The organism is Streptomyces sp. NPDC051104, assembly GCF_040682835.1.
GTDB classification, from domain to species: domain Bacteria; phylum Actinomycetota; class Actinomycetes; order Streptomycetales; family Streptomycetaceae; genus Streptomyces; species Streptomyces cynarae.
Genome location: NZ_JBFBBS010000001.1, coordinates 672,132 through 729,802, shown reverse-complemented (window position 1 = coordinate 729,802; position 57,671 = coordinate 672,132). Strand labels below are relative to the sequence as shown.

The window sequence follows — 57,671 nt, the reverse complement described above, 5'->3', positions numbered from 1 at the left end:
CCTCGGACGAGATGCCCGAACGACCGGACGACTCCCTGGGCCCCGAGGAGCGCGCCCTGCTCAGCAGCGACGCCGAGTGGGCCAAGAAACTCCTCGCCAACCTCCCGGAGAACCAGCGCGAGCTGCTCCTGCTCCGCATCGCCGTGGGCTTGACGGCGGAAGAAACGGGTCAGATGTTGGGAATGTCACCGGGAGCGGTGAGGGTGGCGCAACACCGGGCGCTGAGCAGGTTGCGGGCGCTCGCTGAACAGTAGCGGCACTCCTCCCCGCCGCGACGGCGACCAGCCACGACGGCGTAATCCGGCGGTGCCAGCCCAGTTCAGCCCATGGGGACGGAGGCCTCCGAGGGCTGCGTGAACAGGCGACTCAGGGACTCCGTACGAACATACGGAGCCGAGCAGCACCCTCAACCGTGGAATGAGAGCCCCATGCTTCCCGTTAGCATGGACATCCGCACCGATCAAGGCCATTTGGGGAAGGTGTCATGACTGCAAACGTCGACGGAGTGCCCGAGAAATTCGCGACACTCGGGCTGACCTACGACGACGTGCTGCTGCTGCCGGGAGCGTCCGAGGTGCTCCCGAGCGCGGTCGACACCTCGTCCCGCATCTCCCGCAACGTCCGGGTGAACATCCCGCTGCTGTCGGCGGCGATGGACAAGGTGACCGAGTCCCGCATGGCGATCGCGATGGCCCGCCTGGGCGGCGTCGGCGTGCTGCACCGCAACCTCTCCATCGAGGACCAGGTCAACCAGGTCGACCTGGTCAAGCGGTCCGAGTCCGGCATGGTCACCGACCCCATCACCGTGCACCCCGAGGCGACGCTCGCCGAGGCGGACGCCCTTTGCGCCAAGTTCCGCATCAGCGGCGTCCCGGTCACCGACCCGGCGGGCAAGCTGCTCGGTATCGTCACCAACCGCGACATGGCCTTCGAGACCGACCGTTCCCGGCAGGTGCGCGAGGTCATGACGCCGATGCCGCTGGTCACCGGCAAGGTCGGCATCTCCGGCGCCGACGCCATGGAACTGCTGCGCCGGCACAAGATCGAGAAGCTTCCCCTGGTCGACGACGCCGGTCTCCTCAAGGGCCTCATCACGGTCAAGGACTTCGTCAAGGCCGAGAAGTACCCCAACGCCGCCAAGGACGCCGAGGGCCGCCTGCTCGTCGGTGCAGCCGTGGGCGCCAGCCCCGAGGCGCTCGAGCGCGCCCAGGCCCTCGCCGAGGCCGGGGTGGACTTCCTGGTCGTCGACACCTCGCACGGCCACAACAGCAACGCCCTCAGCTGGATGTCGAAGATCAAGTCGAGCGTGCACGTCGACGTGATCGGCGGCAACGTCGCCACCCGTGACGGCGCCCAGGCCCTGATCGACGCCGGCGTCGACGGCATCAAGGTGGGCGTGGGCCCCGGCTCGATCTGTACGACCCGCGTGGTCGCCGGCATCGGTGTCCCGCAGGTCACCGCCATCTACGAGGCCTCCCTCGCCGCCCGCCCGGCGGGCATCCCGCTGATCGGCGACGGCGGCCTGCAGTACTCCGGCGACATCGGCAAGGCGCTCGCCGCCGGCGCCGACACCGTGATGCTCGGCAGCCTTCTGGCGGGCTGCGAGGAGTCGCCGGGCGAGCTGCTGTTCATCAACGGCAAGCAGTTCAAGTCGTACCGCGGCATGGGCTCGCTCGGTGCCATGCAGTCCCGCGGTCAGGGCAGGTCGTACTCCAAGGACCGCTACTTCCAGGCCGAGGTCTCCTCCGACGACAAGCTCGTGCCCGAGGGCGTCGAGGGCCAGGTGCCCTACCGCGGCCCGCTGTCCAACGTGCTGCACCAGCTCGTGGGCGGTCTGCGCCAGACCATGGGGTACGTGGGCGCCGCCACCATCGAGGAGATGGAGTCCAAGGGCCGCTTCGTGCGCATCACCTCGGCGGGCCTGAAGGAGAGCCACCCGCACGACATCCAGATGACGGTCGAGGCGCCGAACTACAGCGCCCAGAAGTGACGCACGCGCACGCGTGAAGGTCGTACAGAGGGCGGCCCCGGACTCCGGGGCCGCCCTCGCCGTACCTGCGGAGGGCCGCCGTCGCAGCCGTCGGCGATACTGGAAGACGCTGAAACGCATCAGGGAAAGGCCACAGACGTGACTGAGATCGAGATCGGGCGCGGCAAGCGCGGCCGCCGGGCGTACGCCTTCGACGACATCGCCGTCGTCCCCAGCCGCCGTACGCGGGACCCGAAGGAGGTCTCGATCGCCTGGCAGATCGACGCCTACCGCTTCGAGCTGCCGTTCCTGGCCGCCCCCATGGACTCCGTCGTCTCCCCGGCCACCGCGATCCGCATCGGCGAGCTCGGCGGTCTCGGCGTGCTGAACCTCGAGGGCCTGTGGACGCGGTACGAGGACCCGCAGCCGCTCCTCGACGAGATCGCCGAGCTGCCGGCCGAGACCGCGACCCGGCGCCTTCAGGAGATCTACGCGGCCCCGATCAAGGAGGAGCTGATCGGCGCGCGCATCAAGGAGGTGCGCGACTCGGGCGTGGTCACCGCGGCCGCGCTCTCGCCGCAGCGCACGGCGCAGTTCTCCAAGGCTGTCGTCGACGCGGGCGTGGACATCTTCGTCATCCGCGGTACGACGGTCTCGGCGGAGCACGTCTCCGGCTCGCACGAGCCGCTGAACCTGAAGCAGTTCATCTACGAGCTCGACGTCCCCGTGATCGTCGGCGGCTGCGCCACGTACACCGCGGCCCTGCACCTGATGCGCACCGGCGCGGCGGGCGTTCTGGTCGGCTTCGGCGGCGGCGCCGCGCACACCACGCGCAACGTGCTCGGCATCCAGGTGCCCATGGCTACGGCGGTCGCGGACGTGGCGGCGGCCCGCCGCGACTACATGGACGAGTCCGGCGGCCGGTACGTGCACGTGATCGCGGACGGCGGCGTCGGCTGGTCCGGCGACCTGCCCAAGGCGATCGCCTGCGGTGCGGACGCGGTGATGATGGGTTCGCCGCTCGCGCGTGCGACGGATGCCCCGGGCAGGGGCCACCACTGGGGCATGGAGGCCGTGAACGAGGAGCTGCCGCGCGGCAAGAAGGTCGACCTCGGCACGGTCGGCACCATCGAGGAGGTCCTCACGGGCCCGTCGCACACGCCGGACGGCTCGATGAACTTCTTCGGGGCGCTGCGGCGGGCGATGGCCACGACCGGGTACAGCGAGCTGAAGGAGTTCCAGCGGGTCGAGGTGACGGTGGCGGACTCGCAGCACCGGCGGTAGTCGCACGGCGTTCAGGGGCCCGGTTCACCCTTCGGGGTGGGCCGGGCCCCTTCGTGTGCGCTGGACGTCTTCGCAGGTGGGGGCGCGTGCTGTGGGGCGGGGGTGCGCGGTTGCCTTCGGGGCGAATACGCCGGGGGAGGGTGGTGTCGAGGCGGTAACGTCCGTGATCGGCGACCCGGTTCTCTGGGGCGCCCCCTTCCGAGGACAAGGTTCCGGACCCCGGCCGTCGGGGCCCGGCCCGAGTTCCAACGGACCGTCCACCGGGCCAATGGGCGGCATCGTGGAAGGGGGCGCGCCCATGGGCCGTCATCGCAAGCCCACTCGCTGGGACCGCATCTGGCTCCGGCTGGAGACACGCTGGCCTCGACTGGCGGCCTTCCGGCTCTGGCTGGTGAAGTTCCGGAGGAGGTGGATCTTGCGAATTTACGGAAAGTGAGCGGCCACCCCTATGTGAACTAGGGGTGGACACTCCGATCACTTTCAGGAGCCTGCCGCAGTGGCCTCTGCGGTGGGCTCCACCTTTTTGCACGGTACCGGATCCACTCGTCGACCGGTACGGCACCAGAAGAGCGGCCGCGCCGCCGGGTCGACGAGCCCCGTGTTCGTACGCTATTCGATGCCGAGAACCCCGCACCACCAGCCCCAGGGGCTCAAGCACCCACGCGCCCCCCTTCACAACCGATGCGCCGCCCCCGTAGGCGTAGCCCCCCGCGTGTCCAGCAACAACTGTGCCTTCACCGACAGCCCCTGCAGGTCATACGTCCGGTGCTGCTGCAACAGCACCGTCAGATCCGCCCCGGCCGCCGCCTCGTACAGGGAATCCACGCGCGGGATCGGCCGGTCGAGGACGCTCCACGCGGGGACGTACGGGTCGTGGTAGCTGACGGACGCGCCCAGTTCCATCAGCCGTAGCGCCACCTCCTGCGCGGGGGAGCCGTGCAGGTCGGCGACGTCCGGCTTGTACGTCACGCCGAGCAGCAGGACGCGGGCGCCGCGGGCCGACTTGCCGTGCTCGTTCAGGAGGGTGGCGGCGCGCTGGACGACGTACTGGGGCATGCGGCCGTTGACCTGCTGGGCCAGTTCCACCATCCGCAGGGTGCGCCCGGCCGTGCCCGACAGGTCCTGGGCGACGGAGTGGCCGCCGACGCCGGGGCCGGGGCGGAAGGCCTGGAAGCCGAACGGCTTGGTCTCCGCGCAGCGGATGACGTCCCACAGGTCGACGCCCAGGTCGTGGCAGAGCACTGCCATCTCGTTGACCAGGGCGATGTTGACCTGCCGGTAGTTCGTCTCCAGCACCTGCACGGTCTCCGCCTCGCGGGGTCCACGCGCGCGTACCACCTTGTCGGTGAGGCGCCCGTAGAAGGTGGCGGCCGACTCGGTGCAGGCCGGGGTGAGGCCGCCGATGACCTTGGGGGTGTTGGCGGCGTGGAAGTCGCGGTTGCCGGGGTCGACGCGGCTCGGTGAGTACGCGAGGTGGAAGTCGCGTCCGGCGCGCAGTCCGGAGGTCTTTTCGAGGAGCGGGCGCAGGAACCCCTCCGTGGTGCCCGGCGGCACCGGCGACTCCAGGATCACGGTGGTGTGCGGGCGCAGCCGCGCGGCGAGGGTGCGGGCGGCCGTCTCCACCTGGGCGAGGTCGAGCCCACCGTCGGCGCCGCGCGGGACGGGGGCGCAGATGACGGCGGTGCGGACGCGGCCGAGCTCGGCGGGGTTGGCGGTCGGGCGGAAGCCCCGCGCGAGCATCCGGCGCAGTTCGGCGGCGGTGAGGGAACCGGCCTCGGGGCCGGTCCGGTAGCCGAGCGTGGAGATGCCGGCGGCGACGGCGGCCTGGGCCAGGGGCAGGCCGAGATGACCGAGTCCGATGACGGCGAGATCTGCGGGCATGGCGTGGGCCGTCCTTCCCAATAGCCGAGGTGGGAGAGGCGCGCAAGCGCTGTGGACAGAACGAGCGAGCGCAATGTCAGACTAGGAGTAAATATGACCGATTTGCGGTATTGACTGATGGCGTTTCCGTGAGTGTTGTCCACAGGCCGCGGGCGCGTGGTGGCCGAAGTCGGGCATCACGGTCAGACTTTGGGCATGGGGGAAAGGAGCAGGGCTTCGCCTGATTGACGGGCGCGGCCGGCGCGACCGAGCGGGAGGCAGCGGTGAGGACAGCGGCACTGGGGCCGGCGCAGCGCGCCGAGTCACTGGCGGGAATGGCCGAGCGCGAACTGGACGTACTGGTCGTGGGCGGCGGTGTGGTCGGTGCGGGCGTCGCGCTGGACTCCGTCACCCGTGGTCTGTCCACCGGGCTCGTCGAGGCGCGTGACTGGGCGTCGGGCACCTCGAGCAGGTCCAGCAAGCTGATACACGGCGGCCTGCGCTATCTGGAGATGCTGGACTTCGCCCTCGTACGCGAGGCACTGAAGGAGCGCGGGCTGCTGCTGGAGCGCCTGGCGCCCCATCTCGTGAAGCCGGTGCCGTTCCTGTATCCGCTCCAGCACAAGGGCTGGGAGCGGCTGTACGCGGGCTCGGGCGTCGCCCTCTACGACGCCATGTCGATGGCCCGCGGCCACGGCCGGGGCCTGCCGCTGCACCGTCACCTGAGCCGTCGTCACGCCCTGCGCGTGGCTCCCTGCTTGAAGAAGGACGCGCTGGTCGGGGCGTTGCAGTACTACGACGCACAGATGGACGACGCCCGCTTCGTCGCGACGCTGGTGCGCACGGCCGCGTGGTACGGCGCGAAAGTCGCCAACCGCGCGCGTGTGACCGGCTTCCTGCGCGAGGGCGAGCGGGTCGTCGGCGCCAGGGTGCAGGACGTGGAGGCCGGCGGGGAGTACGAGATCCGCGCCCAGCAGGTCGTCAACGCGACGGGGGTGTGGACCGACGACACCCAGGCGATGGTGGGCGAGCGGGGCCAGTTCCACGTGCGGGCGTCCAAGGGCATCCACCTGGTCGTGCCGAAGGACCGGGTCAACTCCACGACGGGCCTGATCCTGCGGACGGAGAAGTCGGTCCTCTTCGTCATCCCCTGGGGCCGGCACTGGATCATCGGGACGACCGACACCGACTGGAGCCTCGACAAGGCGCACCCGGCGGCCTCCAGCGCGGACATCGACTACCTGCTGGAGCACGTGAACTCCGTGCTGGCGGTGCCGCTCAGCCGCGACGACGTGGAGGGCGTGTACGCGGGCCTGCGGCCCCTGCTCGCCGGGGAGTCGGACGCGACCAGCAAGCTCTCCCGCGAGCACGTCGTGGCGCACCCGGTGCCCGGCCTGGTGGTCGTGGCGGGCGGCAAGTACACGACGTACCGGGTGATGGCCAAGGACGCCGTCGACGAGGCGGTGCACGCACTGGACCGGCGCGTCGCCGAGTGCGTCACCGAGGACGTCCCGCTGCTGGGCGCCGAGGGCTACCGGGCGCTGTGGAACGCGCGGGCCCGCACAGCGGCGCGCACGGGGCTGCACGTGGTGCGGGTGGAACACCTGCTGAACCGCTACGGCTCGCTGGCGGAGGAAGTGCTCGACCTGATCGCCGACGACCCGTCACTGGGCGAACCGCTGCACGCGGCCGACGACTACCTGCGCGCGGAGGTCGTCTACGCGGCGTCGCACGAGGGAGCGCGCCACCTGGACGACGTGCTGACCCGGCGGACCCGCATCTCGATCGAGACGTTCGACCGCGGCGCGCGCAGCGCCCGGGAGGCGGCCGAACTGATGGCGCCGGTGCTCGGCTGGGACGGCGACCAGATCGAGCGCGAGGTGGAACACTACGAGAAACGGGTCCAGGCGGAGAGGGAGTCCCAGCGCCAGCCCGACGACCTGACGGCGGACGCGGCGAGGCTGGGAGCGCCGGACATAGTGCCCTTGTAGGAAGGGCTGGGAAAGGCGCGGGCAGGACCGAGAGTGGCCCTGCGGCCTGAAGGCGTGTCAAAGCACTGTGCGGGGACCGCCGGCGGGCAGGCGAGGCGGCGCGGTGGGGCGCGGCAGGGTGCGACGTCGGCGCGATCCGGGTGCCCGGCGTACGCCCGGGCCGCCGCACCGCCCCGGTCGCCGCCTCCGCGCGTCCTCCGACCGGGGGGAGCCGTCGAATCAGGGGCACCCTGGGCGTGGGGCGGTCCGTGCGTGGGGGACAATGGAGGCTCTGTCAGGGCGGGTTGCATGAGGGGACGCATGTCGGAGGCGGAGCGGGCGGGGACAACCCGTCAGGACAAGAGCGAACGTCTCCTCGCCGGGCGGTACCGGCTGGGGGACGTACTCGGCCGCGGCGGCATGGGCACGGTGTGGCGGGCCGAGGACGAGACCCTGGGGCGTACGGTCGCCGTCAAGGAGCTGAGGTTCCCGTCGAACATCGACGAGGACGAGAAGCGCCGGCTCATCACGCGCACGCTGCGGGAGGCCAAGGCGATCGCCCGGATCCGCGACAACGGCGCGGTGACCGTCTACGACGTGGTCCACGAGGACGACCGGCCCTGGATCGTCATGGAGCTGATCGAGGGCAAGTCGCTCGCCGAGGTCATCCGCGAGGACGGTCTGCTCGAACCGAAGCGCGCCGCCGAGGTCGGCCTCGCGATCCTCGACGTGCTGCGCGCCGCGCACCGCGAGGGCATCCTGCACCGCGACGTGAAGCCGTCGAACGTGCTGATCGACGAGGACGGCCGGGTCGTGCTCACCGACTTCGGCATCGCTCAGGTCGAGGGCGACCCGTCCATCACCTCCACCGGCATGCTCGTCGGCGCCCCCTCCTACATCTCGCCGGAGCGGGCCCGCGGCCACAAGCCCGGCCCGGCGGCGGACCTGTGGTCGCTCGGCGGACTGCTGTACGCGGCCGTCGAGGGCGTGCCGCCGTACGACAAGGGGTCGGCCATCGCCACCCTGACCGCGGTGATGACCGAGCCGCTCGAGGAGCCGAAGAACGCCGGCCCGCTGAAGAACGTCATCTACGGGCTGCTCACCAAGGACCCGGGGCAGCGGCTCGACGACGCGGGCGCGCGGGCGATGCTCAGCGAGGTCATCCACGCGCCCGATAAGGAGGAGGAGGTGCCGGCGGACGCGACGCGGGTCGTGGCGTTGCCGCCGGTGCCGGAGGAGTCCAAGGAGAAGGAGAAGGGCGCGTCGGGCTCCGGGGCCAAGCGGGGCGAGGAGGCCGCGGATCGGCTGCGCGGGGCCCTGCGGTCGGTGCGCAAGGCGGCGGCGTCGGCGGGCGCGGCGACGGCCGGTGCCGCGACGGCCGCGCGGACCAAGGGCTCCACACCCGCCAAGGTGGCCGAGGGCGCGGCGGCCGAGCGTGTGGACGCTCCCACGACCGGGGCCTCCGACGCCGGACGCTCGGGGGCGGCCTCGGCAGGCGTGCGGTCGCACACGGCTGCCGTCGGATCGAACTCCGGTCCGGCGAAGCCGAGTTCGGGGTGGCCCATCGTGCCGGACCCGGACCGGCCGCCGCGGCCGGTGACTCCGCCCCGGGCGCCGCTCACCGACGTGGTGCCCAAGCGGACGCTGGTGATCGTCGCCGTCGTCGTGGTGCTCGCGGTGCTCGGGACCGTGCTCGCGCTCACCCTGCCGGGCGGGGACGACGGCTCGCGGAACGGCTCGAAGGGCACCACCAAGCCCGCCGCGACCGCCGGCGGCAAGGGCGGCGGCGGCAAGGGCGGCGGCGGGACCCGCTCGGACAGCGGCAGCACCGGCACGACCACGACGGACGGATCGGACCAGCAGAACGCGGTGGACGGCACGCCCGCTGCGAGCGCCAGTGCGGCGGGCGGCGGCGCCGCGGTGCCGACGCACAAGGGCGGTCAGGGCTACTCGATCGGGTTGCCGGCCGGCTGGAAGTACGCGTCGTCGGACTCCGCGGGCGACCGTTTCACCGGGCCGAACGGGCAGAAGCTGCTGGTCGCCTGGACGGCCACGCCCAAGGACGACCCGGTGGCGGACTGGAACAGCCAGGAGCGCTCCATGGTGCGCCCCCAGTACCACCGGATCGGCATCGAGAAGGTGGACTACCGCGACTGGAACACCGCCGATTGGGAGTTCACCTACGTGGACTCGGGCACCACCTACCGGGTGATCGACCGCGGATTCGTCGTCAACCCGCACCTGGGGTACGGGCTGATGTACACGGCGAAGGCGGACGACTGGGACGGGGACCTGCGCAAGAACACCTGGAAGACGCTGACCGAGACGTTCCAGCCGAAGTCGTGACGTACCGAGCGTCCGTCTGACGTTCCGTCCGATCGGGTCGTGGGCAGATATGACATCCCCGGGTTGCGGGTTGCCTCCGGCACGTATCGTGAAGGACGGATCGCGAACCGTACGCATCCGGAACGGGACGCGGGACGAACGGACTTGACCGACCGGGCGGCCGGGGGAGGCATCGTGGACGACTATGCGGGACGGGTACTCGCCGACCGCTACCGCCTGCCGCCGCCCCCCGCCGACGAGTACGAGTTCGCCGAGACCCGGGCCTTCGACACCTACAGCGGGCAGGAGGTCCTGATACGGCAGGTGCCGTTGCCCGAGGTCGTCGAGGCGGAGGTGCTCGACGCGGACGGGCTGCCCGCCGGGTTCGTGGCGCGCGACGGCCGCGGCGGTGGTCCGGGCCGGACGACGGCCACGCGCCGGCCCACCGACCCGGCCGTGCGGCGCGCCGTCGAGGCCGCGCAGGCCGCCGCGCAGATACCCGACCACCCTCGCCTCGACCAGGTCTTCGACGTGTTCTCCGAGGGCGGCTCGCTGTGGATCGTGAGCGAACTCGTGGCCGCGACCCCGCTCGCCGCCCTGCTCGCGGAGCAGCCGCTGACGCCGTACCGTGCGGCCGAGGTCGCCTCCGACGTCCTCATGGCGTTGCGCGTCCTGCACGCCCACGGCTGGGTGCACCGCAACCTCACCGCCCGCACGGTACTCGTCTGCGAGGACGGCCGCGTGATACTGACCGGCCTGGCGGCCGGGGCGGCCGAGGAGGCGCTGTGCGGGTACGACCCGGTGCCGGCACGGGAGCCGGAGCCGGAGCCGGGGCCCGGTACGACGGATCAGGACCCCACGGCCCCCGTGCCCGCCCCCCGGCCCGGTGGATCCGGCGGCGGCCCGTTCGGGCCCGGCGGGTCGCTGCGCGGTGTGGACGCCGAGGCCGCGCGGCGGGCAGCGATCGAGGCGCGGGCGAACGGCGCCGCTCCGGGCGCGGGCCCGGCCGGTGCCGGTGTGCCCGCCGTGGCCCCCCGCACGCTGGAGTCCGCGGAGGACGTGCGAGCGGCGCGGGCCGGGGCGATCGCGGCCTACCGCGCCGGGGCCCGGGCCGCGGCACGGGTGCAGGAGGAACAGCGCGGCACCCACACGGCGTTGCCCGCGCCCCGCCCGGCCGACACCGGCCCCCACACCCCGTCGCAGTCGCCGTCCGGCCAGGGCGGCGGCCCCGGTACCCCGCCCCCGGGCCGGATCGCCGACCCCTACGGGACGGGCGGTGCGGCTTCCTGGCACGGTGCCGTACCCCGCCCCACGGCCCCCACCCCCGACGCCGCACCCGGGCCTCACGGCAACGGCAGCGGCCCGTACGACAAGGCCGCGCTCCCCCCTTCCGCCACCCCCTGGCCCCACCGCGGCCCCGCCACCCCCCTGGCCGCCGAGCGGGCGCGGCAGGCCCGGATGGCCGTGGTCGGGCCGGTCACCGAGCGGTGGGCGCCCGAACAGGCCGGGCCCGTGCATGAGAACTGGCAGCTGGCACCGCCGATCGGGCCCGCGACCGACCTGTGGGCGCTGGGCGCGCTGCTGTTCCGGGCCGTCCAGGGGTACGCGCCCTACCCCGAGGAGAGCACCGCCGAGCTGGTGCAGATCGTCTGCTCCGAGCCGCCCGCCTTCGCCGAGGAGTGCGGCCCGCTGCGTCCGGTCGTGGAGTCGTTGCTGCGCCAGGACCCGACCGAGCGGCCCGACTTCGAGGAGCTGCGCGGCTGGCTGCGCTCCCTCGTGCGGTCCGCACCCGAACCGGAGGCGGGGGCGCACGTCATAGCGGCACCGCCCGTCGACCCCACCCGGCTGCCGATCGTGCGACGCCGGGGCGAACTTGTCCGCAGGCGGCGCGCAGGGCTGCCCGCCACCACCCACGCCCGCCACAAACGGGCCAAGGACGGCCGCCCCCGGCCCCGCCGCCTCGGCCGCACCCTTCTTCTGCTGATCCTGCTCGCGCTGGCCGCGGCGATCGCGTACGCGATGGCGTTCATGCCGAAGGCCGGGACCAGCAGCGGCAGCGGCACGGCGGGGGACCGCACCGGCGCCGCCGGGGAGGCGAACCCCGCCCCGCGGCAGTCGGACACGGGCGGCGCGAGGCAGCCGCAGCAGGGCGGCTCCAGCAGCCCCTCGAAACCGGCCGACTCACCGCAGACGCAGGCCACCGGCACCCAAGTCGCCCAGGGGTTCACCCTGCGCAAGGACCCCGAAGGCTTCAGCGTCGCCGTGGCCGACGGCTGGGACCGGACGCCGAAGAACGCGCAGGGCCAGGTCGTCTACTCCCGGGGCGACTTCCAGCTGATCGTCGTGCCCGGACGCGACACCACCGGCAGGTACGGCAGCGACCCGCTGACGTACCAGCGGGAGTCGGAGCCCGAACTGCAGCCGTTCCGCGACTCGACCTGGGCCACCTCCAGCGGGATGCGGCGCATCGACGTCGGCGGACGGACCATGGCCGAGGGGCAGTTCACCTGGACGAACGGCAACGGGCAGGAGCTGTTCGTGCGCAACGTCGCCGTCCTCGTCGGCGGCCACTACCACGTGGTGCAGGTGCGCGGCCCCGACGCCGAACGCGACGAGGTCACCCGGCTGTTCGAACAGGCGGAGGGGACCTACAGGGTGACGAACTGACCGATCCCGGCACCCACAGTGGTCCGATTGCGCTGAGTGTGCGGTGGTTCCGTCCCGTACGGGGAAGGGAGAACCGTCACAGTGCGGTCTCCGTTACGGCCCCGCCGGTTCCCTGCACGGGGACCGCTCTTTAATGTGACCTCGTCAAGAACATTGCGGGGAAACGTGAATCAGATGCAGGGCCTGCTCCTCGCGGGCCGCTACCGGCTCGTCGACTCGATCGGCAGCGGCGGCATGGGCCGGGTGTGGCGCGCCCACGACGAGGTGCTGCACCGGGCGGTCGCCATCAAGGAACTGACGGCCGCACTGTACGTCACGGAAAGTGACCGAGCCGTACTCCTCGCCCGTACCCACGCCGAGGCACGGGCCGCCGCGCGCATCAACCACTCGGCCGTCGTCACGGTGCACGACGTCCTGGAGCACGACAACCGGCCGTGGATCGTCATGGAGCTCGTCGAGGGCGGCTCGCTGGCCGACGCGGTCAAGGAACGCGGCCGGGTCGAGCCCACCGAGGCCGCGCGGATCGGGGTGTGGGTGCTGCGCGCACTGCGCGCCGCGCACTCCGCGGGCGTATTGCACCGCGACGTGAAGCCCGGCAACGTCCTGCTCGCCGCCGACGGGCGGGTGCTGCTCACCGACTTCGGGATCGCGCAGGTCGAGGGCGACACCACCATCACCCGCACGGGAGAGATCGTCGGATCGGTCGACTACCTCGCGCCCGAGCGCGTCCGCGGCCACGACCCGGGCCCGGCCTCCGACCTGTGGGCGCTCGGCGCCACGCTGTACACGGCGGTGGAGGGCAGGTCGCCGTTCCGGCGGACCTCGCCGCTGACCACCATGCAGGCCGTCGTCGACGAGGAGCCGGAGGCGCCGCGGTTCGCGGGCGCCCTGGAGCCGGTGATCTCGGGCCTGCTGCGCAAGGATCCGGCCGAGCGGCCCGATGCGTCGCGGCTGGAGCAGATGCTGGCCGAGGCGGTCGAGGGACGGCGGCCGAGGGCGGCACAGGAGTACGTGGCGACGCAGCACGTCGACCTGAGCGGGTTCGGGGACACGACCGCGAACGTGCCGGACCCCCGGCAGGCGCGCGAGGCGGAGACGGCCCGCGGCACGGTGCCCCAAGCGGCCGTGCCGCCCGCGCCCCGGCCCCGCAGGCGGCACCGCGCCCGTACGGCCGCGCTCGTGCTCGCGCTGGCCGCGGTCGTCGGCGCGGGGGGCGCGGTGGCGTGGCAGAAGTGGGACGGGGGCGACCGGCAGGCCGGTGCGTCCGTTTCCTCCTCCGCTTCGCCGTCCCTGGTGCCCAGCGCCAATGGGACGCAGGAGGCCGACGCGACGGGCGACCTCCCCGCCGGCTGGGTGCGCCACCGCGACCCCTACGGATTCAGCCTCGCCGTGCCCTCCAAGGACTGGAAGCGGAAGGTGTTCGACGAGGCCACCCACCAGGTCGACTACACCCCCGACGGCGGTGAGCACTTCATCCGCATCGCCGTCGACAGCTCACCCGACTTCGAAACCGCGTACGACCACCAGATCGATCTGGAGCAGCAGCTCCACCGGCTGATCGACTACAAGCGGGTGGTCCTGCGGAAGAACATCTACCGCGACCGCCCGGGCTCCCTGTGGGAGTACACCTGGACCGCGCTGGCGAAGGACTCGACGACCGCCCCCGGGCCGCGCCACGCCGTCGAGGAGACGTACTTCTCCCGCGGCGGCGTCGAGTACGCCATCTACATGTCCGGCCCGGAGGCGGACTGGACGACGACGCGGCAGCAGTTCCAGGCGGTGCTGCGGGGGTGGCGTCCGCCCACGGACTGACGGCCACCGCACCCGGGCGGGCCGTCGTACACGGCTCGTGAGCCCCCGGTGGGTCGGTTGTCGGCCACCGTCGCGGCGTCGTCCCGGAGGGCCCCGTCCGGTGCGGCATGATGGGGCGCATGGGGACCGAGGGGGAGAACGGCTGGGTCGTAGCGGGGCGTTACCGGCTTCAGGAGCGGATCGGCCGCGGCGGCATGGGCGTCGTCTGGCGGGCGTGCGACGAACTCCTCGACCGGCAGGTGGCCGTCAAGGAGCTCGTCCTCGACCTCTCCCTGTCCGCCGAGGAGGCCCGGCTGCACCGTGAGCGCACCCTGCGCGAGGCGCGCGCGGTGGCGCGATTGCGGCACCCGCACATCATCGTCGTCCACGACGTCGTCGAGCACGACGAACGCCCGTACATCGTGATGGAGCTGATCGACGGCGGCTCGCTCGCCCAGCGCATCGCCACCCACGGCCCGGTCGACGCCCGGGAGGCCGCCCGCATCGGCATCGCCCTGCTCGGCGCGCTGCGCCGGGCGCACGACGCGGGCGTGCTGCACCGCGATCTGAAACCCGCGAACGTCCTGATGGAGGCGGGCACCGGCCGCGTCGTCCTCACCGACTTCGGCATCGCCCAGGTCACGGGTGCCACCACGCTCACCGAGACCGGCGCCTTCGTCGGGTCCCCCGAGTACACCGCGCCCGAACGGATGTCGGGTGAACGGACCGGGCCCCAGTCCGACCTGTGGTCCCTCGGAGCCCTGCTGTGCACGGCGCTGAGCGGCGAGTCGCCGTTCCGCCGCGACTCGTTGGGCGGCATCCTGCACGCGGTGGTCGCGGGCGAGATCCGCCCGCCCGAGCAGGCCGGGCCGATCCTGCCCGTCATCCGTGGGCTGCTGGAACGCGACCCCGACCGGCGTCTGGACGCGGCGGAGGCGGAGCGGCTGCTGCGGGAGTTTCTGGAGACCGGGCGTACACCGGTGGCGTCCGTGCCGTACACGCCGACGCAGCGGGACGTGCCTCGCGGCGCCCCGCCGTCCCCGCAGGAGGCGCACGTGGCGCCGGCCTCCGGCAGGCAGTCCGTGCGGGGCGTGTTCGTGGCGGCCGCCCTGGTCGCGGCCATGGCGGGCGCGGGTGTCTCGGCGGCGGCGCTGCTGCTGCGCGACGGCGGTGACGGCGGGGGAGCGCCGGCGAGCCCGGGGCCGGCGCGCACGTCGGCGAGCCGGGGGCCGACGCTCCCGTCCACTGCCCGGCCCGCGCCCACGGTGACGGTGACCCGTACGCCGGCCTCGGCGACGTCGGAGGTCACCCGCAGGGCGCCCTCCGGGTACCGGCTGGTGCGGGACCCGAACGGTTTCTCGCTGGCCGTACCGGACGGGTTCACCCGCAGTCCGCAGGGCGAGCGGATCTTCTACGTGTCGCCGGGAGGGACCTTCCGCCTCGGCATCAAGGTGGCGGACCCCGCGGCGGGCGGCCCCCTCGCGGTCATGCGGAGCTCGGACGCGGACGGGCCGTCCACCAACCCGGGTTACCACGACGGCCGGGTCACCGGGACCTCGCACCGCGGAAACCCGGCGGCGCTGTGGGAGTTCACCTGGGACGGCTTCACCGCGGCCGAGGGCCCGCGGCACACCTACGACCTGTGCTGGGACGAGGGCGGCCGGATGTACGACGTATGGGTGTCGGCGCCGGTCGGGAAGGTCCGGGAGGCGAAGGAGCACTTCGACGTGGCGGTGGACACGTTCGCTCCAGGGTGACCCCGTACGAAGCCCCCGCGTCACGGGTCTGTGACTGCAAGGGGACAAGGGTGGCTGAGGGGGCCGCCGACGCGATAAGCATGAGCGCATGAGTGACCACGGGGGAGGACCTCAGCAGGCGGGCGAACCGACGAGTTTCGGACTGCAACCGCCGCGGCCGGCCGTGCCGTACCCGGGAAACCCCTACGCCCGGCCACAGCCGGAGGCCCACGCCGTCCCCACCCAGGCCGCCTCCGAGGCGCCGCGGGACCCGGGCGCCGGGCGGCTCGTCGCCGGGCGCTACCGGCTGCTCGCCAAGCTCGGGCACGGCGGCATGGGCACGGTGTGGCGGGCCGAGGACGAGACGGTGGACCGGGAGGTCGCCGTCAAGGAACCCAGGGTGCCCGACCACCTTCCCGAACGTGAACAGGCCAACGCCTACGAGCGGATGCGCCGTGAGGCACGGGCCGCCGCCCGCCTCGACCACCCCGCGGTCGTCGACGTGCACGACGTCGCCGTCGTGGAAGGCAGGCCGTGGATCGTGATGGAGCTGGTGCGGGGCCGCTCCCTGGGCGATGTGCTCCAGGAGGGCACGCTCGGCGTGCGCGAGGCGGCACGGATCGGCCTGGAGGTGCTCGGCGCACTGGAGGCCGCGCACGCGGCGGGCGTCCTGCACCGCGACGTGAAGCCCGACAACATCCTGCTCGGCCGGTACGACCGCGTGGTGCTCACCGACTTCGGCATCGCACAGATCGAGGGCGAGACGAAGCTGACGGAGACGGGCGGCTTCGTCGGCTCCCCCGAGTACATCGCGCCGGAGCGGGTGCTGGGCCGGCGCCCGGGCCCCGAGTCGGACCTGTGGTCGCTGGGGGTGGTGCTGTACGCGGCGACGGAGGGTGTCTCGCCGTTCCGGCGCACCAACACGCCCGCCACCCTGCAGTCGGTCCTCCACTTCACACCGGCGCCCCCGGCCTCCGCCCGGGGCCCGCTCGCCGACGCCATCGGCGGCCTGCTGAACAAGGACCCGGCGCGCCGCCCGAACGCGGCCGAGGTACGCCGGCTGCTTCAGGGGGCGGCGAGAGAACCGGCGCCCGTGCAGATCACCGTGCCCGGTCGCAAGGGCGTCCGCCTGGGCCGCGGCACCCTGCTCGGGGCCGGGGCGTCCGTCGTCGCGGCCGCGGTGGCGGCGTACCTCGTGGTCGCGGACCCGTTCGCCGGCCCGCTGCCGGGTGGCTGGCGGCAGCACCCGGAGAAGGCACTGGGCGCCACGCTCGCCGTGCCCGCCGACTACCAGCCGAGCCGGCCGAAGAAGGACGACACCGACAAGAACTGGGTGACGTACACCGACTGGAGCGGCAGCATCTCGATCGGCCTGCACCTGGCGAGGAAGTCCCAGGACACCTCCCACCAGATCAAGGACTCGTCGGCGGCCGAGATGTACGCCGACAACGACGCCTTCAAGAACAGCGGCGCCTACCAGTTCGACATGCCCAAGGGCCCGAGGACGGCCCCGAAGGACGGCATCACGTACCACGACAGGAAAGCCGCCGAGAACACCGTCGCCTACACGACCGACGACAGCCTGAATCCGCGCCCGCGCGAGCTGGCGATCTTCTATTACAAGAACTCGGCGGGCGACATGTACAAACTGACGGTCAGTTACCCGGGAAAGGGCGATTTCACGGAACGCGGCCGCGAAGTGGCGCGGACGGCGATGGCGAACCTGGAGATCGACACGCTCTGACCCTCATGAGCCTCGCCATAGGACGGTGTGCGTCCGGCGACCGGGACCCGCTTCGACAACTCCTGACCCCGCACGGTACTCATGGGACATGCGTACTGACGCGGGACGTCTGATCGACGGTCGCTACCGGCTGACCGAACGCCTCGGCTCCGGCGGCATGGGCACCGTATGGCGTGCCGTGGACGAGCTCATGGAGCGCGACGTCGCCGTCAAGCAGCCCCATCTGCCCGGCGATCCGGAGGACGAGGCACACCGGCGCGCCGCCCACCGGCTCTACCGCGAGGCACGAGCCGCGGCCCGCGTGGACCATCCCGCGGCCGTGTCGATCCACGACGTGATCGTCGAGGACGGGTGCCCCTGGATCGTCATGGAGCTGGTCCGAGGGGAGTCCCTGGCGGACGCGCTGCGCCGTGGGCCGCTGCCGGCCGAGGAGGCGGCGCGCATCGGGCGCGCCGTCGTCGGCGCGCTGGACGCGGCGCACCGCGTCGGCATCGTGCACCGCGACGTGAAGCCGGCGAACGTCCTGCTCGGTCCACGCGGCCGGGTGGTCCTCACCGACTTCGGCATCGCGCACGTCCAGGGCGAGGAATCCCTCACCGTCACCGGGGAGTTCGTCGGCTCGCTGGAGTTCGTCGCACCGGAACGGATGTCCGGCCGGAGCGCCGGTCCGGCCTCCGACCTGTGGTCGCTGGGCGTGCTGCTGTACGCCGCCGTCGAAGGATCGTCCCCCTTCCGCCGTACGACGGTGGAGTCCACGCTCGCCGCGATCCTCGCCACCGATCCTCCCGAACCCCGGCAGGCCGGGAGGCTCGGGCCGCTCATCGCACGGCTGCTGGTCAAGGAACCAGAGCGGCGGCCCGGCGCGGAGGAGGTCGGTGCGGTGCTGGAGACGGTGGTGGGATGGCCGGCGCCGGGTGCGGAGCGGGCGGAGTCGACGGGTGCTCAGGACTCCTCGGGCCTGGGGGAGTTCGCCGAGGAGGTCGGGACGGTACGGTTCGGGGCCGCGCCGTCGCGGCCTGCGGAGGACGACGGTCCCGGCACCGTAGAGGACGGTGGCCCCGACACGTCACCGGAAGCCGCGCCGCAGGCGGAGGCCGCCGCGCCGTCCGAGCCGGACGCCGTCAAGCCGTCCGCGCAGGGGGCCGCCAAGCCGTACGAGTCGGAGGCCCCCGCGCCGTCCGAGTCTGAGGCCGCCAAGCCGTACGAGTCGGAGGCCCCCGCGCCGTCCGCCCCGGAGACCGTCGCCGTGGCGGCGCCGGTGGCGAAGCCGAAGCGCCCCGCCCTCCTCCGCCCGGCCCCCGTCGCCGCGCTCGGCGTCCTCCTCGTCGGCGGCACCTGGTTCGGCACCTCCTGCTTCGACACCCCCGAGAGCGAGGGGGGCACCGAACACACCGCCACCTACAGCTCGGCCCCGGCCATCGCCTCCCCCAGCTCCTGGATCGCCCACCGCGAGGCGAAGCTCGACGCGATCGTCTCCGTACCGTCGGACATCGCCCGGGGCACCGCCACGGACCGCACGGTGACCTATGGCGACGACTCCGTCCGGCTCCGCCTGACCCGGGAGACATCGGTCCCCGCCCCCCTGAAGGCCTGGGCGCGGCAGGCCACCGCCTCCTGGCCCGCCGACGACCCCGGCACGCTCTACACCCCCACGAGCTTCCACGGCGACGACGCCATGCTCACCGACACCACCTACACGGTGGGGAAGAAGCGGTACCGCGTCCTGCAGCTGCTGATCGTCACAACCGCCCGCGAGTACTACGTGCTGCGCGTGGACATGCCGAAGGGCACCCCGGACGAGAAGCGCGGCACCTCCCTGTTCAAGGGTGCCCGGGACCGCCTGAAAGTGGGCAGGGACATGCTGGGGTCCTGACGACGCCCTGATCAGCGCATTCGCTGCCAGCGGTCACTGGCGGGGTGTGGACGCCCCGTGAAAGCGCGTTACCGACGGGTACCCAAACGCTCGGCCCCGGCATACCCTGCGCCTCATGACGGACTCGCAGGCCCCGGAGAAGGCCACCGCACAGACCGGTACGGGCACGGTCGGCACCAACCCCCTCGCTCCCGCCCCCACGGGCGCCCGCACCGCCGTCGACGTGGTGACGCCGGAGCTGGTCGCCCAGCTCACCAAGGGCGTGGCCGGCTCGGGCCGCACCGCCAACCACACGCCGTTCACCGGCGAGAAGCTGGCCGACCTGCCCGAGTCCACCCCCGAGGACGTCGCCCTCGCCTTCGAACGGGCCCGCGTCGCCCAGGCCGCCTGGGCGGGGACCCCCGTACGGCAGCGCGCCGCGGTGCTCCTCCGCTTCCACGACCTGGTGCTGGAGCGGCAGGCCGAGGTCCTCGACCTGATCCAGCTGGAGACCGGGAAGGCCCGTCTGCACGCCCACGAGGAGGTGCAGGCCGTCGCCGTCGCGGCCCGGCACTACGGCCGCAAGGCGCCCTCGTACCTGAGGCCGAAGCGGCACACCGGCGCCGTACCGACGCTGACCAAGGTCACCGAACTGCGCCACCCGCGCGGCGTGGTCGGCCAGATCGCCCCCTGGAACTACCCGCTGGAGCTGTCGGTCGGCGACGCGCTCCCCGCCTTCGCCGCGGGCAACGCCGTCGTGATGAAGCCCGACACGGAGACCTGCCTGACCGCGCTGTGGGCGCGCGACCTGCTGATCGAGGCCGGACTGCCCGCCGAGGTCTTCCAGGTCGTCATCGGCGACGGCCCGGTCGTCGGCCCGGAGGTCGTCAAGCACGCCGACTACGTCTCCTTCACCGGCTCCACCCGCACCGGCCGCGAGGTCGCCCAGGGCGCCGCCGCCAGGCTCGTCGGCGTCTCCCTCGAACTCGGGGGCAAGAACGCCATGCTGGTCCTTGAGGACGCCGACATCGAGAAGGCCGCCGCGGGCGCGGTGCGGGCCTGCTTCTCCTCCGCCGGGCAACTGTGCATCTCCATCGAGCGGTTGTACGTCCACGAGTCGATCGCGGACGCCTTCCTGGAGCGGTTCGTCGCCCGCACCAAGGCCCTGCGGCTCGGCACGTCCCTCGCCTACGGCGCCGACATGGGCTCGCTGGTCGGCGAGCGGCAGCTCGAGACGGTCACCCGGCACGTCGAGGAGGCCGTGGCCAAGGGGGCGAAGGTGCTGGCCGGCGGGGTGGCCCGCCCGGACGTCGGCCCGTACTTCTACGAGCCGACCATCCTCGACGGTGTCGAGGCCCCGATGGCGGTGTGCGCGGAGGAGACCTTCGGCCCCGTCGTGTCGATCTACCGCTTCAAGAGCGAGGACGAGGCGATCGAGCGCGCCAACGCCACTCCGTACGGCCTGAATTCGTCGGTCTGGACGAAGGACGGACGGCGGGGGCGCGCGGTCGCGGCCCGGCTGCGCACGGGCACGGTCAACGTCAACGAGGGCTACGCGCCGGCGTACGGCAGCGTCCAGTCCCCGATGGGCGGCATGAAGGACTCCGGCCTCGGCCGCCGCCACGGCTCGGAGGGCATCCTCAAGTACACCGAGGCCCAGACGGTCGCCCAGCAGCGACTGCTGCCGATGGCCCCGTCGCTGGGGATGGACGACGAGAAGTACGCGGCGTTCATGAGCCGGAGCCTGAAGGTGATGAAGGCGCTCCGCCTCCGCTAGTGCCCCAACAGGCAACCCCCGTTCTCAACGAGGAGAGCACGTGTCGCAGGAGAAGTCCGTCCAGACCCGGGACGAGGACGGGTACGACTACGACGTCATCGTCGTGGGCTCGGGGTTCGGCGGATCCGTCTCCGCGCTCCGGCTGACGGAGAAGGGCTACCGCGTCGGTGTCCTCGAGGCGGGCCGCCGCTTCACCCGCGAGACGCTGCCGAAGAACTCCTGGGACCTGAAGAACTACCTCTGGGCGCCCGCCCTGGGCATGTACGGCATTCAGCGCATCCACCTGCTGGGCAACGTCATGGTCCTCGCGGGCGCCGGCGTCGGCGGTGGCTCCCTCAACTACGCCAACACCCTCTACGTACCGCCGAAGGCCTTCTTCGACGACCCGCAGTGGCGGGGGATCACCGACTGGCAGGAGGAGCTGAACCCGTACTACGACCAGGCCCGGCGCATGCTCGGCGTACGGCTCAACCCGACCATGACCCCCTCCGACGTGCACCTCAAGGCGGCCGCCGAGCGGATGGGAGTCGGGGACACCTTCCACCTGGCACCGGTGGGCGTGTTCTTCGGTGACGGCGAGGACGCCGACGGAACGGTGAAGGCCCGGCCCGGCGAGGAGGTCCCGGACCCGTACTTCGGCGGCGCCGGCCCGGCCCGCCGGGCGTGCACCGAGTGCGGCGAGTGCATGACGGGCTGCCGGCACGGTGCGAAGAACACCCTCAACGAGAACTACCTCCACCTCGCCGAGAAGGCGGGCGCGGTCGTGCACCCGATGACGACGGTCGTGTCGGTCACGGACGACTCGCAGGGCGGGTACGCCGTGGCGACCCTGCCGACGGACGACCGGCGCAAGGGCAGGGGACGCACCTTCAAGGCACGGCGGGTGGTGCTCGCGGCGGGCACGTACGGAACCCAGACCCTGCTGCACCGCATGAAGGCGAACGGCCAACTGCCGTACCTCTCCGACCGGCTGGGCGAGCTGACCCGCACCAACTCCGAGGCGCTGGTGGGCGCGCAGACCGACAACCGGCGCTACCGCACGGCGCACGGCGCGCCGAGGGTCGACTTCACGCGGGGCGTGGCGATCACGTCCTCGATCCACCCGGACGAGAACACGCACATCGAGCCCGTCCGCTACGGCAAGGGCTCGAACGCGATGGGCGGCCTGTCGATCCTCCAGGTCCCCTACGCGGAGGGCCGCTCCCGCGCCCTGGCCTGGCTCGCGAACGCGGCACGTCACCCGTGGCTGATGGTCCGCTCCCTGTCCAACCGACGCTGGTCGCAGCGGACCATCATCGGCCTGGTGATGCAATCGCTGGACAACTCCCTGACGACGTATCTGAAGCCGGACGGCCTCGGCAAGGGCCTGCTGACGGCCCGGCAGGGTCATGGCCGACCCAACCCGAAGCAGATCAGGGCGGCCTCGGAGGCGGCGTCCGTGCTCGCCGCCGAGATCAACGGTTTCGCGGGCAGCAACGTCGGCGAACTGATGGGCACCCCGCTGACCGCCCACTTCCTCGGCGGCTGCCCGATCGGCGACTCCCGCGAGACCGGCGTCATCGACCCCTACCACCGGCTCTACGGCCACCCCGGCATCTCGGTGGTCGACGGCGCGGCGGTGTCGGCGAACCTGGGCGTCAACCCCTCGCTGACGATCACCGCGCAGGCCGAGCGGGCGATGTCGTACTGGCCGAACAAGGGCGAGGCGGATCCGCGCCCGGCGCAGGGTGCGCGGTACGAACGGCTCAAGCCGGTGGAACCCCGTCACCCGGCGGTGCCGGCCAAGGCGTTCGGGGCGCTGCGGCTGCCGTTCCTGGGGATGCCCGCGGTGCCGCCGAAGCAGTAGCGGGGGAGAAGTGGAGAAGGACCTGGGCCCCCCTCCGAGCCCAGGTCCTTCTCCTTGCTACGGGGGGCGGACGGCTTACACGGTCCGTCCACGCCCGCGACGGTTACGCGGCGGCGTGGCCCCCGGCCTTGCGGCGCCGCACCGCGAACATGACGCCACCACCGGCGACGACGGCGACACCGCCGACGAGCGCGATGGTCGGCAGCGCGGAGGAGGAACCGGTGGAGGCGAGGGTGCCGGTCACCTTCGGCGTGGTGCTGCTCGGCTTGGTGCTCGTGACCGGGGCCTTGCCGCCCTCCTGAGGCTTGGTGCCGTCGGTGTCGGTGCCGGGGGAGACGATCTGGAACTTGTAGGAGACCTCACCGGCGCCGGTGCAGTTGGCGTCGCTGTCCGCGTAGATCGTCGCGCCCAGCGAGAAGCCGGCGCCGACCGGGGCGGACTTCGCCACGTTGATGCGGAGCGGGACGTTGACCTCGTAGTCGGACTTCAGCTCGTCGGTGTAGCCGACGTAACCGACCGCGTAACCGCCGTCGTTCAGGTTCTCCCAGACGTTGTCCTCCGGGTTCCAGGCCTGGAGCTGGACCTGCTTGCTCGTGAACAGGTTCTCGCCGGCCTTGTCGGCGGAGGCCCCGGCGAAGAAGTCGAGGTCCTGGAGCGTGTGACCGGAGTTGTTCGCCACGTTCAGCGAGAACTTGTGCCAGCCGCTGCCTGCCGCGATCTTGCCCGGCAGACCGGTGATGGTGACGTCGACCTTGGTGTCCTCACAGAGGGACGGCTCGGGCTCCGGGGACTCCGTGCCCTCGGGCGCGGAGGTGCTGGGTGCCGGGCTGGAGGCGCTGCTGCTCGGCGAGGACGACTGGCTCGCGGACGCCGACGTGGACGCGGAAGCGCTCGAGGACGCCGACTGGCTCGCGGACGCGGACGTGGACGCGGACGTGGACGCGCCGGCGGACGACGTGTCGGTGGGGGAAACGCTGGTCGACGGAGACGACGTGCTGTCCGACGCGAACGCGGCCGGTGCCGACAGCAGCGCGAGCGGGGCTATGGCAGCCGTCGCCGCCGCGGCGGCCAGGGCACGGCGAAGCTTCATGAAGACCTCGAAGAGTCCGGTGCGCCGCTACGACGCGGCGCATCTTGGGGGGAGCCCGCCGCGTGGCGGCGCAGGTGTGGCCCCTGATTCGCCAGGTGTGACCTGTGTGCGAGGTGAATGGTTGCGCTCGCATTCACAGAATTCTTATGTGCGGTGGGTCACATAGGCCTGGACCGTCGGCAGATCCGGGGGACGGTCACCCGTACTGAGACCAAGCAGGGACGGCGAAAGGCCCCGCGGCGGGGGGACCCCGGCTCGGCGTGGCCGAGGGCTCGGGGAATCCGCGGGGCCCTTCTCCGTCAGCACCGACGTCAGGGCAGCGCCGGTGCCCGGGGAGCGGCGCCGGGGGGTTGCGCCGCTCGCCGGTGCCCGGGGAGCGGCGCCGGGGGGTTGCGCCGCTTGCCTGCGTGACCGCCGGTGGTGCGCTCCGGCGCGTGCCAGGAGCGCGCGTGGTGTCGACCATTGGCAGTCGGTGGGAGGAGCGATGCTGTTGTCTGCCAGGGACCGTGTGGGGGTGCGGTCGACTCTCTGTTCCTCGCATCGTGCTGGATGGGTCACGGCCTCCGCAACCGTTTCGACCACCTCTGAACAGATTCCGCCGGTCGGCTCCGGGCGTCCCCGGAGCCGACCGTTTACTGGGTGACCGGGCTGCTGTCCCCTGCCGTCCGGTCACATCCCCGGAGCGAGGTCCCACGACGCACGGCACGATCCGTACGTCTCATCGCTCCAGCGGAGCCACGCGTGGTTCTTTCGGGCCGCCCCTGGCTGGCACGGACGCCCGGCTCAACGAAGTCGCCGCGGGCCCGGTCACGCGCCGTACGGGTGAGGGGGTATGCGTACGTACGTCCGCGGAACGCGGATCCGGTCCGGGCCCGGCCTCAGATCCGGCCCCGGCACAGCTCGAGCAGGGTCATCGCGAGGGCAGTGCCGGGCTTGCCCAGCGCGTCCCGGTAGTGGCCGAGGACCTCCATCTCGCGGGAGAGGTTCACGCGTCGGCCGCCGGAGGTGATACGGGCCTCCTGGATGACGGCGGAGACGGCCATCCGTTCCTGGATGAGACCGATGATGCGGTCGTCGAGCGAGTCGATGCGTTCACGGGCGTCGCTGATCAGGTTCGCGGCGTCGTCGGTGCGGGCGCCGGTCTTCTCGGTGGCTGCGGTGGCGGTCATGCGGGGGCTCCTCGTGGACGGGTACGCGGTGCCCCGGAGCGACAGGACCCGGGAAACGCCAGGCGCCCCGGACCTTGTCGGCCCGGGGCGCCTGGGAAGTCGCTTGTCAGTAGCTCAAGCAGCACGACCATGGCAGCCGGCGGGCCGGTTGCCATAGGTAAAGACGAAGATCGTCGCGAGCGTGAGCATGGGGCCAGTATGCCGTGGCGGAGGACGGCGTCCAAAGCGGCCCGCATGGTGAGACGGGGTCCACAGGCGGGGGCCCTGGCAGCGGCGGGACGGCACTCACGGCCACCTCGGTAGAATCGGGTGGCACAAGGACCCGCCCAACCGCCGGAAGGCACCCCGTGTCATCAGCGACCCCCGCTGCCGCCGCTCCCGACACCGTCCTGGTCGTCGACTTCGGTGCGCAGTACGCCCAGCTCATCGCCCGTCGCGTCCGCGAGGCCCGGGTCTACAGCGAGATCGTGCCGAGCACCATGCCGGTGAAGGAGATGCTCGCCAAGAACCCGGCGGCGATCATCCTCTCCGGCGGCCCCTCGTCGGTCTACGAGGAGGGCGCCCCCCGTCTCGACCGCGAGATCTTCGAGTCCGGCGTGCCCGTCTTCGGCATGTGCTACGGCTTCCAGCTGATGGCGCAGACCCTCGGCGGCACCGTCGACAACACCGGAGCGCGCGAGTACGGCCGTACGGCGCTCGCCGTCTCCAAGCCGTCGTCCACCCTCTTCGAGGGCACCCCGGCCGAGCAGTCCGTCTGGATGTCCCACGGCGACGCCTGCTCCGCCGCCCCCGAGGGCTTCACCGTCACGGCCTCCACGGACGTCGTCCCGGTCGCCGCCTTCGAGGACGACGAGAAGAAGCTGTACGGCGTGCAGTACCACCCGGAGGTCATGCACTCCACGCACGGCCAGCAGGTACTGGAGCACTTCCTCTACCGCGGCGCCGGCCTGAAGCCCACGTGGACCACCGGCAACGTGATCGAGGAGCAGGTCGAGGCGATCCGCGAGCAGGTCGGCGACAAGCGCGCGATCTGCGGGCTGTCCGGCGGCGTGGACTCCGCCGTCGCCGCCGCCCTCGTCCAGAAGGCCATCGGCTCCCAGCTGACCTGCGTGTACGTCGACCACGGCCTGATGCGCAAGGGCGAGACCGAGCAGGTCGAGAAGGACTTCGTCGCGGCCACCGGCGTCCAGCTGAAGGTCGTCGACGCGGAGGAGCGTTTCCTCACCGCGCTCAAGGGCGTCTCGGACCCCGAGGAGAAGCGGAAGATCATCGGCCGCGAGTTCATCCGGGTCTTCGAGCAGGCCCAGGCCGAGATCATCGCGGACGAGGGTCCGGCGGTCGAGTTCCTCGTCCAGGGCACCCTCTACCCCGACGTGGTCGAGTCCGGTGGCGGCACCGGCACCGCCAACATCAAGTCGCACCACAACGTCGGCGGCCTCCCCGAGGACCTCGAGTTCAAGCTGATCGAGCCGCTGCGCAAGCTCTTCAAGGACGAGGTCCGCATGGTCGGCCAGGAGCTCGGCCTGCCGGACGAGATCGTCCAGCGCCAGCCGTTCCCCGGCCCCGGCCTCGGTATCCGTATCGTCGGCGAGGTCACCAAGGAGCGCCTGGACCTGCTGCGCGATGCCGACGCCATCGCCCGCGAGGAGCTGACGGCGGCCGGCCTCGACCGTGAGATCTGGCAGTGCCCGGTGGTCCTGCTCGCGGACGTCCGCAGCGTCGGCGTCCAGGGCGACGGCCGCACGTACGGCCACCCGATCGTGCTGCGCCCGGTCTCCTCCGAGGACGCCATGACCGCCGACTGGTCCCGGCTCCCGTACGACGTCCTCGCGAAGATCTCCACCCGGATCACCAACGAGGTCCGCGACGTCAACCGCGTGGTCCTGGACGTCACGTCCAAGCCGCCGGGCACCATCGAGTGGGAGTGAGCCCCCAGGTCACGTCCGTTTGAGAGTGCGCGCCGGCTCTCCGGGCCTCCAGACCTGGACGACGAGGTACGTGTCGTCCTCGACGCAGGTCCTTGCGACCTCCGTCAGCTCGGTGCGGAAGAGGTGGAACGGCTCCGGCGGTTCCACCTCTTTCACGTACGCGCCCTTGGTCCGGTCGTCCTCGACCTCCACGGCGCGTCCGCTGATCCGCACATCACCGCCGCCCATCCCGGTGCCCGGCCCCGGGTTCGCCTGGAGCGCGAAGCGGGGGTCGCGGCGCAGGTCGAGTGCCTTGAGCGAGCCGGGCATCATGCCGAGCCACAGCTCGCCGTTCAGGAAGCGGACCTCCAGACCGGTGGTGCGGGGTGAGCCGTCCCTGCGCAGCGTCGCCAGGACGTGGTGGGTGAAGGATCCGAAGCGTTGCTCGACGGTCCGGGCGAGGGCCGGTTCCGCTTCGGCGAAAGCCGCCCAGTTCGCTGACATGCTCGTTGCCATACGGCGAGTCTGACGCCGATACCCGACATCTTCTGTCGGGTGTCGGATCCGCGGCTCGGGTGTCGGATCCGCAGGGCTCGGGTGTCGGCCGCACCGGGCTCGGGTGCAAGCCGCCGCCTCCCGGCACCACCTGCGCCGCATCTTTACCAACCAGCGCTGTCATCCTCGCCCGACCGGCGGTACCTTCCGGCCCGTTGACGAAGTCAAGTGCCGGAGGACCCATGCACGGCCCCACTCCGCCCCCGCCCCTGCCCACCGACCAGCTGCGGTTCGCCATGCCGCCGATGCACGAGTCGGTCGAGGACGAGCGACAGCACCGCAAGGAACGGCTCGCGGGCGCCCTGCGGATCTTCGGGCGGCTCGGTTTCGAGGACGGGGTGTCCGGACACATCACCGCACGCGACCCGGAGTTCACGGACTGCTTCTGGGTCAACCCCTTCGGAATGTCGTTCCGGCACGTCACCGTGAGCGACCTGGTGCTCGCCAACCAGGACGGGCAGGTGATCGACGGCCGCTACCACGTGAACCAGGCCGCCTTCACCGTGCACGCCCAGGTCCACGCCGCCCGTCCCGATGTCGTCGCCGTCGCCCACTGCCACTCGGTGCACGGACGGGCCCTCGCCGCACTCGGTGATCTGCTGGATCCCATCACCCAGGAGTCCTGCGCGTTCTACGAAGATCACGCGGTGTACGACGCCTACACCGGCGTCGCCGTCGACGCCGAGGAGGGCCGCCGGATCGCGACCGCGCTCGGCAGCCGCAAGGCGCTCGTCCTGCGCAACCACGGGCTGCTGACCGTCGGCGACTCGGTGGACGCGGCGGCCTGGTGGTTCCTGTCGATGGAACGCTCCTGCCAGGTGCAGCTGACCGCGAAGGCCGCGGGACGCCCCGTCCTGATCGACCACCGACAGGCGGTGGCCACCCGGGAGCAGCTCGGCGGTGACCTGGTGGCCTGGATCAACTACCAGCCGCTGTGGCAGGACATCACCCGCAGCGAACCGGATCTGCTCGGCTGACCCGCCGACGCCGCAACCCTCAGAAGCCGCGCAGTACAAGCACGACCGCCTTCGGGGCCGCGAACTCCTCATCCGTTCTCGCAACCGGGTCACCAGGGGCATTTCGACGGCGGTCGGTCAGGGGCGTGTCGACGGCGGTCGGTCAGGGGTGTGTCGACGGCGGTCGGCGAGGTCAACCGGGGGTTCGCGCTTTCACCCGCCCTGACCGGACCCGACGGACGCGGGAGGTGTTCCGTACGGCACAATTCGCTGTCGTCACACGGCAGTTGTACGGCGGGGCCGGGTGGCTCCGGTGAGCGTACGTCCGGCCCGATCGGCGGCCGGGCGCGGTGTGTTGTTCGGGCGTGGGGAAGGCGGCAGCGGGCGTGGCGGTGCAGGAGGCGAGGCAGGGCGAACGGCGCGGGAGCGGCCCAGGTGCGCATGAGGGTGGCTTCACCTGCGGGGACTGCCCGCACGGCGCACGCGAGGGGCACCGGCGCGCGGTCGCCGAGTTCCTGGCGAAGCGGGAGGAGTTCGCCTCCGGGCGGGGGCTGCCCGCCGCGGTCGCGCACTCCGCGTCCGCGTCCCGCCAGTGGGTGTCCGACGAGCTGACCCAGTCCGCCGCGGTCGTCGCCGAGCGCGGTCGCGCGGACGCCGAGGCCTGGCTGGGCCGGCTGTGGCGGCGCACGGCGATCGCGGTGTGGGGTGCCGTCGGCGTCCTGCTGCTGGCGCAGGCGCTCACCGCGATCGGGGCCGGGTGGACCGTGGCGCGCACTGCCGGGCTGGTCGCGGCGGTGCTGGTGGGAGCGGCGCTGACCGCCGCCGGGTATCTGCACCGGGCGCGCGGCGGGGCGTTCGCGCCCGTCATCGGGGAGGACAACCGGCTGTCGACCTCCCGTGCGGTGGGGGCGGGCTGGGTGCTGTTCGTCCTGTACGCGGTGCTGGTGCTGGTCGTTGAACTGACGGCGGCCTCGGCCGAAGGCCGGCGCGACGAGCTGATCGCCGGGCTCGGCCTCGCGCGCGGCGTGGGTGTGGTGACCGTGGTCGCCGTGGTGTGCGGGATCGCGGTGCTGGTGCGGCGGGTGGTGGGGCTGCGGGTGCTCGGCCAGCGGCTGCAGAAGGTGCGCGCCGACCGGCCGCGGGCGGCGGACCTGCTCACGGACGACTCGGGGCGGGGCAGCTTCCCGGACACGCAGTATGTGATCGTCAGCGCGGTCGCCCTGGTCTTCGCGGTGGTACGGCTGGCCCGCCGCCCCGACCAACTGCCCGATCTGCCGTGGGGGCTCGCGCTGCTGGTCCTGGTCTCGGCGGCCACCTACCTCGCCGGAAAGTACGCGGAAGGCGGACGTCCGGTGATCCTCTCGGTGGTCCGGGCGCGGGAGGCGGGGGACCTGGACGCGCCGATCCGCACGGGCGACGACATCGAGATCCGAGGCGCCGGTTTCGTACCGCCCGGCGCCCAGAACGCGGACCGGCTGTCCCGGATGGTGGTCCGCATCGGCGCCGTGCACGTCCATGTCCCGCTGGTCCCGGTCACCGGCGGCTTCAGCAACCCGACGGACACCCTGCTGACGGTGCCGGTGCCGGCGGATGTGGAACCGGGCAGGGTCGAGGTGCAGGTGGTGACGGCTGCCGGGGTGGAGACCAATCGGGTGGCCATCGACGTGACGGAGTGACCGGGCACGGGCTGGGCGAGCAGGCTCCGGAGTCTCGTGACCGCCGGGTGCGGTGCCCCGTTCGGCCCAGCCGGGGCGCCCCTGGGTCCGCCCTGCCGGGCGGGGGCGTCCTGTCGTCGGTCCGGGGCCGATGCTGAACTCCCGGGCCAAGGAGCGGGAAAACTGTGTGCGCAGCGGTTGAGCGGTTGCCCCCTTTCGTACGTATGGTCTGTTGAGGGGCAAGGGCTGGGCACGGCGGGCGAGAGGCGGCGGCACGATGGTTCATGGCATTCGCACGGACTCCCACACCTCCTACGTCGACGAGGGCAGAACCTGGCGGGACACCGCCGTGCGGTACGCACTGCTTCCACTGCGTGTCTTCCTCGGCATCACCTTCATCTACGCGGGCCTGGACAAGCTCACCAACAGCGCCTTCATGCATGCCTCCGGCTCCGGGTCCATCGGCGAGCTGATGCACTCCGTGCGCGGCTCGTCGGCGATCCCGGCCCTGGTCGACCTGGCGCTGAAGCACCCCGTCGGCTTCGGCTACGCCATCGCCCTCGGTGAACTCGCCGTCGGAATCGGCACGCTCCTCGGCCTGCTGGGCCGCCTCGCCGCGCTCGGTGGCGCGCTGATCTCGCTGAGCCTGTGGCTGACCGTCAGTTGGGCCTCGACCCCCTACTACTACGGCAACGACCTCGCCTATCTGATGGCCTGGATCCCGCTGGTCCTCGCCGGCACCCCGGTCCTGTCCCTCGACGCCGCCTTGCGCGCCCGACGACGGCAACGCACGGGCGGCTACCGCTGAGCCGGCGGCACCGCGGCCGACCTGGCCTCCGCCGGTTCGGCCTGCCGGCCGGCGCGGGGCGCCCGATGCCTGCGTATCGCGCGGGCCAGCAGGCCGGTCACGGCCGCGAGGCAGAGGCCGCCGATCACGATCGGGATGATCGCGAACCACGGTGTCTCCCACGCCCCGCCGGCATCACCCACGTAAGCGACGCCCGCACCGGCCAGGAAGACCCCGGCCACGAGCCGGCCCGGCTGGAACTCATGACGCAGCACGGTCCACCTCCACCTGGCCCACGCCGACCTCGAGGTCGAGGCGGAGCGTGGCCGCCTTCTTCGTCCCCGCCGCGGGGGTGAGCGTCACCTGCCGGTGCTTGCCCGGCTCCACGTCCACGTCCTTGTGGGTCTCGCCCGGCAACCGGATGTCGCCGACCCCTGTGTCGATGTTCAGCTCCACCGTCGTCTCCCTGGGAACCACCACCTTCAGCAGGCCCACCCCCACCTCGGCCCGGGTCGTCACGGTCTGGTTCCCGGCGAGCCGGAGACGGCTGAGGTCCAGAGTGCCGACGCCGGTGCCCAGGTCGTACTTCTCCCGCACGGCGGTCACCGAGGCCGGCGCCCAGGTGGCACGCCTCCACTGGGTGCCGATGTCCTTCGGCAGGGCCGCCGAGGCGGCGAGCAGGACCGCCGTGAGCACCGCGAGGAAAACCGAGCCCGCCCCCGTACGGCCCAGGAACGAGCTGAGCGCTATGCCGACGCCGAACACCACCAGCGCGCACGCCAGGCCCGTCTGCAGACTCGTGCCGAGCGCCCGGTCGTCCCAGGTCAGCAGGGTGCCGAGGCCACCCGCGAGCAGGGCCAGGAGAAACACCCAGCCGCCCGTCCAGCGCGGCCCCCGCGGTCTGTGCCGCTGCTCGGTCCGTATCCGCTCCGCGTACGAGGAACCGCGGGCGATGGCGACCGCCGCCGCGACGTCTCGGCCGGCGGTGTCGGTCGGGCCCCACAGATAGCCCGTGCCGCCCACGTGGGTGCCGTCCTTGACGATGGGGTCGCGCCACCAGGAGGGGTAGGAGGCGGGGACGGGCGGTGCCGTGGCCTCCGGTGGGGCGTCGGCCACCGCCTGCGCGGCAATGGGGCCTCCCCTGCTCGAGCGCAGCCGAGAGCTTGGGGAAGGGTCGGGGTCCGGAGCGCCGCGCTGCCGCGACCAGTACGCCGCGCCGGCGAGGAGCAGGGACAGGACGGCGGCGAAGGTCAGCACGCTGCCGTTCCTGAGCATCGACAGGAAGATTCCGCAGCCCACCAGGGCGAAGAGCACCGCGGCCAGGGCCTGACCGTCGACGCGGCCCGTCAGCAGCTTGCGGATCTCGTTCTCCTCCTCGTCCTCGTAGGGCACGAGGAGCCAGACGAAGCCGTAGAAGATGAGGCCGAGGCCGCCCGCTGCCGAGAGCACCGCCAGCACGATCCGGAAGATCACCGGGTCCATGTCGCACCGGCGGGCCAGGCCCGAACAGACCCCCGCCAGCATCTTGTGCCGCCGGTCACGCCGGAACCGGCCGGGCTCCTCGGCCACCGCCGCGTCGTCGGGCGTGGCGGTTCCGTCGCGTCCGGGCGTGGCCTTCCCGGCCCCGGACCGCTCGCTTGCCGCCGCACCCGTGCGGGCGCCCGGCTCCCGGTGTCCGCCCGCGGCCCGGCCCATGCCGGCGTCCTCGCCTCCGTTCTCGCGCACGGCCGCATCCTGCCGCACGTCCGCGCCCGCCTGCGCGCGCGGCTCCTCATCCGCAGCGGGCGCGGCAGGGCCGGACGCGGGCACGGCGTGCTGCGCGCCGTCCTCCGGCGGCCGGCCACCTTGCTCCCCGGGGCCGCGCCCCGCGGTGGAGGCGTGCCCGGCACCAGGGCCGTGCCCCGCTGCCGCGCGCTGCTGATCTGTCATGCATCCATGGTCGCCGCCGCGGGCGCCGGGCGGCAGTCGGGACGACCCTGGCCCAACCCTGAAATCTGCCCTGACAGGCCGCCAGGGGAAGTGTTCGATCACCCTTCGAAGGTCAGGGGTGTCTAAGGGGCCGACCCTGATGCCCGGCCGGTCCGGTCGTGTGACCATCGTTGGCATGCCGGACGCCGCAATGCTGCCCCTCGCCGATCCGCGGCCGCCGCGCAAGCTCTACCGCAGCAGCGACGGACGCTGGCTCGGGGGCGTGACGCGGGGGCTCGCCGGGCATCTCGGGCTGCCCGTGATCTGGGTGCGCCTCGTCTTCGTCGGCCTGTTCCTGGCACACGGCTTCGGCGCGCTGCTGTACGCGGCGTTCTGGTTCTTCGTCCCGCTCGGGGTCGGCGGCGTGGACGAACGGCGCTCCCCGTCGCTTGTCGGCACCGAGACCTCACCCCATGGCCGCCGGAGACTGGTCGCCCGCAGGCCCGACCGGGGGCAGATCGTCGCTCTGCTCCTGATGGTCGTCGTCGCGCTGACCTTCGTGGGCAGCATGAAGCTCGACGGCGTCGCCAAGGTCTACCTCATACCGGCCGTTCTCGTCGCCGCGGGCGTCGCCCTGGTCTGGCGCCAGGCGGACAACGCGCGGCGGGCCCGCTGGATGGAGGTCGGCAGCCGCCGTCGCACGCTCACACTGCTGCGTGCCGCGGCCGGTGTCCTGCTGGTCACCGCGGGCGTCTCCGGCATGTTCGTCCTGCAGGGCTCCGCCGCCCACCTCGGCTCGGTCCTGCAGGCCGCGCTGGCGGTCCTCGTCGGCATCACGCTGCTCGCCGGACCGTACCTGGTGCGGATCACCCAGGACCTGTCCGAGGAGCGCCTGATGCGCATCCGGGCCCAGGAGCGCGCCGAGGTCGCCGCCCACGTCCACGACTCGGTGCTGCACACCCTGACCCTGATCCAGCGCAACGCGGAGAACGCGAACGAGGTGCGCCGCCTCGCCCGCGCCCAGGAGCGCGACCTGCGCGCCTGGCTGTACAAACCCGAGGGCACCGGCAAGGACGAGGCCGAGGAGCCGGACACCCTGGCGGAGGCGGTCCGGCGCAACGCGGCGGAGGTGGAGGACAAGCACGGCGTCCCCATAGAGGTCGTCATCGTCGGCGACTGCCCCCTCGACGAACGGATCGGCGCACAGATGCAGGCCGCGCGCGAAGCGATGGTGAACGCCGCCAAGTACGGTGGCGAGGGCGGTGCCGTCCAGGTCTACGCCGAGGTCGAGGGCAAGACGGTGTTCGTGTCCGTCCGCGACCGCGGCCCCGGCTTCGACCTCGACGCGATACCCGCCGACCGCATGGGTGTCAGAGAATCGATCATCGGCCGTATGGAGCGCAACGGCGGCACGGCACGGCTGCGCGCGGTACCGGACGGCGGCACGGAGGTCGAGCTGGAGATGGAGAGGGCGGAGACGACGTCATGAGCGACGCGAACGGGGAGGCCTCGGTGTCCGGCGGAAACGCGGACCGGCGGGTACGGGTCGTACTCGTCGACGACCACCGCATGTTCCGTACGGGAGTCCAGGCTGAGATCGGGCAGACGGAGCTGACCGGCGTCGAGGTCGTCGGTGAGGCGGCCGATGTCGACCAGGCGGTCGCCGTCATCACCGCCACCCGCCCGGAGGTCGTCCTTCTCGACGTCCACCTGCCAGGTGGCGGCGGGGTGGAAGTGCTGCGCCGCTGCGCCTCGCTGATGGCCGACCCCGAGCAGCCGGTGCGGTTCCTGGCGCTGTCGGTGTCGGACGCCGCCGAGGACGTGATCGGCGTGATCCGCGGTGGCGCCCGCGGCTATGTGACGAAGACGATCACCGGCTCGGACCTCGTCGACTCCATCTTCCGCGTCCAGGAGGGCGACGCCGTCTTCTCCCCGCGGCTGGCCGGCTTCGTCCTGGACGCCTTCGCCTCGACCGACGCGCCGCCCGTCGACGAGGACCTGGACCGCCTCACCCAGCGCGAACGCGAGGTCCTGCGCCTCATCGCCCGCGGCTACGCGTACAAGGAGATCGCCAAGCAGCTGTTCATCTCGGTGAAGACGGTCGAGTCCCATGTCTCGGCGGTCCTGCGCAAGCTCCAGCTGTCGAACAGGCATGAGCTGACACGGTGGGCGACGGCACGCCGGCTGGTGTGAGCACGGGCCCTCCGGATCACACGACCCGCGTGGCCCCCGCGAACGGCATCTCGTCGATCGGTGCCAGGCGGACCGGTGCCGACGGGTTCGGGGCGTGGATCATCTGGCCGTGGCCGACGTAGATCCCCACATGGCTGATCCCGGAGTAGAAGAACACCAGGTCACCGGGGAGGAGTTCGGAGCGCGGGACGCGCCGGCCAGCGCCGATCTGGGAGTAGGTCGTCCGGGGCAGCGAGATGCCCGCCGAGCGGTACGCGGCCTGCACCAGGCCCGAGCAGTCGAAGGCGTTCGGGCCGGTCGCGCCCCAGACGTAGGGGCTGCCGAGCTTGCCGTACGCGTACGCCACCGCGGCCGCCGCCCGGGCGTCCGGCGCCTCGGCCGTCGCTGTCGTGGCCGGCACGGCGCCCAGCAGATCGCGCCCCACGGACCGCGACGCCCGCCCGGCGCCCCCGTCCGCCGAGGCCCCTGCCCGCTGCCCCTGGGTGAGCTGGGACAGCAGCTGTCGTGCTTGGCCCAGCTTTTCGGTGATCGTCTGCTTCTGCCGCCTCAGCTCCGCCTTCCGGGACGTCAGTGAGGCCAGTTCGACCCGTGCCGCACCGCGCAGTCGTTCGATCTCCCGCAGTTGGTCGCGTACCCGTGTCACGGCCGCCGCCTGGCGGTTGTCCACCCGCTCGGCGAACGCGGCGTTGTCGAGGTACTGCCCCGGATCCGAGGAGAGCAGCAGCCGCACCGCGGGGTCGAGGCCCCCGTCGCGGTACTGCGCCGCGGCCGAGGAACCCAGGGCATCGCGGGCGGAGTTCAGCCGGTCCGTGCGGCGGGCCGCCTCGTCCCGCAGGGCGTTCAGCCGTTTCTGCGCCTCCTGCGCCTGCTCCTTGGCGCCGTCGTACTTCTGGGTGGCGGCTTCCGCCTCCTGGTACAGCTTGTCGACCTTGGCCTTGACCTGGGCCGGCGAGAGCGGCGGCTCGGCATGCCCCGTGCCGTCGAAGCCGGTCGCGGTAGCCGCTCCCGCGAGGGCGATCGTGGCGGCGGTGCGGGCCGTGCCGCCCCCGAGCGAACGCTGTCTGGGCTTGCGGTGCGCTGCCACCTGGACGTCCCGTCCTTTCGTACGACCGCCGGGGCCACTGGCGGTGTCACGCGTCCGGCGGCGGTCCGCACAGGGGGAACAGGCCGCCGCCGGACCTTCTCGGCGGTGGTGCCCGACGGCCGCCCCTGGCCCGGGCGGCGATGGGGAGCCGGGCACCTGGGGGAGGACGCTAAACCCGTCCGTGATGCGCTGGTGACCGGATGTACGGAAGTGGCGCGACCGGACTGACGGTGACCGCATGTGACCGTGATCCCGATGCCGGGTCGCCGTCTTCACGCTCCGCGATGACCGATGCGGCGGATCCGGCGCACCGGGCGGCCGCCGAGTGCTATAGGGCGCATATATGCGGCCGGTCCGGAGGGATGAGCGAGCGGCGTCACATCCGCCGGGGCGGTGTCAGCGGGCACGGGCGAGCTGATTAGGCTCCGGCCCCATGGACGTACTCATCCACCTCTTCGTCGGACTGCACATCGTCGGCATCGCCGCGCTCCTCGGCGGCTTCCTCACCCAGATGAAGGCGATGGGCCAGGGCACGGCACGCTTCGTGCCCGCCATGCTGCACGGCGCGCTGACCATGCTCATCACAGGGGTGGCGCTGGTCGGCCTCAACCAGGCGGACCACCACTCGGTCAACACGATCAAGATCGGTATCAAGCTGGCCCTGCTGATCGTCATCCTCGGCCTGGTCTATGTGAAGCGGGACGAGGAGACCGTCGAGAAACCCCTCTTCGGCCTCGTCGGCGCCGCGACCCTGGCGAACATCTTCATCGCCGTGCTCTGGACCTGACGCCGTCCACAGCGGACGCGACGGCTCCGGCGAGGACCAGGAGCCAGGCGGCCACCGCGATCCACAGCAACACCCGGCCGAGGCCGCGCAGCCACGGCACGCCGACGGAGGAGGCGACGGACAGCGCCGCCACCGCCGTCATCCCCATCGGGAACACGGTCGACCAGCGCCGGACGTCGTAGCGGAACCGGGGCCGCAGCACCTCGGCCACCGCCAGGACGACGTAGCAGCCCAGGGCGAGGACGAGGAGGGCGACCGTCACACCGCGCAGGACGCCGCTGTCGTCGTTGTTCCACAAGTAGAGCCCTTTGTGCGCGGCGCTCATGAGTTGCGAACCGGCCAGCGCCGAGAGGGCGAGTGCGCCGCCCGAGATCCACTGGTCGCCCGCCCCGGTCACCACCTGCCGAGGGTCGAAGCAGCCCAGCCCGATCAGGTAGAACACCAGCCCGAGCCAGAAGAAGACCAGCGCCGTGTGCGCGAGCCACGCCACCCCCACGGCCGCCGCGAGCACCGCTCCGAGCGCCGCGATCCCTTCCGTCGCCACGCACCCCAGGAACACCGCGCCGGGCATCCGGCGCTCCCATTCCGGCACGGTCAACGGCACCAGGCAGGCCCAGAGCACCACGGCCAGCGTGAGCAGCGCCTCGGCCAGCGGCTGCCCGTTCAGAGCGGACACCCCCGAGCCCAGCACGGTGGTCGCCGGCACCATGGTGAGCGCGGCCGGCGAGCCGGCCCGGGCCCGCCACTGCTCCCGGTCCCACAGCAGTTGCAGGGCGATGTCGGCGGCGAGCCCCAGCCAGGCGACACCCGCCAGGACCAGGGCGAGGCGGGAGAGGATCTGCTGGCCGGTCAGGCGCAGCCCGAACGACAGGATGCCGGTCGCCATGACGGCGGACCCGGTGGCGGGCGAACGCGGCGCCCACCAGGTGCGCAGCGTGGAGGTGCCTGACATGCGCCCGATGCTAGGGACGCGCGCACGGGTTGCGTACGGGGGCACGCGCGCGACGACGGAAAGCAACCCCACGCGTGCGTGCCCGGCCCAATGGGTCAGACGGGCACAGCGTTCTTCTGGAGCGCAGGGTGAACGGTTGATTCCGGCAGTGGAGATGGCTCGGGCGGTCGCCTTCGCGGGCGAGTTTCCAGGGCGGCGACCGGCTGTCGGTGGGGCGGCCTAGACTCGGAGAGCGATGAGCAGCCTCTTTGACGACAGCTTCCTGGCGGACCTCAAGGCCACTCCGGCCCACGAGGAGGAGCCCCCGCCACCCGAGGACCAGCACGCTCCGGAGCCGGTTCCGGACGATCTGTTCGGCGGGAAGTTCGACCTGCCACCGGACAGGGACGCGTACTACCGCAACGGCGCGCACCGCCCTGCCGTCGACATGACGGCGTTGCTGCAGGGGCTGAACGAGAACCAGCGCGCGGCCGTCGTGCACGCCGGTTCCCCCCTGCTCATCGTGGCCGGCGCCGGCTCCGGCAAGACGCGCGTGCTCACCCACCGCATCGGGTACCTGCTGGCCGAGCGGGGCGTCCACCCCGGACAGATCCTCGCGATCACCTTCACCAACAAGGCCGCGGGCGAGATGAAGGAGCGCGTCGAGCAGCTCGTCGGTCCGCGCGCGAACGCGATGTGGGTGATGACCTTCCACAGCGCCTGCGTCCGCATCCTGCGCCGGGAGAGCAAGAAGCTCGGCTTCACGTCCTCCTTCTCCATCTACGACGCCGCCGACAGCAAGCGCCTGATGGCCCTCGTCTGCCGCGACCTGGACCTCGACCCCAAGCGCTTCCCGCCCAAGTCCTTCAGCGCCAAGATCTCCAACCTCAAGAACGAACTGATCGACGAGGAGGACTTCGCCGCCCAGGCGTCCGACGGCTTCGAGAAGACCCTCGCCCAGGCGTACGCGCTCTACCAGTCCCGCCTGCGCGAGGCGAACGCGCTCGACTTCGACGACCTGATCATGACGACGGTCAATCTGCTGCGCGCCTTCCCGGACGTCGCCGAGCACTACCGCCGCCGCTTCCGTCATGTGCTGGTCGACGAGTACCAGGACACCAACCACGCCCAGTACGCCCTGGTGCGCGAACTCGTCGGCACCCGCGCGCACGACGAGGACGTCCCACCGAACGAGCACGACGTCCCGCCCGCCGAACTGTGCGTCGTCGGCGACGCCGACCAGTCGATCTACGCCTTCCGCGGCGCTACCATCCGCAACATCCTCCAGTTCGAGGAGGACTACCCGGACGCCACGACGATCCTGCTGGAGCAGAACTACCGCTCCACGCAGACGATCCTCTCCGCCGCCAACGCGGTCATCGAGCGCAACGAGTCCCGCCGCCCGAAGAACCTGTGGACCAACGCGGGCGCCGGCGCCCGGATCACCGGCTACGTCGCCGACACCGAGCACGACGAGGCGCAGTTCGTCGCCGACGAGATAGACCGCCTCACGGACGCGGGCGAGGCCAAGGCCGGAGACGTCGCCGTCTTCTACCGCACCAACGCCCAGTCCCGTGTCTTCGAAGAGGTCTTCATCCGCGTCGGCCTGCCCTACAAGGTCGTCGGCGGCGTCCGCTTCTACGAGCGCAAGGAGGTCCGGGACGTCCTCGCCTACCTGCGGGTGCTGGCGAACCCGGAGGACTCCGTGCCGCTGCGGCGCATCCTGAACGTGCCCAAGCGGGGCATCGGCGAGCGCGCCGAGGCGATGATCGACGCCCTCGCCCAGCGCGAGAAGATCAGCTTCTCGCAGGCCCTGCGCCGCGTGGACGAGGCGTACGGCATGGCGCCCCGCTCCACCAACGCGGTCAAGCGGTTCAACGCACTGATGGAGGAGCTGCGCACGATCGTGGAGTCGGGCGCCGGACCGGCCACGGTCCTCGAGGCCGTCCTCGAACGCACCGGCTACCTCGCCGAGTTGCAGTCCTCGACCGATCCCCAGGACGAGACCCGGATCGAGAACCTTCAGGAACTCGCCGCCGTGGCCCTGGAGTTCGAACAGGAGCGCGGCGAGGGAGCGGAGACCGCAGGGGCTGCCGCCCCGGGCGGCACTCTGGCCGACTTCCTGGAGCAGGTCGCACTCGTCGCCGACTCCGACCAGATCCCCGACGAGGAAGAGGGCGACGGCGTCATCACGCTGATGACCCTGCACACCGCGAAGGGCCTCGAGTTCCCGGTGGTCTTCCTGACCGGCATGGAGGACGGCGTCTTCCCGCACATGCGCGCTCTCGGGCAGACGAAGGAACTGGAGGAGGAGCGGCGCCTGGCGTACGTCGGCATCACGCGTGCGCGTGAGCGGCTCTACCTGACGCGGTCGGCCATGCGCAGCGCCTGGGGCCAGCCGTCGTACAACCCGCCCTCGCGGTTCCTGGAGGAGATCCCGGAGCAGCACGTGGAGTGGAAGCGGAAGGGCGGTTCTTCCGCCGCGCCGTCGTCCGGGCCGCTCTCGGGGGTGGCGGCCTCGCTGTCGTCGTCCCGTTCGCGCTCGTCGGCGGCGGGCGCGTCCGGGTTCGCCACGCGCCGGGGCGGTGCGACGGAGCGGCCGGTGGTCTCGCTGGCGGTGGGCGACCGTGTCACCCATGACCAGTTCGGCCTGGGGACGGTCGTCGCTGTGAAGGGCACGGGGTCGAACGCGGAAGCGACGATCGACTTCGGGGATGAGAAGCCGAAGCGGCTGCTGCTGCGGTACGCACCGGTGGAGAAGCTGTAGCCGCGCTTCCGGGCCCTCGCTGAACGGCGTGGGCTCGACGCGGAGTCGGTCGGTGGGATGAGCCGGTTGGTCAGGGAGCCGGTCGATGACCGGTCGTTCGGGGAGCCGGCCGATGACCGTCGGTCGGGTCGAGCCCGAGTCGGTCAGGTCGGGTCGAGCCCGTGGCTGCGCAGCCACGGCAGCGGGTCTATCGCGGCGCCTCCGCTGGGTCGCACCTCGAAGTGGAGGTGCGGGCCGGTGGAGTTTCCCGAGTTGCCGGAGTACGCGATCGGCTGACCGGCCCTCACGATCGTACCGGAGGGGACCCGGTAGCTGGAGAGGTGGCAGTACCAGGTCTCCGTGCCGTCCTTGGCGGTCACGATCAGCATGTTGCCGTACGCGCTGTTCCACTTGGTCTGCACGGTGCCGTCGGTCGCGGCCATCACCGTCGTCCCATACGCCACCGGGAAGTCGATGCCGGTGTGAACGGACATCCAGTTGACGCCCGCCTGGCCGAAGTAGGCGCTGAGGCCCCTCTGCAGGACCGGCAGCGCGAACTTGGGACGCAGCCGCTCCTTGAGCGCCGCCTCGGCCGCCGCCTTCTTCTGCTCGGCCACTTGCTGGGCCTTGAGGTCGATACGTTCCTGGGTGCGACTCGCCCGGTCCGCGAAGTCGTTCGCGCCCGCGGAGAGGTTCGCGAGCTGGGAGTCCAGCTTCTTGTTGGCGGCGGACGGCTTCACCGGTGTGTCGGGGGCGCTCGCCGTGGTGTCCTTGCCGTCGTCCCCGCCCACGCCGACGGTCGCCGCGGCGATCCCGGCGACCCCCATCACACACACCGACGGCACCGCGACCGTGAGCAGCGCGGACCGCTTCGCCGGGCTGCGACGCCGGGAACGGCTCGCGGCGCGGGATGCGGTACGCGAGGGCGGGAGGGGTGTGCGCTCTTCCTGGTCGTCGAGCAGCGAGACGTCGTCGGCTGCTCCTGACGGCGCGTCGTCGTCGGTGTGCCGCTCGGCCGGGAGCTGATCGAAGGTGGCGGTGGCTGCCTGGTGTTCGAAGGGCTCGGCGTCGGCGAAAGGCTCGGCGTCGGCGAAAGGGTGGGGAACGGCGTGCTCGAAGCCGCCGGTGGCCGCTTGTTCCGACTCGTGCTCCGGGCTTCCCGCCGAGTTCCACTGCGTGGCGTCGTACGTGCCCGTGTCGAAGGTCTGCGTGCCCCAGTCCCACTGCGGGGTGAGGCCCGCCGACTGCTCCGCCTCGAGCCAGGCCTGCGCGTCCCACTGGCCGGTGGCGTCGGGGGCCGTGGCCTGCGCGGGAATGGCGGCCAGCTGCTGGTATCCCGTCGCCCACGCCGCCGTGTCATGGGCGCCGATGTCGAACGCGGCGTGGTGCTGGGCGGCGTACGGATCGTAGTGCAGCGTCTGGTGCGTACCGGTGCCGAAGGTCTCGTGGCTGCCGGTGGACCACTGGCCGGCGTCGTACGCACCGGTCCCGCCGTCACCCGGAAGGTCGCCGAAGAGGGGATCGGCCGCGAAGGACGCGGGGGAGTCGGCGTAGGTCGTGAACTCACCGTACTGGCCACCCTGCGGGCCGTACGGCGCGTACTGCGCCGAGGCGGCATCGGGGGCCGGAGCCGGGGGGGTTGCGGTCCCCGACGGGTGACGGTCGTGCACCGACTTCTCTTTCGCCTCGACAACAGGGGCTGCCAGAGCAGTGCGGCGACTGTACCCGGCGGTACGCGGGCGCGACAATCTTCCGCAGGTTTCCGGTGGGCGGGAAACGGGCATTCGGCCGTGTTTCGGCGGTCGCCGCACAAGGCCTTGGTGCTGCGTTCGATGAATGTTCGAGGGTGTGCGGGTGTCGGGGAGGTGTCCGCGGCTGTGCCGGTGCTGTGTCGAGCGCCGGTGCCGGGTGCCGGGTCGCGCGCGGACGTCGGGTGCTGTGTCAGCGGACGCCGGGTTCTGTCAGGCGTGGCGCGCGATGGGGCTCACGCCACCGTGAGGCCGCCGGTGTGGGCCGCGGCCGCCGTCGGCTCCTCGAGGTCCAGGGCCTGCCGTATCCCGGTCGCGACCGCGGGGTGCACCGGCAGGGCCAGATGGCCGATGCCGCTCACCCGAATGTTCTGCGCCACCAGGTCCGGATGGTCGACGCACGCCGCCTCGAGCGGATCCATCAGCGGGTCCAGATCGCTCCAGAAGCTCACGAAGTGCGTACGGCAGCCGGGCGCCGGCTCACGCAGCTCCTCGATCAGCTCCGAGCCCGGACGCATCTGGCGGACGATGGGGTGCGCGTTCGCGAGCGGGGCGACGCGGGTGCCGGAGTGGGGTGTACCGAGCGTGACGAGCCTGCGGACGCGGAGGTCGCCACCCAGCCGCTGCACGTAGTACCGGGCGATCAGACCGCCCAGGCTGTGTCCGACGATGTCCACCTGCCGCTGCCCCGTGCGCTCGCAGATCTCATCCACATGCCGGCCGAGCAACTCGGCCGCGATGCGAATGTCACACGTCAACGGGGAGTAATTGAGTGACTCGATGTGCTGACGGCCGTGCTGTGCGAGGTTCCGGCGCAGGAGGACGAAGACCGAGCGGTTGTCGATGAACCCGTGCAGCAGGATCACCGGAGGCTTGGCCTCGGTGGGGAGTGCGGTGGTGTCCGGAGGGGGCGGGAGCGGGGCGCAGCGACGCTCCTGGATGATTCCCGACGGGTAGAGGAGCAGATGTCCGGCGAGAATCGCCAGCTCCAGGGCGGTCGCCTTCAGCAGCGCGATGGAGAGTCCGGCCAGTCTGCTGGGGAACAGGCGCTGGCACAGCGGAACCAGAGGCTCTACTACCCCGGTGACCTTCATTGGCCGACCTCCCGTCGGCACGCGCGAGGACGTCTCCGTGCCCCCGTGTGCCCTCATGGAAAGCCGTAGCGGTGGCCTGTGGGGCAGGTGCCGCGGGTACGGCTGTGCCGCGGGTGCGGCGCGTACGGCGCCGGGTGACGCGACGGGCGCCGTTTTCGTCGTGATGACATGAACCCGCCCGTGCTCGTGGCGCGGTGTCCCGTCCTCCTCGTACGGGTGGTGCTCCCCGCTTTCGTGCCCTTGCATTCCTTATCGCCGGCGTACCCCACCACCACGGCGCCCCGCTGGCGGGGCGGTGGTGCGGCCGCCTTGGTGCGGCTCTCCTTGCGCACGATCCCCTCGGTCCACGGCGCTCGAGCCGCTGCTGCGGCGCGTGTGCCGCGGGGAGGGGGGACCCTGCGCGGCGAACGTGTCCCATTGTGTGATTTCCCCCTCGGTCACCACCGTGAAACTGCCGGTTGCGGGATGCTGGCGATAACGTTCGTTCACTTGCCGGGTCGGTACGGCGCGGGGCGCCGGTGCCGGCGGGGTTGATCCGCCGGTTCGAGGCGTGCCGACCGTGCGGTCCGTGTGTCCGCCAGTGCGGTGATGTGGCGGCAGGCGGTCCATCGGTACAGGGTGTGTGTAGTCGCTTCATGGAGGCAGTGATGGGTGTGGCAGCCGGTCCGATCCGCGTGGTGGTGGCCAAGCCGGGGCTCGACGGCCACGATCGGGGGGCCAAGGTGATCGCGCGGGCGCTGCGCGATGCGGGAATGGAGGTCATCTACACCGGTCTCCACCAGACGCCCGAGCAGATCGTCGACACGGCGATCCAGGAGGACGCCGACGCGATCGGGCTGTCGATCCTGTCCGGCGCGCACAACACGCTGTTCGCCGCGGTGATCGACCTGCTGAAGGAGCGCGACGCGGAGGACATCCTGGTCTTCGGCGGCGGCATCATCCCAGAGGCCGACATCCCCCTGCTGAAGGAGAAGGGCGTCGCGGAGATCTTCACGCCCGGGGCGACGACCGCGTCGATCGTGGACTGGGTACGGGCGAACGTACGGCAGCCTGCCGGGGCGTAACGTCCGTAGGCGGCGTCGTCGCGCCTTTCACAGTCGCCACATGGCGGAGCCGGGCACAGCCCGCCGGCCGCGGCGGGCTGATCGGCGTCCGGAGCGGAGGGACCGAGGGGCTGGGGTGGACCCACGGCTCACGCATCCCGCAGTTCCTCCGCCATCGCCGCCCGCAGCCGCAGCGTCGTCGTCAGGCGCTGGAACGCCTCCGCCCAGTAGCCGCCCGCACCCGGCGACGCGTCCTCCGGCTCGTCCGGTATCGCCGTCAGCGCGTCCAGGCGGCTCGCCTCCGCCGGGTCCAGGCACCGCTCCGCCAGCCCCATCACCCCGCTGAAGCTCCACGGGTAGCTTCCGGCGTCCCGCGCGATGTTGAGGGCGTCGACGACGGCCCGGCCCAGGGGAGCGGCCCAGGGCACCGCGCACACCCCGAGGAACTGGAACGCCTCAGACAGGCCGTGCGTCGCGATGAACCCGGCGACCCAGTCGGCCCGGTCCCCGGGAGCCAGCGTCGACAGCAGCTTCGCCCGCTCGGCCAGGGACACCGCCCCCGGGCCCGCGGCCTCCGGTGCGGACGGCGGGCCGAGCAGGGCCCGCGACCATGCGGCGTCCCGCTGCCGTACCGCCGCCCGGCACCAGGCCGCGTGCAGTTCGCTCCGCCAGTCGTCGGCGACCGGCAGCGCGACGATCTCCTCCGGCGTACGCCCCCCGAGCCGCGCCGGCCATGTGCCGAGCGGCGCCGCCTCCACCAACTGGCCGAGCCACCAGGACCGTTCGCCTCGTCCCGTCGGTGGTTTCGGCACCACCCCGTCGCGCTCCATGCCCGGATCGCACTCGTGCGGCGCCTCGACCACGATCACCGGCTCCCCCTGTGTGGGGTCGACCGCGACGCAGGCCGCCGCCCGCCCCGCCATCCGCCCGGCCAGGGCCGAATCCGGCAGTGCGGACAGCAACTCCGCCGCCGTCGCCCGCACATTGCGGCTGCGGTCGGAGAGCGCCTGCTCCAGGAAGGGCTCGTCCACCGGCTGAAGTCCTGTGCGCAGCGAGTCGAGGAACATCAGGCGGTCCTCGGCCCGCTCCGTCGCCCAAGTGCCGGCCAGCAGGTCCCGGGCGAGAGCGGGGTGCCGTGCGCGCAGCGCGGTGAGCAGGGCCACCCGCTCGGCGAACAGGCCCTCCTGCCACAGTCGTCGGACGCGTTCAGGCTCCTGAGGCGGCGGCAGATCGGGACCGCCGCCGGGCAGGGAGCGCAGTGCGAAGCGCCACTCCGGGTTCATCCGGGCCAGCCACAGGGCGCGCGGGCCGGCGAACGCCAGTGCCGCCGGTCGCAGATCCGTGCGGGCGCGGGCCGCGTCCAGCAGCGCCGGGAGCGCCTGCGGGGGTGGCGCGTAGCCGCGTTCGTTGGCCAGCGCGAGCCACTGCGGCAGCAGCTCCATGAGGTCGGGTGCCGTCCCCCGGCGGCCGCCGCCCGTGCCGGGGCGGTCGGACAGCAGCAGGGCCAGTCTGCGGGCCGCCGCGGGCGGCAGCGGTGGGCGGGGGTCCGCCGCCGCGGGCTCCGGGCGCGGTCCGGCCGGTGCGGGGCGCAGCCCGGCTCTGCGGCGGACGGTCTCCACGGCGGCCAGGTCCAGCAGCGCGGCCGGGGCCTGCGGGCCGGGCGGCAGCCAGGGCGGGGTGCGCCGGTCGGTGCCCAGCAGGGCCACCGTGACAAGCTCCTCCCAGGGCACGGCGGGGGACGTGCCCGGGGGAGCGGGAGTCGCATTCATGTCGGCCCCTTCCGGATCGGTACCGAGTCGCTCGGGTGTCGTCAGCACAGCGGGACCGCCTCTCCGGCACCCTCCGGCCAGGCGGTGAGCGGAGTGAAGCCGCGGTGGCCGCACTCGCCGAAGACCGTGACCGGAGCGCCGCCCGACAGCGCGACCAGCCGCCACAGACCCGGTCGGCTGCCCGCCGACGGCGTCAGGGGCAGCGCCGTGCCGCCGTCCGCGTCCGCCAGTTGCCAGGAGCGGTCGAGCGGGGTCGGTATGACCCGGCCCAGCGTCACGGGGTACGAGTCCAGCCACGGGTCGGCCCGGAGGGCTTCCCCGTACCGCGCCGCCGCGTCCGGAGTTGTCACGCCCGGCGGTCTCGTCGCTGCCGGGGCCGGGGGCGTGAACTGCTCGCCCAGCGCCGCCCGCAGCTGCCCCGCGCCCGGATAGGGCGATACATCGGCCTCGAAGGTCAGCCCCACCGGCAGGGCCGGCTCCGGCGCGCGCCCTGCCGCTCCATAGGAAAGAAGGAGCACCGTGCGGTCGGACTTCTCCCCGTACAGCCAGATCCGGCGTGTGGTCAGCCGACCGTCCGAGGTGTCGTACTGCGCCAGCACCAGCCAGCGGTCGCGGACGGGAGAGCCGTCGGGTGAACCCGCCAGGCCGACGCGCGAACGGACCGTCGCCGCCAGCCCCTCCGGCAGCCGCTCACGCCTCAGCCAGCCCTGATCCAGCAGGTGCAGCAGCGCGCACTCCTCCAGCAACCGCACCGGCCAGCCCGGGCCCGACGCGGGAAGTGCCCCCAACTCCCGCACCCGCCCGGCGAGTCCAGGAGCCTGCGCGTCCACCATGCGGGCCGCCGTCTCCTCCCACAGCCCGTGCCCCGCCTGCTCGGCCGCGGCCAGGCCGCCGCGCACCAGGTCGGCCAGGCGCTGCTCCAGCTCCGTCGCCCCCGCCGTGATCCGCTCGGCCCGCCGCTCCGCCCTGCGCCGGGCCGCCTCCGGATCGGCGGACGCGGCCGACGGGGAACCACCGGCCGCCCGCCTCTCCTGCGCACGCTGACGGCGCCCCTTGATCCACTGCTCCGTCCAGTCCGGCTCCTGTCCCCGCGGCACCGCGCCGTCCCCGCCCGCCCAGAGCAGCAGCAGCCCCAGCGCGTGCTTGCACGGGAACTTGCGGCTCGGGCAACTGCACTTGTACGCCGGCCCCGCCACGTCCGCGATGTCGACGACCGTCTGATACGGCTTGCTGCCACTGCCCTTGCACAGCCCCCACACCGTCCCCTCGTCGGAACTGCCCGTCTCCGACCACGGCCCGGCCGTGCCGAGTTTGCTTCCCGCTTTGCGTGACGCCGCATCAGGTGCCAGTGCCAGCACCTGCTCCGCGGTCCAGCGCTCCCCCTGCCAATTCATGTCGTCGACGGTAGGTCCCGGCACTGACAATCGGCCCTCGCGACGGCGTTTGGGCAGGTCACCGCGCATTGTCAGTGGTGTGGTGCACGGTTGGTGACAGATCCGAACCGGCCGAGCTGGAGGGGGATACGGCCATGCGTGCGTCCGTTGACCACAAGTCCGTCGAAGCGAACCCGAGCCCGTCCGCGCCCGCGAACGGAAGCGGGGACGCGAGCCCCGGCATGCCGGAGTCCGCACCCGTGCTCACACCCGGGCAGGAGAAGGGGACCGCGCCCGCGGAAGCGCTGCGGCTGCACGCCGAGGACGCCTTCGCCCACGAACTCGCCGCGCTGGCCGCCCAGGACGACCGGCCGCGACCGGCCCGCTGGAAGCTGTCGCCGTGGGCCGTCGCCACCTACCTGCTCGGCGGCACGCTGCCGGACGGCACCGTGATCACACCGAAGTACGTGGGCCCGCGCCGCATCGTCGAGGTCGCCGTCACCACGCTCGCCACCGACCGCGCCCTGCTGCTGCTCGGCGTGCCAGGCACGGCCAAGACCTGGGTGTCCGAGCACCTGGCGGCGGCCATCAGCGGCGACTCGACCTTGCTCGTGCAGGGCACCGCCGGGACCCCGGAGGAGGCGATCCGCTACGGGTGGAACTACGCGCGGCTGCTCGCGCACGGCCCCAGCCGCGACGCCCTGGTGCCGAGCCCCGTCATGCGGGCCATGGCCGAGGGGATGACCGCCCGCGTCGAGGAACTGACCCGCATCCCGGCCGACGTCCAGGACACGCTGATCACGATCCTCTCGGAGAAGACGCTGCCGATACCGGAGCTGGGCGAGGAGGTGCAGGCGGTCCGCGGCTTCAACCTGATCGCCACGGCCAACGACCGCGACCGCGGGGTCAACGACCTGTCGAGCGCGCTGCGCCGCCGCTTCAACACGGTGGTGCTGCCGCTCCCGGACAGCGTGGAGGCCGAGGTCGACATCGTCTCCCGCCGGGTCGACCAGATCGGCCGCTCGCTCGACCTGCCGGCCGTGCCCGACGGCATCGAGGAGATCCGCCGCGTGGTGACCGTCTTCCGCGAACTGCGGGGCGGGGTCACGACGGACGGCCGGACCAAGCTGAAGTCGCCCAGCGGCACCCTGTCCACCGCGGAGGCGATCTCCGTCGTCACCAACGGACTGGCGCTGGCCGCCCACTTCGGCGACGGCGTGCTGCGTCCGAGCGACATCGCCGCGGGCATTCTCGGCGCCGTCGTCCGCGACCCGGCGGCCGACCGCGTCATCTGGCAGGAGTACCTGGAAGCGGTGGTCCGCGAGCGCGACGGCTGGACCGACTTCTACCGCGCGTGCCGGGAGGTGACCGCGTGAAAGACACCGACTCCCCGCGGAGGGGACCACTGCTGCTCGGGGTGCGGCACCACGGGCCGGGATCCGCACGGGCCGTGCGAGCCGCGCTGGAGGCGGCGCGACCCGGGGCCGTGCTGATCGAAGGGCCACCGGAGGCGGACGCCCTGATCCCGCTCGCGGACCACCCGGACATGCGGCCCCCCGTCGCCCTGCTCGCTCACGCCGTGGACGAGCCCGGACGATCGGCCTTCTGGCCGCTGGCCGAGTTCTCCCCGGAGTGGGTGGCGATCCGCTGGGCCCTGCGCCGGGGGGTTCCGGCCCGGTTCATCGACCTGCCCGCGGCGCACACACTGGCGTGGGACAAGGAAGAAGCCACGGGGACCGAGGCCGAGGAGCCCGACGCGGTCGACGGCTCCGACACCACCGTCCGTGTCGACCCCCTCGCCGTGCTGGCCGAGGCCGCCGGGTACGACGACCCGGAGCGATGGTGGGAGGACGTCGTCGAGCACCGGGGCGTGGGGACGGGGGACCCGCTTGCGCCGTTCACCGTGCTCGGGGAGGCCATGGCCGCCCTGCGGGAGGAGTACGGCGCCGGGGGACACGAGCGGGACCTCGTGCGGGAGGCGTACATGCGGCTTCAGGTCCGCGCCGCACAGCGGGAGTTCGGGACCGACGTGGCGGTGGTGTGCGGGGCCTGGCACGTGCCCGCGCTGCGCGAGCGGACCTCCGTCACCGCCGACCGGGCGCTGCTGAAGGGCCTGCCCAAGGTCAAGACGGACATGACCTGGGTGCCCTGGACCCATCGCAGGCTCGCCCGGGCCAGTGGGTACGGGGCGGGAATCGACTCGCCCGGCTGGTACGGGCATCTGTTCCGCGCACCTGACCGGCCCGTCGAGCGGTGGCTGACCAAGGTCGCCGGGCTGCTCCGTGAGGAGGACCGGATCGTGTCGTCCGCGCACGTCATCGAGGCGGTGCGACTCGCCGAAACGCTCGCCGTCCTGCGCGGGCGCCCGCTCCCGGGCCTGTCGGAGACGACCGACGCGGTGCGGGCGGTGATGTGCGAGGGCTCGGACGTGCCGCTGGCGCTGGTGCGCGACCGGCTGGTGGTCGGCGACGACATGGGGGAGGTGCCGGAATCGGCCCCCGCCGTGCCGTTGCAGCGGGACCTCGCCCGGCTGCAGAAGCGGCTCAGGCTCAAACCCGAGCCCCTGGAGCGGGAGGTGGAGCTGGACCTGCGCAAGGACACCGACGCCGAGCGCAGCCGGCTGCTGCACCGGCTGCGGCTCCTCGGGATCGGCTGGGGGGAACCCGCGGCCTCGCGGGGCAGCACGGGGACGTTCCGCGAGACCTGGCGGCTGCGCTGGGAACCGGAGCTCGCGGTGCGGGTCGCCGAGGCCGGGGTGTGGGGGACGACCGTGCTCGCCGCCGCGACCGCCAGGGCTGAGGCGGACGCCACCGCCGCGCGGGCCCTCGCCGACGTCACCGCGCTCGCCGAGCGGTGCCTGCTGGCGGAACTGCCGGCGGCGCTGCCCGTGGTGATGCGGGTCCTCGCCGACCGAGCCGCCCTCGACGCCGACGTCGGGCACCTCGCCCAGGCGCTGCCCGCCCTGGTCCGTTCCCTGCGCTACGGGGACGTGCGCGGTACGGACACCCGGGCCCTCGCGGACGTCGCGGCGGGTCTCGCCGAGCGCGTGTTCGTCGGGCTGCCACCGGCGTGCGCGGCGCTGGACGCGGAGGCGGCCGATGAGATGCGGCGTCATGTGGACGCCGTTCACGGCGCGGTGGGGCTGCTCGGGGACGGCATCGCGGCGGACCACGGCGACATACGGGAGCGATGGCGTGCCGTCCTCAGGGTGCTCGGCGGACGGGACACCGTGCCCGGGGTGATCCGCGGCAGGGCCGTGCGGCTGCTCCTGGACGAGGGGGAGCTGGCGCAGGACGAGGCCGCGCGGCTCATGGGGCTCGTGCTGTCGCCGGGGACGCCACCGGCGGACGCCGCCGCCTGGATCGAGGGGTTCGTGGGGGGCGGCTCCGGCGGCGGGATGCTCCTCGTGCACGACGAGCGACTGCTCGCGCTGGTGGACGCCTGGCTCACCGGGGTGACGGCGGAGGCGTTCACCGACGTATTGCCGCTGCTGCGGCGGACGTTCTCGGCGTACGAGCCCGGAGTGCGGCGCACCCTCGGCGAGTTGGCGCGCCGCGGGCCGGACGCACGGGGAAGTGCGGCGGCCACCGGCGCGGGTGTCCCCGGGTTCGGCGCCGACCTTGACACCGGACGGGCGGACGCCGTGGTCCCGGTGCTGCGTCTGCTGCTCGGCCTGGACGGACCCGGCGGCAGCGATGTCAACGACCTGGTGGGGGTGGCCGGATGAGCACGCACACGACCGACGGGGCGAACACCGCCGGAGCCGACGAGCGGCTGCGGCGCTGGCGGCTCGTCCTCGGCGGAGACGCGGCGGACGGCACCGGGTACGCGCTGAGCGGGCAGGACGCGGGGATGGACGGCGCGCTGACCGCGCTGTACGGGATGGGGGACAGACCGCAGCAGGGACGGGACCGTTCGGCCGGACTCGGGGCGTCCGCGCCGTCCGTGGCGCGCTGGCTCGGCGACATCCGCACCTATTTCCCCTCCTCCGTCGTCCAGGTCATGCAGCGTGACGCCATCGACCGGCTCGGGCTGTCCACACTCCTGCTCGAACCGGAGATGCTCGAGGCGGTCGAGGCCGACGTGCACCTGGTCGGCACGCTGCTCTCGCTGAACAAGGCGATGCCCGAGACCACCAAGGAGACGGCGCGGGCCGTGGTGCGCAAAGTCGTCGAGGACCTGGAGAAGCGGCTCGCCACCCGCACCCGGGCCACGCTCACCGGCGCCCTCGACCGCAGCGCCCGTATCACCCGCCCCCGCCACCGGGACATCGACTGGAACCGCACGATCGCCGCCAACCTCAAGCACTATCTGCCGGAGTACCGCACGGTGGTGCCGGAGCGGCTGATCGGATACGGGCGGGCGTCCCGGTCGGTGAAGAAGGAGGTCGTCCTCTGCATCGACCAGTCGGGGTCGATGGCGGCCTCGGTCGTGTACGCGTCCGTGTTCGGGGCGGTGCTGGCGTCCATGCGGTCCATCGCCACCCGGCTCGTCGTCTTCGACACGGCCGTCGTGGACCTCACCGACCAGCTCGACGACCCGGTCGACGTCCTCTTCGGCACCCAGCTCGGCGGCGGCACCGACATCAACAGAGCGCTGGCGTACTGCCAGTCGCAGATCACGCGGCCCACGGAGACGGTCGTGGTCCTCATCAGCGACCTGTACGAGGGAGGCATCCGCGACGAGATGCTCAAACGGGTGGCGGCGATGAAGGCGTCCGGGGTGCAGTTCGTGGCGCTGCTCGCGCTCTCCGACGAGGGGGCACCCGCGTACGACCGGGAGCACGCGGCGGCGCTCGCGGCGCTCGGAGCGCCGGCGTTCGCGTGCACGCCCGACCTCTTCCCGGAGGTGATGGCGGCGGCGATCGAGAAGCGGCCCCTGCCGATACCGGAGACGGCCTGACGGCGCGAGGAATCGGGCGGGGGGCGCCGTACGGCACGCGCCCGGCGGTGCCGTCGTACGGCATCCGACCGACTCCGCGGGCTGACGGAGGCGGACGACCGAAAGCCGTCGGTTCGGCCGCCGGGAACCCCGCGGAAAGGGCCGGCCGGTCCCCATTGGGGGTGTGGATCAGCCGTCCTACGCCCATCGGGGTTGTTCAAGGGGCCTCACCGGGGCAACCCCAGCCCCGTGAGGCCCTTCACCGGTGGCACGCCGTGCCAGAGAACGCGGCATCATGTGACAGGTATCACCGCTCAGGTGTGACCCCCGATTTATGGAGGCCCCGCGAGCGGCGATAACCTGCGAGACGGACATGCCGCGCGCTCGGACACCGTGTGCGCCTCCCTTGTGACACAGCGGACGTCACGTTGCCCTTCGCGGCACGCCCACGCATCCAACGAACCGCGAGATCACTGATAGGGACGGAAGCGCGTGGACCTGTTCGAGTACCAGGCGAGGGACCTCTTCGCCAAGCACGGTGTACCGGTGCTGGCCGGTGAAGTCATCGACACGCCTGAGGCGGCGCGCGAGATCACCGAGCGGCTGGGCGGCAAGTCGGTCGTCAAGGCGCAGGTGAAGGTCGGTGGCCGCGGCAAGGCCGGCGGTGTCAAGCTGGCCGCCACCCCGGACGAGGCGGTCGCCCGCGCGACGGACATCCTCGGCATGGACATCAAGGGCCACACGGTCCACAAGGTGATGATCGCCGAGACCGCCCCGGAGATCGTCGAGGAGTACTACGTCTCCTTCCTCCTCGACCGCGCCAATCGTACCTTCCTCTCCATCGCCTCCGTCGAGGGCGGCATGGAGATCGAGGAGGTCGCGGCCACCCGCCCCGAGGCCGTCGCCAAGATCGACATCGACGCCATCGACGGCGTGGACAAGGCGAAGGCGCAGGAGATCGTCGCCGCGGCCAAGTTCCCGGCCGAGGTCGCCGACAAGGTGGCCGACGTCCTGGTCAGCCTGTGGGAGGTCTTCATCAAGGAGGACGCCCTCCTGGTCGAGGTGAACCCGCTGGCCAAGGTCGCCAACGGTGACGTCATCGCCCTCGACGGCAAGGTGTCCCTGGACGACAACGCCGAGTTCCGTCACCCCGAGTTCGAGGAACTCCACGACAAGGCGGCGGCCAACCCGCTCGAGGCCGCGGCCAAGGAGAAGAACCTCAACTACGTCAAGCTCGACGGCGAGGTCGGCATCATCGGCAACGGCGCGGGTCTGGTCATGTCCACCCTCGACGTCGTCGCCTACGCCGGTGAGAAGCACAAGGGTGTCAAGCCCGCCAACTTCCTCGACATCGGCGGTGGCGCCTCCGCCGAGGTCATGGCGAACGGCCTGGAGATCATCCTCGGCGACCCGGACGTCAAGTCCGTGTTCGTGAACGTCTTCGGTGGCATCACCGCCTGTGACGCGGTCGCCAACGGCATCGTGCAGGCCTTGGAGCTCCTCGAGTCCAAGGGCGAAGAGGTCAACAAGCCGCTGGTCGTGCGTCTCGACGGCAACAACGCCGAACTGGGTCGCCAGATCCTGGACGACCGCAACCACCCGCTGGTCCAGCGTGTGGACACCATGGACGGCGCGGCCGACAAGGCCGCCGAGCTGGCTGCTGCCGCGAAGTAAGGGACGAGGTCACACACAACCATGGCTATCTTCCTCACCAAGGAATCCAAGGTCATCGTCCAGGGCATGACCGGCTCCGAGGGCCAGAAGCACACCCGCCGCATGCTGGCGTCCGGCACCAACATCGTCGGTGGCGTGAACCCGCGCAAGGCGGGCCAGACCGTCGACTTCGACGGCACCGAGATCCCGGTGTTCGGCTCCGTGGCCGAGGCCATCGAGAAGACCGGCGCCGACGTCACGGTCATCTTCGTCCCGGAGAAGTTCACCAAGGACGCGGTCGTCGAGGCCATCGACGCCGAGATCCCGCTCGCGGTCGTCATCACCGAGGGCATCGCGGTGCACGACACGGCGTCCTTCTGGGCGTACGCCGGCAAGAAGGGCAACAAGACCCGCATCATCGGCCCGAACTGCCCCGGCCTGATCACCCCCGGTCAGTCGAACGCCGGCATCATCCCGGCCGACATCACCAAGCCGGGCCGCATCGGCCTGGTCTCGAAGTCCGGCACGCTGACGTACCAGATGATGTACGAGCTGCGGGACATCGGCTTCTCGACCTGCGTCGGCATCGGCGGTGACCCGATCATCGGCACCACCCACATCGACGCGCTCAAGGCGTTCCAGGACGACCCCGACACCGACCTGATCGTCATGATCGGTGAGATCGGCGGCGACGCCGAGGAGCGGGCCGCGGCCTTCATCAAGGAGAACGTGACCAAGCCGGTCGTCGGCTACGTCGCGGGCTTCACCGCGCCCGAGGGCAAGACCATGGGTCACGCGGGCGCCATCGTCTCCGGTTCGTCGGGCACCGCCCAGGCGAAGAAGGAGGCGCTGGAGGCGGCGGGCGTCAAGGTCGGCAAGACGCCGACGGAGACCGCGAAGCTCGCGCGGGAGATCCTGGCCGGCTGAACTCCGCCCGGCTGAAGGCGTGTTGGGCCCGTACCCCTTGGGGTGTGGGCCCACCGGGCTTTCCGGGAGCCGCCGCAGCGGCTGACCCGCTCAGCGGGGCTGCGGTGTCAGTCGGGCCGGGCCATGGTGCGGGGCCGACATCAGCTTGCTCCGCAGGGCTGTCTGCGGCTGGGACAGGGGGCCCTGGGCCAGGCGCGGGGGAATGTCCCGGACGGGAGTGCCCCGGCCCACCGGGGGCTCGTAGTGGTTCGGGGCCGTGCGCAGGGTCAAGGTCGTCGCGCCGATGACCGCCGTCGTCAGGGCGATCGCCGCGCGGGCGCAGCGGCGGGTGCGGCGTTCGCCGTGGGAGCGGACCGAGGGCGCCTTGGGGGCGCGGAGGGGCTCTGCGGAGGCCAGTTCGGCAAGTCGGCGGGGCAGGACCTCCGGTTCCGCCTGGTCCGGTACGAGCCTGGCCAGCGTGGCGCGGGCGCGCAGCAGACGGCCGGCGGCGGCCGGGGTGCTCGCCTCCGTCTCGGCCGCGACGTCCGGCAGGTCGAGGCCGAGGCCGTCGTAGAGCAGCAGGGTGCGTCGTTGGGTCGGCGGCAGTTCCAGGAGCGCGCGCAGCAGGGCGCGGTTCGACGGTCCCGGGGGCGGCGGCTCGGGGAGCCGGTGGTGGAGGCGGAAGCGGTGCCAGGGGGAGAGCGCCCGGTCGTGCACCGCTGCCCGTACCCAGCCCGCGGGATCGCGGTCCACGGCGACCTCGGGCCAGCGCTGCCACGCCAGCTGGAAGGCACGCTCGACCGCCTCACGGGCCAGATCGCGCCGTCCGGTGAGCAGGTACGCCTGCCGTACGAGCGCGGGGGCGCAGTACTCGTACAGCGCGTCGAAGGCCTGATGAGGCGTGAGGGTCTGCCTCATCAGGCGGCCCGCCGTGCCGAAAGGTACATAAAAGTATTTTTAGCGACACATCCGTGTTTCATGCGTTACGACGGGAAAGCGCGTGTCGTTGGGAGCATGGCGGCGTGACTCAATGGACCGACCGCCGCATTCCGTTGCCGTCCCTGCTCGCCCGGTCGCGCGACCGGTGGCCCGGGTTGGGCGCGAGCCTGCTCGGTGGAGCCCTTGCCGCGGTGGCGGGGCTCGGTGCGCTCGCCCTGCTCGCGATCGTGCTGTGGATCAGTGCGCCGTATCCGGACGACGGGCCCGACGGGGCGCTGAGGGTGGCGGCCGCGTCGTGGCTGCTGGCGCACGGTGTGGTGCTCTTCCGCACCGAGACGCTGTCCGGGGTGCCGGCGCCCGTCGGCATCACGCCGCTGCTGGCGGCCGCGGTGCCGGTGTGGCTGCTGTACCGGGCGGCGCGGGAGGCGACGGACGGGGAGGTCATGGAGGGCGCGGAGACCATGAAGGCCATGGATGGCCCGGAGGTCACGCAGGGCGCGGGAGGAGCGGAGCCCGTTGCCGTCGGGCCGGCGTGGTGCGGTGTGGTGGCGGGCTACGTCGGGGTGGGGCTGGTGGCGGCTCTGTACGCCTCGGCGGGGGCGCTGCGGCCGTCGTGGGTGTGGACCCTCGTCTGCCTGCCGCTGGTGACCGCGGTGTCGGCGGGGGTGGGGGTGTGGAGGGCGTACGAGCGGCCGACCTGGGCGCTGCGCGTGCTCACCCGTGACGAACAGGAGTTGCTCTCGAACGCCGGACGGGCTGCCCTGGCCGGGACGGCCGTGCTGGTCGGCGGGGGCGCGCTGCTCGTGGGGGTGTCGCTGGTGTGGCACGGCGAGGTGGTGCGGGAGTCGTTCCTCCACGTCACGCAGGGGTGGGCAGGGCAGGGAGCGGTGCTGCTGCTGGCGGTCGCCCTGGTGCCGAACGCGGCGGTGTGGGCGGCGGCGTACGAGCTGGGGCCCGGGTTCCTGGTGGGGGAGGGGCATGGCATGGGGCCGTGGTCGCCGGCGACGGCGCCGTCGCTGATGCCGCCGTTTCCGCTGCTGGCGGCTGTGCCCGGGAGCGGGGGCGGGGGCGGGCTTCTGGGCTGGGCGGTGGGGGTGGTGCCGGTCGCGGCCGGGGTGGTGGTGGGGCGGTTCATGGCACGGGGCGCTTGTGCCGAGCCGGGGCCGGGGCGGGGCGCGGTGTGGTCCGTCGGGCGGACGGTGACGGGTGTCGTGGGCGCGGCGGTGATGTGCGGCCTGCTGCTCGGAGGGCTCGCGGAGGTGTCCGGGGGGCCGCTCGGGGTCGCGGCGTTGGCGCGGTTCGGGCCGGTGGGGTGGCAGGTGGGGGGCGCCGCTGCGGGATGGGTCGCGGGGGTGGGGGTGCCGGTCGCGGTGGTCGTGCGGTGGTGGTCTCTGCGGCAGGTGGAGGAGCGGCGGGTCGAGGTTCCGGTCGCCTCCGCAGGGACTCCCGTGCCGGCGACGGTGGCGTCGGAACCGGTGGGGGCGCGGATGGACGGGGCCTGGGAGGACCCGGACCTGTTCCCGTACGAGGTGCTGGCGGTGGACGCGGATCCGTTTCTGCCGGACGGGCCGGACGGACCGGACCCGACGCCCACCCCACCGCAAGAGTCGTGACGGCGCGGTCCGTCCAGGGGACCGGAGGGCATTCCGCTCACCGGGCCGGAGGGGATTCCGTCC

The 57,671-nt window shown here is 72.4% G+C and carries 40 protein-coding genes (1 of these 40 only partly in view); 27 read left to right on the top strand and 13 right to left on the bottom strand.

Going from position 1 to position 57,671, the window contains the following annotated elements:
* The 3 genes from AB0N14_RS03490 to AB0N14_RS03480 all read left to right on the top strand — a co-directional run.
* Window positions 1-254, top strand: partial view of a sigma-70 family RNA polymerase sigma factor gene (locus AB0N14_RS03490; RefSeq protein WP_055493219.1) — the 3' portion only. The gene continues 322 nt to the left of window position 1, outside the view; the window shows 254 of its 576 coding nt (coding positions 323-576); the start codon falls outside the window, past its left edge; it ends in the stop codon at window positions 252-254.
* A 230-nt stretch (window positions 255-484) separates the two neighbouring features.
* On the top strand, window positions 485-1,990 hold the full coding sequence (gene guaB / locus AB0N14_RS03485; protein WP_366024049.1) for an IMP dehydrogenase: 1,506 nt from the start codon (window positions 485-487) through the stop codon (window positions 1,988-1,990).
* A 138-nt stretch (window positions 1,991-2,128) separates the two neighbouring features.
* Window positions 2,129-3,253, top strand: coding sequence for a GuaB3 family IMP dehydrogenase-related protein (locus AB0N14_RS03480; RefSeq protein WP_366024048.1), 1,125 nt, complete (start codon window positions 2,129-2,131; stop codon window positions 3,251-3,253).
* Between the two features lie 672 nt (window positions 3,254-3,925).
* On the opposite strand, the gene AB0N14_RS03475 is transcribed toward AB0N14_RS03480, so the two are convergent.
* Window positions 3,926-5,134 (bottom strand): nucleotide sugar dehydrogenase, encoded by a 1,209-nt coding sequence (locus AB0N14_RS03475; RefSeq protein WP_366024047.1) that lies wholly within the window; start codon window positions 5,132-5,134, stop codon window positions 3,926-3,928.
* A gap of 263 nt (window positions 5,135-5,397) precedes the next feature.
* Here AB0N14_RS03475 and AB0N14_RS03470 point away from each other — a divergent pair, with 263 nt between their 5' ends.
* From AB0N14_RS03470 to AB0N14_RS03430, 9 genes are all read left to right on the top strand, one after another.
* Entirely contained in the window at window positions 5,398-7,104 is a 1,707-nt protein-coding gene (locus AB0N14_RS03470) for a glycerol-3-phosphate dehydrogenase/oxidase (protein ID WP_366024046.1), read from the top strand.
* Between the two features lie 300 nt (window positions 7,105-7,404).
* Complete coding sequence (locus AB0N14_RS03465) at window positions 7,405-9,429, top strand: serine/threonine-protein kinase (RefSeq protein WP_366024250.1); 2,025 nt, start codon at window positions 7,405-7,407, stop codon at window positions 9,427-9,429.
* Window positions 9,430-9,603: 174 nt separating this feature from the next.
* Complete coding sequence (locus tag AB0N14_RS03460) at window positions 9,604-12,075, top strand: protein kinase (protein WP_366024045.1); 2,472 nt, start codon at window positions 9,604-9,606, stop codon at window positions 12,073-12,075.
* A gap of 174 nt (window positions 12,076-12,249) precedes the next feature.
* Complete coding sequence (locus AB0N14_RS03455; protein ID WP_366024249.1) at window positions 12,250-13,887, top strand: serine/threonine-protein kinase; 1,638 nt, start codon at window positions 12,250-12,252, stop codon at window positions 13,885-13,887.
* A gap of 119 nt (window positions 13,888-14,006) precedes the next feature.
* A complete protein-coding gene (locus AB0N14_RS03450) occupies window positions 14,007-15,623 on the top strand; it encodes a serine/threonine-protein kinase (RefSeq protein WP_366024044.1) in 1,617 nt (538 codons plus the stop codon).
* 88 nt (window positions 15,624-15,711) lie between these two features.
* A complete protein-coding gene (locus tag AB0N14_RS03445; RefSeq protein WP_366024043.1) occupies window positions 15,712-17,346 on the top strand; it encodes a serine/threonine-protein kinase in 1,635 nt (544 codons plus the stop codon).
* A gap of 88 nt (window positions 17,347-17,434) precedes the next feature.
* Window positions 17,435-19,219: a protein kinase gene (locus AB0N14_RS03440; RefSeq protein ID WP_366024042.1), complete on the top strand. Its 1,785-nt coding sequence runs from the start codon at window positions 17,435-17,437 to the stop codon at window positions 19,217-19,219.
* 115 nt (window positions 19,220-19,334) lie between these two features.
* The gene (locus AB0N14_RS03435; RefSeq protein WP_366024041.1) at window positions 19,335-20,975 is read left to right on the top strand and encodes a succinic semialdehyde dehydrogenase; all 1,641 of its coding nucleotides are present in this window, start codon (window positions 19,335-19,337) and stop codon (window positions 20,973-20,975) included.
* Window positions 20,976-21,015: 40 nt separating this feature from the next.
* Window positions 21,016-22,821: a GMC family oxidoreductase gene (locus tag AB0N14_RS03430; RefSeq protein ID WP_366024040.1), complete on the top strand. Its 1,806-nt coding sequence runs from the start codon at window positions 21,016-21,018 to the stop codon at window positions 22,819-22,821.
* Between the two features lie 103 nt (window positions 22,822-22,924).
* On the opposite strand, the gene AB0N14_RS03425 is transcribed toward AB0N14_RS03430, so the two are convergent.
* Window positions 22,925-23,911: an LPXTG cell wall anchor domain-containing protein gene (locus AB0N14_RS03425; protein WP_366024039.1), complete on the bottom strand. Its 987-nt coding sequence runs from the start codon at window positions 23,909-23,911 to the stop codon at window positions 22,925-22,927.
* A gap of 878 nt (window positions 23,912-24,789) precedes the next feature.
* Window positions 24,790-25,080 carry a chorismate mutase gene (locus AB0N14_RS03420; protein ID WP_366024038.1) on the bottom strand — a complete coding sequence of 97 codons (291 nt, stop codon included), beginning with the start codon at window positions 25,078-25,080 and terminating at the stop codon, window positions 24,790-24,792.
* 347 nt (window positions 25,081-25,427) lie between these two features.
* Between AB0N14_RS03420 and guaA the strand changes: the two genes are divergently transcribed.
* A complete protein-coding gene (gene guaA, locus AB0N14_RS03415; protein ID WP_366024037.1) occupies window positions 25,428-27,008 on the top strand; it encodes a glutamine-hydrolyzing GMP synthase in 1,581 nt (526 codons plus the stop codon).
* Between the two features lie 9 nt (window positions 27,009-27,017).
* On the opposite strand, the gene AB0N14_RS03410 is transcribed toward guaA, so the two are convergent.
* Entirely contained in the window at window positions 27,018-27,491 is a 474-nt protein-coding gene (locus AB0N14_RS03410; protein WP_366024036.1) for a pyridoxamine 5'-phosphate oxidase family protein, read from the bottom strand.
* Window positions 27,492-27,724: 233 nt separating this feature from the next.
* Here AB0N14_RS03410 and AB0N14_RS03405 point away from each other — a divergent pair, with 233 nt between their 5' ends.
* From AB0N14_RS03405 to AB0N14_RS03395, 3 genes are all read left to right on the top strand, one after another.
* The gene (locus AB0N14_RS03405; RefSeq protein ID WP_366024035.1) at window positions 27,725-28,519 is read left to right on the top strand and encodes a class II aldolase/adducin family protein; all 795 of its coding nucleotides are present in this window, start codon (window positions 27,725-27,727) and stop codon (window positions 28,517-28,519) included.
* Between the two features lie 365 nt (window positions 28,520-28,884).
* Window positions 28,885-30,174, top strand: a complete 1,290-nt coding sequence (locus tag AB0N14_RS03400; RefSeq protein WP_366024248.1) for a hypothetical protein — start codon at window positions 28,885-28,887, stop codon at window positions 30,172-30,174.
* A 256-nt stretch (window positions 30,175-30,430) separates the two neighbouring features.
* Window positions 30,431-30,961 (top strand): TQO small subunit DoxD, encoded by a 531-nt coding sequence (locus AB0N14_RS03395; protein WP_366024034.1) that lies wholly within the window; start codon window positions 30,431-30,433, stop codon window positions 30,959-30,961.
* Here AB0N14_RS03395 and AB0N14_RS03390 read toward each other — a convergent pair.
* Both AB0N14_RS03390 and AB0N14_RS03385 read right to left on the bottom strand, forming a co-directional pair.
* On the bottom strand, window positions 30,952-31,215 hold the full coding sequence (locus AB0N14_RS03390; RefSeq protein ID WP_366024033.1) for a hypothetical protein: 264 nt from the start codon (window positions 31,213-31,215) through the stop codon (window positions 30,952-30,954). The two genes, AB0N14_RS03395 and AB0N14_RS03390, sit on opposite strands and share 10 nt — an antisense overlap.
* The gene (locus tag AB0N14_RS03385) at window positions 31,202-32,869 is read right to left on the bottom strand and encodes a PspC domain-containing protein (protein WP_366024032.1); all 1,668 of its coding nucleotides are present in this window, start codon (window positions 32,867-32,869) and stop codon (window positions 31,202-31,204) included. The genes AB0N14_RS03390 and AB0N14_RS03385 overlap by 14 nt, the downstream gene beginning before the upstream one ends.
* Window positions 32,870-33,044: 175 nt before the next feature.
* On the opposite strand from AB0N14_RS03385, the gene AB0N14_RS03380 reads away from it, so the two are divergent.
* Both AB0N14_RS03380 and AB0N14_RS03375 read left to right on the top strand, forming a co-directional pair.
* Window positions 33,045-34,337, top strand: a complete 1,293-nt coding sequence (locus AB0N14_RS03380) for a PspC domain-containing protein (RefSeq protein ID WP_366024031.1) — start codon at window positions 33,045-33,047, stop codon at window positions 34,335-34,337.
* Entirely contained in the window at window positions 34,334-35,041 is a 708-nt protein-coding gene (locus AB0N14_RS03375; protein ID WP_366024030.1) for a response regulator transcription factor, read from the top strand. Before AB0N14_RS03380 ends, AB0N14_RS03375 begins: the two co-directional genes overlap by 4 nt.
* Before the next feature lie 16 nt (window positions 35,042-35,057).
* Here the strand turns inward: AB0N14_RS03375 and AB0N14_RS03370 are convergent, their stop codons facing one another.
* Complete coding sequence (locus tag AB0N14_RS03370) at window positions 35,058-36,125, bottom strand: NlpC/P60 family protein (RefSeq protein ID WP_366024029.1); 1,068 nt, start codon at window positions 36,123-36,125, stop codon at window positions 35,058-35,060.
* Window positions 36,126-36,558: 433 nt separating this feature from the next.
* On the opposite strand from AB0N14_RS03370, the gene AB0N14_RS03365 reads away from it, so the two are divergent.
* Window positions 36,559-36,912 carry a hypothetical protein gene (locus AB0N14_RS03365; protein ID WP_366024028.1) on the top strand — a complete coding sequence of 118 codons (354 nt, stop codon included), beginning with the start codon at window positions 36,559-36,561 and terminating at the stop codon, window positions 36,910-36,912.
* On the opposite strand, the gene AB0N14_RS03360 is transcribed toward AB0N14_RS03365, so the two are convergent.
* Window positions 36,890-37,864, bottom strand: coding sequence for a tellurite resistance/C4-dicarboxylate transporter family protein (locus AB0N14_RS03360; RefSeq protein ID WP_366024027.1), 975 nt, complete (start codon window positions 37,862-37,864; stop codon window positions 36,890-36,892). The two genes, AB0N14_RS03365 and AB0N14_RS03360, sit on opposite strands and share 23 nt — an antisense overlap.
* A gap of 235 nt (window positions 37,865-38,099) precedes the next feature.
* Between AB0N14_RS03360 and pcrA the strand changes: the two genes are divergently transcribed.
* Complete coding sequence (pcrA, locus tag AB0N14_RS03355) at window positions 38,100-40,610, top strand: DNA helicase PcrA (RefSeq protein ID WP_366024026.1); 2,511 nt, start codon at window positions 38,100-38,102, stop codon at window positions 40,608-40,610.
* 143 nt (window positions 40,611-40,753) lie between these two features.
* On the opposite strand, the gene AB0N14_RS03350 is transcribed toward pcrA, so the two are convergent.
* Window positions 40,754-42,259, bottom strand: coding sequence for a M23 family metallopeptidase (locus AB0N14_RS03350; protein WP_366024025.1), 1,506 nt, complete (start codon window positions 42,257-42,259; stop codon window positions 40,754-40,756).
* Window positions 42,260-42,573: 314 nt separating this feature from the next.
* A complete protein-coding gene (locus tag AB0N14_RS03345) occupies window positions 42,574-43,431 on the bottom strand; it encodes an alpha/beta fold hydrolase (protein ID WP_366024024.1) in 858 nt (285 codons plus the stop codon).
* Window positions 43,432-44,078: 647 nt separating this feature from the next.
* Between AB0N14_RS03345 and AB0N14_RS03340 the strand changes: the two genes are divergently transcribed.
* A complete protein-coding gene (locus AB0N14_RS03340) occupies window positions 44,079-44,495 on the top strand; it encodes a cobalamin B12-binding domain-containing protein (protein WP_030233524.1) in 417 nt (138 codons plus the stop codon).
* A 128-nt stretch (window positions 44,496-44,623) separates the two neighbouring features.
* On the opposite strand, the gene AB0N14_RS03335 is transcribed toward AB0N14_RS03340, so the two are convergent.
* Window positions 44,624-46,243: a DUF5691 domain-containing protein gene (locus tag AB0N14_RS03335; RefSeq protein WP_366024023.1), complete on the bottom strand. Its 1,620-nt coding sequence runs from the start codon at window positions 46,241-46,243 to the stop codon at window positions 44,624-44,626.
* A gap of 41 nt (window positions 46,244-46,284) precedes the next feature.
* Window positions 46,285-47,637 carry an SWIM zinc finger family protein gene (locus tag AB0N14_RS03330; RefSeq protein ID WP_366024022.1) on the bottom strand — a complete coding sequence of 451 codons (1,353 nt, stop codon included), beginning with the start codon at window positions 47,635-47,637 and terminating at the stop codon, window positions 46,285-46,287.
* Window positions 47,638-47,771: 134 nt separating this feature from the next.
* Between AB0N14_RS03330 and AB0N14_RS03325 the strand changes: the two genes are divergently transcribed.
* The 5 genes from AB0N14_RS03325 to sucD all read left to right on the top strand — a co-directional run bounded on the left by AB0N14_RS03325 (window position 47,772) and on the right by sucD (window position 55,077).
* Window positions 47,772-48,992 carry an AAA family ATPase gene (locus tag AB0N14_RS03325; RefSeq protein WP_366024021.1) on the top strand — a complete coding sequence of 407 codons (1,221 nt, stop codon included), beginning with the start codon at window positions 47,772-47,774 and terminating at the stop codon, window positions 48,990-48,992.
* Entirely contained in the window at window positions 48,989-51,343 is a 2,355-nt protein-coding gene (locus AB0N14_RS03320) for a DUF5682 family protein (protein WP_366024020.1), read from the top strand. Before AB0N14_RS03325 ends, AB0N14_RS03320 begins: the two co-directional genes overlap by 4 nt.
* On the top strand, window positions 51,340-52,518 hold the full coding sequence (locus tag AB0N14_RS03315; RefSeq protein WP_366024019.1) for a VWA domain-containing protein: 1,179 nt from the start codon (window positions 51,340-51,342) through the stop codon (window positions 52,516-52,518). Before AB0N14_RS03320 ends, AB0N14_RS03315 begins: the two co-directional genes overlap by 4 nt.
* A gap of 471 nt (window positions 52,519-52,989) precedes the next feature.
* Window positions 52,990-54,171, top strand: coding sequence for an ADP-forming succinate--CoA ligase subunit beta (sucC, locus tag AB0N14_RS03310; protein ID WP_366024018.1), 1,182 nt, complete (start codon window positions 52,990-52,992; stop codon window positions 54,169-54,171).
* Window positions 54,172-54,192: 21 nt separating this feature from the next.
* Window positions 54,193-55,077 (top strand): succinate--CoA ligase subunit alpha, encoded by an 885-nt coding sequence (sucD, locus tag AB0N14_RS03305; RefSeq protein WP_366024017.1) that lies wholly within the window; start codon window positions 54,193-54,195, stop codon window positions 55,075-55,077.
* A 90-nt stretch (window positions 55,078-55,167) separates the two neighbouring features.
* On the opposite strand, the gene AB0N14_RS03300 is transcribed toward sucD, so the two are convergent.
* Complete coding sequence (locus AB0N14_RS03300) at window positions 55,168-55,974, bottom strand: sigma factor-like helix-turn-helix DNA-binding protein (protein WP_366024016.1); 807 nt, start codon at window positions 55,972-55,974, stop codon at window positions 55,168-55,170.
* Between the two features lie 104 nt (window positions 55,975-56,078).
* Between AB0N14_RS03300 and AB0N14_RS03295 the strand changes: the two genes are divergently transcribed.
* Window positions 56,079-57,608 carry a DUF6350 family protein gene (locus AB0N14_RS03295; protein ID WP_366024015.1) on the top strand — a complete coding sequence of 510 codons (1,530 nt, stop codon included), beginning with the start codon at window positions 56,079-56,081 and terminating at the stop codon, window positions 57,606-57,608.
* The last annotated feature ends 63 nt before the right edge of the window (window positions 57,609-57,671 follow it).

Coding starts and splice junctions, on each gene's coding strand:
- guaB (WP_366024049.1), top strand. CDS start 485: ATGACTGCAAACGTCGACGGAGTGCCCGAGAAATTCGCGACACTCGGG.
- AB0N14_RS03475 (WP_366024047.1), bottom strand. CDS start 5,134: ATGCCCGCAGATCTCGCCGTCATCGGACTCGGTCATCTCGGCCTGCCC.
- AB0N14_RS03465 (WP_366024250.1), top strand. CDS start 7,405: ATGTCGGAGGCGGAGCGGGCGGGGACAACCCGTCAGGACAAGAGCGAA.
- AB0N14_RS03455 (WP_366024249.1), top strand. CDS start 12,250: ATGCAGGGCCTGCTCCTCGCGGGCCGCTACCGGCTCGTCGACTCGATC.
- AB0N14_RS03450 (WP_366024044.1), top strand. CDS start 14,007: ATGGGGACCGAGGGGGAGAACGGCTGGGTCGTAGCGGGGCGTTACCGG.
- AB0N14_RS03445 (WP_366024043.1), top strand. CDS start 15,712: ATGAGTGACCACGGGGGAGGACCTCAGCAGGCGGGCGAACCGACGAGT.
- AB0N14_RS03440 (WP_366024042.1), top strand. CDS start 17,435: ATGCGTACTGACGCGGGACGTCTGATCGACGGTCGCTACCGGCTGACC.
- AB0N14_RS03435 (WP_366024041.1), top strand. CDS start 19,335: ATGACGGACTCGCAGGCCCCGGAGAAGGCCACCGCACAGACCGGTACG.
- AB0N14_RS03425 (WP_366024039.1), bottom strand. CDS start 23,911: ATGAAGCTTCGCCGTGCCCTGGCCGCCGCGGCGGCGACGGCTGCCATA.
- AB0N14_RS03420 (WP_366024038.1), bottom strand. CDS start 25,080: ATGACCGCCACCGCAGCCACCGAGAAGACCGGCGCCCGCACCGACGAC.
- AB0N14_RS03410 (WP_366024036.1), bottom strand. CDS start 27,491: ATGTCAGCGAACTGGGCGGCTTTCGCCGAAGCGGAACCGGCCCTCGCC.
- AB0N14_RS03405 (WP_366024035.1), top strand. CDS start 27,725: ATGCACGGCCCCACTCCGCCCCCGCCCCTGCCCACCGACCAGCTGCGG.
- AB0N14_RS03395 (WP_366024034.1), top strand. CDS start 30,431: ATGGTTCATGGCATTCGCACGGACTCCCACACCTCCTACGTCGACGAG.
- AB0N14_RS03385 (WP_366024032.1), bottom strand. CDS start 32,869: ATGACAGATCAGCAGCGCGCGGCAGCGGGGCACGGCCCTGGTGCCGGG.
- AB0N14_RS03380 (WP_366024031.1), top strand. CDS start 33,045: ATGCCGGACGCCGCAATGCTGCCCCTCGCCGATCCGCGGCCGCCGCGC.
- AB0N14_RS03375 (WP_366024030.1), top strand. CDS start 34,334: ATGAGCGACGCGAACGGGGAGGCCTCGGTGTCCGGCGGAAACGCGGAC.
- AB0N14_RS03365 (WP_366024028.1), top strand. CDS start 36,559: ATGGACGTACTCATCCACCTCTTCGTCGGACTGCACATCGTCGGCATC.
- AB0N14_RS03360 (WP_366024027.1), bottom strand. CDS start 37,864: ATGTCAGGCACCTCCACGCTGCGCACCTGGTGGGCGCCGCGTTCGCCC.
- pcrA (WP_366024026.1), top strand. CDS start 38,100: ATGAGCAGCCTCTTTGACGACAGCTTCCTGGCGGACCTCAAGGCCACT.
- AB0N14_RS03345 (WP_366024024.1), bottom strand. CDS start 43,431: ATGAAGGTCACCGGGGTAGTAGAGCCTCTGGTTCCGCTGTGCCAGCGC.
- AB0N14_RS03340 (WP_030233524.1), top strand. CDS start 44,079: ATGGGTGTGGCAGCCGGTCCGATCCGCGTGGTGGTGGCCAAGCCGGGG.
- AB0N14_RS03335 (WP_366024023.1), bottom strand. CDS start 46,243: ATGAATGCGACTCCCGCTCCCCCGGGCACGTCCCCCGCCGTGCCCTGG.
- AB0N14_RS03330 (WP_366024022.1), bottom strand. CDS start 47,637: ATGAATTGGCAGGGGGAGCGCTGGACCGCGGAGCAGGTGCTGGCACTG.
- AB0N14_RS03325 (WP_366024021.1), top strand. CDS start 47,772: ATGCGTGCGTCCGTTGACCACAAGTCCGTCGAAGCGAACCCGAGCCCG.
- AB0N14_RS03315 (WP_366024019.1), top strand. CDS start 51,340: ATGAGCACGCACACGACCGACGGGGCGAACACCGCCGGAGCCGACGAG.
- sucD (WP_366024017.1), top strand. CDS start 54,193: ATGGCTATCTTCCTCACCAAGGAATCCAAGGTCATCGTCCAGGGCATG.
- AB0N14_RS03300 (WP_366024016.1), bottom strand. CDS start 55,974: ATGAGGCAGACCCTCACGCCTCATCAGGCCTTCGACGCGCTGTACGAG.